The 48524-nt window shown below is 46.1% G+C and carries 45 protein-coding genes, 15 tRNA genes, 1 rRNA gene and 1 pseudogene; 21 read left to right on the plus strand and 41 right to left on the minus strand.

Annotated features, from left to right (window positions below; translation table 11 throughout):
* Positions 1–176 precede the first annotated feature (176 nt).
* From KNQ15_RS13395 to KNQ15_RS13405, 3 genes are all read left to right on the plus strand, one after another.
* On the plus strand, positions 177–647 hold the full coding sequence (locus KNQ15_RS13395) for a GNAT family N-acetyltransferase (protein ID WP_051656220.1): 471 nt from the start codon (positions 177–179) through the stop codon (positions 645–647).
* Between the two features lie 25 nt (positions 648–672).
* Positions 673–2256, plus strand: coding sequence for a diguanylate cyclase domain-containing protein (locus tag KNQ15_RS13400; protein WP_214729773.1), 1584 nt, complete (start codon positions 673–675; stop codon positions 2254–2256).
* 86 nt (positions 2257–2342) lie between these two features.
* Positions 2343–3809 carry a glycoside hydrolase family 32 protein gene (locus KNQ15_RS13405; protein WP_069940355.1) on the plus strand — a complete coding sequence of 489 codons (1467 nt, stop codon included), beginning with the start codon at positions 2343–2345 and terminating at the stop codon, positions 3807–3809.
* A 50-nt stretch (positions 3810–3859) separates the two neighbouring features.
* Here KNQ15_RS13405 and KNQ15_RS13410 read toward each other — a convergent pair whose 3' ends face one another.
* Positions 3860–4357: a GNAT family N-acetyltransferase gene (locus tag KNQ15_RS13410; protein ID WP_029340947.1), complete on the minus strand. Its 498-nt coding sequence runs from the start codon at positions 4355–4357 to the stop codon at positions 3860–3862.
* Positions 4358–4603: 246 nt separating this feature from the next.
* Between KNQ15_RS13410 and KNQ15_RS13415 the strand changes: the two genes are divergently transcribed.
* Positions 4604–6766 (plus strand): ATP-dependent helicase, encoded by a 2163-nt coding sequence (locus tag KNQ15_RS13415; protein WP_214729774.1) that lies wholly within the window; start codon positions 4604–4606, stop codon positions 6764–6766.
* 261 nt (positions 6767–7027) lie between these two features.
* On the opposite strand, the gene mscL is transcribed toward KNQ15_RS13415, so the two are convergent.
* The 7 genes from mscL to KNQ15_RS13450 all read right to left on the minus strand — a co-directional run bounded on the left by mscL (position 7028) and on the right by KNQ15_RS13450 (position 13798).
* Positions 7028–7420, minus strand: a complete 393-nt coding sequence (gene mscL / locus KNQ15_RS13420; protein WP_029340945.1) for a large-conductance mechanosensitive channel protein MscL — start codon at positions 7418–7420, stop codon at positions 7028–7030.
* A 12-nt stretch (positions 7421–7432) separates the two neighbouring features.
* Complete coding sequence (locus KNQ15_RS13425) at positions 7433–8314, minus strand: Cof-type HAD-IIB family hydrolase (protein WP_029340944.1); 882 nt, start codon at positions 8312–8314, stop codon at positions 7433–7435.
* A gap of 75 nt (positions 8315–8389) precedes the next feature.
* Complete coding sequence (gene cls, locus KNQ15_RS13430) at positions 8390–9841, minus strand: cardiolipin synthase (protein WP_029340943.1); 1452 nt, start codon at positions 9839–9841, stop codon at positions 8390–8392.
* Between the two features lie 136 nt (positions 9842–9977).
* Positions 9978–11387, minus strand: coding sequence for a protoporphyrinogen oxidase (gene hemG, locus KNQ15_RS13435; RefSeq protein ID WP_047396240.1), 1410 nt, complete (start codon positions 11385–11387; stop codon positions 9978–9980).
* On the minus strand, positions 11377–12309 hold the full coding sequence (gene hemH, locus KNQ15_RS13440) for a ferrochelatase (RefSeq protein ID WP_029340941.1): 933 nt from the start codon (positions 12307–12309) through the stop codon (positions 11377–11379). Before hemH ends, hemG begins: the two co-directional genes overlap by 11 nt.
* Positions 12306–13352: a uroporphyrinogen decarboxylase gene (hemE, locus tag KNQ15_RS13445; protein ID WP_214729775.1), complete on the minus strand. Its 1047-nt coding sequence runs from the start codon at positions 13350–13352 to the stop codon at positions 12306–12308. The genes hemH and hemE overlap by 4 nt, the downstream gene beginning before the upstream one ends.
* Positions 13353–13495: 143 nt before the next feature.
* Positions 13496–13798, minus strand: coding sequence for a MerR family transcriptional regulator (locus KNQ15_RS13450; protein WP_023467353.1), 303 nt, complete (start codon positions 13796–13798; stop codon positions 13496–13498).
* Positions 13799–13915: 117 nt separating this feature from the next.
* Here KNQ15_RS13450 and KNQ15_RS13455 point away from each other — a divergent pair, with 117 nt between their 5' ends.
* Positions 13916–15214 (plus strand): ammonium transporter, encoded by a 1299-nt coding sequence (locus tag KNQ15_RS13455; protein ID WP_029340940.1) that lies wholly within the window; start codon positions 13916–13918, stop codon positions 15212–15214.
* 60 nt (positions 15215–15274) lie between these two features.
* Here the strand turns inward: KNQ15_RS13455 and KNQ15_RS13460 are convergent, their stop codons facing one another.
* Both KNQ15_RS13460 and KNQ15_RS13465 read right to left on the minus strand, forming a co-directional pair.
* Positions 15275–16411 (minus strand): ABC transporter permease, encoded by a 1137-nt coding sequence (locus tag KNQ15_RS13460; protein WP_214729776.1) that lies wholly within the window; start codon positions 16409–16411, stop codon positions 15275–15277.
* Positions 16408–17142: an ABC transporter ATP-binding protein gene (locus tag KNQ15_RS13465; RefSeq protein WP_029340938.1), complete on the minus strand. Its 735-nt coding sequence runs from the start codon at positions 17140–17142 to the stop codon at positions 16408–16410. The genes KNQ15_RS13460 and KNQ15_RS13465 overlap by 4 nt, the downstream gene beginning before the upstream one ends.
* 320 nt (positions 17143–17462) lie before the next feature.
* On the opposite strand from KNQ15_RS13465, the gene KNQ15_RS13470 reads away from it, so the two are divergent.
* Both KNQ15_RS13470 and KNQ15_RS13475 read left to right on the plus strand, forming a co-directional pair.
* Positions 17463–17711, plus strand: a complete 249-nt coding sequence (locus KNQ15_RS13470) for a GlsB/YeaQ/YmgE family stress response membrane protein (protein WP_069940353.1) — start codon at positions 17463–17465, stop codon at positions 17709–17711.
* 33 nt (positions 17712–17744) lie between these two features.
* A complete protein-coding gene (locus KNQ15_RS13475; RefSeq protein ID WP_023467348.1) occupies positions 17745–17996 on the plus strand; it encodes a GlsB/YeaQ/YmgE family stress response membrane protein in 252 nt (83 codons plus the stop codon).
* A 44-nt stretch (positions 17997–18040) separates the two neighbouring features.
* On the opposite strand, the gene KNQ15_RS13480 is transcribed toward KNQ15_RS13475, so the two are convergent.
* Complete coding sequence (locus KNQ15_RS13480) at positions 18041–19093, minus strand: TcaA second domain-containing protein (RefSeq protein WP_214729777.1); 1053 nt, start codon at positions 19091–19093, stop codon at positions 18041–18043.
* A gap of 126 nt (positions 19094–19219) precedes the next feature.
* Between KNQ15_RS13480 and KNQ15_RS13485 the strand changes: the two are divergent.
* The 4 genes and pseudogenes from KNQ15_RS13485 to KNQ15_RS13500 form a co-directional block, all read left to right on the plus strand.
* Positions 19220–19648 (plus strand): annotated as a pseudogene (locus KNQ15_RS13485) (HIT family protein); the annotation flags it as partial.
* A gap of 114 nt (positions 19649–19762) precedes the next feature.
* Positions 19763–20104 carry a hypothetical protein gene (locus KNQ15_RS13490; protein ID WP_023467345.1) on the plus strand — a complete coding sequence of 114 codons (342 nt, stop codon included), beginning with the start codon at positions 19763–19765 and terminating at the stop codon, positions 20102–20104.
* An 83-nt stretch (positions 20105–20187) separates the two neighbouring features.
* Positions 20188–20757 (plus strand): HTH-type transcriptional regulator Hpr, encoded by a 570-nt coding sequence (locus KNQ15_RS13495; protein WP_023467344.1) that lies wholly within the window; start codon positions 20188–20190, stop codon positions 20755–20757.
* Between the two features lie 260 nt (positions 20758–21017).
* On the plus strand, positions 21018–21935 hold the full coding sequence (locus tag KNQ15_RS13500; RefSeq protein ID WP_029340934.1) for a peptidylprolyl isomerase: 918 nt from the start codon (positions 21018–21020) through the stop codon (positions 21933–21935).
* Between the two features lie 47 nt (positions 21936–21982).
* Here the strand turns inward: KNQ15_RS13500 and namA are convergent, their stop codons facing one another.
* Both namA and KNQ15_RS13510 read right to left on the minus strand, forming a co-directional pair.
* Positions 21983–23014: an NADPH dehydrogenase NamA gene (gene namA, locus KNQ15_RS13505; protein WP_214729778.1), complete on the minus strand. Its 1032-nt coding sequence runs from the start codon at positions 23012–23014 to the stop codon at positions 21983–21985.
* A gap of 12 nt (positions 23015–23026) precedes the next feature.
* Positions 23027–23947 carry an HD domain-containing protein gene (locus KNQ15_RS13510; RefSeq protein WP_214729779.1) on the minus strand — a complete coding sequence of 307 codons (921 nt, stop codon included), beginning with the start codon at positions 23945–23947 and terminating at the stop codon, positions 23027–23029.
* A gap of 104 nt (positions 23948–24051) precedes the next feature.
* Between KNQ15_RS13510 and KNQ15_RS13515 the strand changes: the two genes are divergently transcribed.
* From KNQ15_RS13515 to KNQ15_RS13525, 3 genes are all read left to right on the plus strand, one after another.
* On the plus strand, positions 24052–24957 hold the full coding sequence (locus tag KNQ15_RS13515; RefSeq protein ID WP_214729780.1) for a magnesium transporter CorA family protein: 906 nt from the start codon (positions 24052–24054) through the stop codon (positions 24955–24957).
* A 63-nt stretch (positions 24958–25020) separates the two neighbouring features.
* Positions 25021–26100 (plus strand): DNA polymerase IV, encoded by a 1080-nt coding sequence (dinB, locus tag KNQ15_RS13520; protein WP_029340930.1) that lies wholly within the window; start codon positions 25021–25023, stop codon positions 26098–26100.
* A gap of 58 nt (positions 26101–26158) precedes the next feature.
* Positions 26159–26371, plus strand: coding sequence for a YhzD family protein (locus KNQ15_RS13525; RefSeq protein WP_029340929.1), 213 nt, complete (start codon positions 26159–26161; stop codon positions 26369–26371).
* Positions 26372–26423: 52 nt separating this feature from the next.
* Here KNQ15_RS13525 and KNQ15_RS13530 read toward each other — a convergent pair whose 3' ends face one another.
* Together KNQ15_RS13530 and KNQ15_RS13535 are read right to left on the minus strand one after the other, a co-directional pair.
* Positions 26424–26798, minus strand: a complete 375-nt coding sequence (locus KNQ15_RS13530; protein WP_023467337.1) for a YlbF/YmcA family competence regulator — start codon at positions 26796–26798, stop codon at positions 26424–26426.
* A 20-nt stretch (positions 26799–26818) separates the two neighbouring features.
* Positions 26819–27955, minus strand: coding sequence for a DUF445 domain-containing protein (locus tag KNQ15_RS13535; RefSeq protein ID WP_029340928.1), 1137 nt, complete (start codon positions 27953–27955; stop codon positions 26819–26821).
* A 74-nt stretch (positions 27956–28029) separates the two neighbouring features.
* On the opposite strand from KNQ15_RS13535, the gene KNQ15_RS13540 reads away from it, so the two are divergent.
* The 5 genes from KNQ15_RS13540 (at position 28030) to KNQ15_RS13560 (ending at position 31997) form a co-directional block, all read left to right on the plus strand.
* Positions 28030–28863: a PucR family transcriptional regulator gene (locus KNQ15_RS13540; protein WP_047396220.1), complete on the plus strand. Its 834-nt coding sequence runs from the start codon at positions 28030–28032 to the stop codon at positions 28861–28863.
* A gap of 118 nt (positions 28864–28981) precedes the next feature.
* A complete protein-coding gene (locus tag KNQ15_RS13545; protein ID WP_035409428.1) occupies positions 28982–30088 on the plus strand; it encodes an ABC transporter ATP-binding protein in 1107 nt (368 codons plus the stop codon).
* A 163-nt stretch (positions 30089–30251) separates the two neighbouring features.
* Positions 30252–31019, plus strand: a complete 768-nt coding sequence (locus KNQ15_RS13550) for a transporter substrate-binding domain-containing protein (RefSeq protein ID WP_047396216.1) — start codon at positions 30252–30254, stop codon at positions 31017–31019.
* Positions 31016–31666, plus strand: a complete 651-nt coding sequence (locus KNQ15_RS13555) for an amino acid ABC transporter permease (protein ID WP_029340925.1) — start codon at positions 31016–31018, stop codon at positions 31664–31666. Before KNQ15_RS13550 ends, KNQ15_RS13555 begins: the two co-directional genes overlap by 4 nt.
* 142 nt (positions 31667–31808) lie before the next feature.
* Positions 31809–31997: a hypothetical protein gene (locus KNQ15_RS13560; RefSeq protein WP_029340924.1), complete on the plus strand. Its 189-nt coding sequence runs from the start codon at positions 31809–31811 to the stop codon at positions 31995–31997.
* A 181-nt stretch (positions 31998–32178) separates the two neighbouring features.
* Here the strand turns inward: KNQ15_RS13560 and KNQ15_RS13565 are convergent, their stop codons facing one another.
* On the minus strand, positions 32179–33075 hold the full coding sequence (locus tag KNQ15_RS13565; RefSeq protein WP_029340923.1) for an aldo/keto reductase: 897 nt from the start codon (positions 33073–33075) through the stop codon (positions 32179–32181).
* A gap of 138 nt (positions 33076–33213) precedes the next feature.
* Positions 33214–34950 carry a phospho-sugar mutase gene (locus KNQ15_RS13570; protein WP_069940352.1) on the minus strand — a complete coding sequence of 579 codons (1737 nt, stop codon included), beginning with the start codon at positions 34948–34950 and terminating at the stop codon, positions 33214–33216.
* Positions 34951–35043: 93 nt separating this feature from the next.
* On the opposite strand from KNQ15_RS13570, the gene KNQ15_RS13575 reads away from it, so the two are divergent.
* Complete coding sequence (locus tag KNQ15_RS13575) at positions 35044–35862, plus strand: sulfurtransferase (RefSeq protein ID WP_214729781.1); 819 nt, start codon at positions 35044–35046, stop codon at positions 35860–35862.
* A 41-nt stretch (positions 35863–35903) separates the two neighbouring features.
* Here KNQ15_RS13575 and KNQ15_RS13580 read toward each other — a convergent pair whose 3' ends face one another.
* From KNQ15_RS13580 to KNQ15_RS13595, 4 genes are read right to left on the minus strand one after another with little or no spacing between them, the layout of a single operon-like run.
* Entirely contained in the window at positions 35904–38327 is a 2424-nt protein-coding gene (locus KNQ15_RS13580) for a glycogen/starch/alpha-glucan phosphorylase (protein WP_029340920.1), read from the minus strand.
* Positions 38328–38355: 28 nt separating this feature from the next.
* On the minus strand, positions 38356–39807 hold the full coding sequence (glgA, locus tag KNQ15_RS13585) for a glycogen synthase GlgA (protein WP_029340919.1): 1452 nt from the start codon (positions 39805–39807) through the stop codon (positions 38356–38358).
* A gap of 14 nt (positions 39808–39821) precedes the next feature.
* Positions 39822–40922, minus strand: coding sequence for a glucose-1-phosphate adenylyltransferase subunit GlgD (glgD, locus tag KNQ15_RS13590; protein WP_023467325.1), 1101 nt, complete (start codon positions 40920–40922; stop codon positions 39822–39824).
* A 14-nt stretch (positions 40923–40936) separates the two neighbouring features.
* A complete protein-coding gene (locus KNQ15_RS13595; RefSeq protein ID WP_023467324.1) occupies positions 40937–42097 on the minus strand; it encodes a glucose-1-phosphate adenylyltransferase in 1161 nt (386 codons plus the stop codon).
* A gap of 205 nt (positions 42098–42302) precedes the next feature.
* On the opposite strand from KNQ15_RS13595, the gene KNQ15_RS13600 reads away from it, so the two are divergent.
* Complete coding sequence (locus KNQ15_RS13600) at positions 42303–44078, plus strand: transglycosylase domain-containing protein (protein WP_214729782.1); 1776 nt, start codon at positions 42303–42305, stop codon at positions 44076–44078.
* Between the two features lies 1 nt (position 44079).
* Here the strand turns inward: KNQ15_RS13600 and KNQ15_RS13605 are convergent, their stop codons facing one another.
* From KNQ15_RS13605 to rrf, 20 genes are all read right to left on the minus strand, one after another.
* A complete protein-coding gene (locus KNQ15_RS13605; RefSeq protein ID WP_029340917.1) occupies positions 44080–44646 on the minus strand; it encodes a DUF5366 family protein in 567 nt (188 codons plus the stop codon).
* A 238-nt stretch (positions 44647–44884) separates the two neighbouring features.
* A complete protein-coding gene (trmL, locus tag KNQ15_RS13610; protein ID WP_029340916.1) occupies positions 44885–45358 on the minus strand; it encodes a tRNA (uridine(34)/cytosine(34)/5-carboxymethylaminomethyluridine(34)-2'-O)-methyltransferase TrmL in 474 nt (157 codons plus the stop codon).
* 3 nt (positions 45359–45361) lie between these two features.
* Positions 45362–45841 (minus strand): methylated-DNA--[protein]-cysteine S-methyltransferase, encoded by a 480-nt coding sequence (locus KNQ15_RS16960; RefSeq protein WP_214729783.1) that lies wholly within the window; start codon positions 45839–45841, stop codon positions 45362–45364.
* Complete coding sequence (queG, locus tag KNQ15_RS13620; RefSeq protein WP_214729784.1) at positions 45816–46976, minus strand: tRNA epoxyqueuosine(34) reductase QueG; 1161 nt, start codon at positions 46974–46976, stop codon at positions 45816–45818. Before queG ends, KNQ15_RS16960 begins: the two co-directional genes overlap by 26 nt.
* Before the next feature lie 87 nt (positions 46977–47063).
* A tRNA-Gly gene (locus KNQ15_RS13625) sits at positions 47064–47134 on the minus strand.
* A 38-nt stretch (positions 47135–47172) separates the two neighbouring features.
* Positions 47173–47243 (minus strand) — tRNA-Gly (locus tag KNQ15_RS13630).
* A 4-nt stretch (positions 47244–47247) separates the two neighbouring features.
* A tRNA-Leu gene (locus tag KNQ15_RS13635) sits at positions 47248–47328 on the minus strand.
* A 36-nt stretch (positions 47329–47364) separates the two neighbouring features.
* Positions 47365–47438 (minus strand) — tRNA-Cys (locus tag KNQ15_RS13640).
* Between the two features lie 6 nt (positions 47439–47444).
* Positions 47445–47519 (minus strand) — tRNA-Gly (locus KNQ15_RS13645).
* 8 nt (positions 47520–47527) lie between these two features.
* Positions 47528–47599, minus strand: a tRNA-Gln gene (locus tag KNQ15_RS13650).
* 10 nt (positions 47600–47609) lie between these two features.
* Positions 47610–47682: transfer RNA gene (locus tag KNQ15_RS13655), tRNA-His, on the minus strand.
* 9 nt (positions 47683–47691) lie between these two features.
* Positions 47692–47762, minus strand: a tRNA-Trp gene (locus tag KNQ15_RS13660).
* Positions 47763–47766: 4 nt separating this feature from the next.
* A tRNA-Tyr gene (locus tag KNQ15_RS13665) sits at positions 47767–47850 on the minus strand.
* 31 nt (positions 47851–47881) lie between these two features.
* Positions 47882–47957, minus strand: a tRNA-Phe gene (locus tag KNQ15_RS13670).
* Positions 47958–47964: 7 nt separating this feature from the next.
* Positions 47965–48040 (minus strand) — tRNA-Asp (locus KNQ15_RS13675).
* A gap of 8 nt (positions 48041–48048) precedes the next feature.
* A tRNA-Met gene (locus tag KNQ15_RS13680) sits at positions 48049–48122 on the minus strand.
* 10 nt (positions 48123–48132) lie between these two features.
* A tRNA-Glu gene (locus KNQ15_RS13685) sits at positions 48133–48207 on the minus strand.
* A 21-nt stretch (positions 48208–48228) separates the two neighbouring features.
* Positions 48229–48319: transfer RNA gene (locus KNQ15_RS13690), tRNA-Ser, on the minus strand.
* 26 nt (positions 48320–48345) lie between these two features.
* Positions 48346–48420 (minus strand) — tRNA-Asn (locus KNQ15_RS13695).
* A gap of 6 nt (positions 48421–48426) precedes the next feature.
* Positions 48427–48524, minus strand: a 5S ribosomal RNA gene (gene rrf, locus KNQ15_RS13700); the annotation flags it as partial.

A 48524-nucleotide genomic window follows, 5' to 3' on the forward strand; every position in this document is an offset into this window, starting at 1 on the left:
TGGCTACCGAAACCTCGAACGATTCTTTTTGAGATTGCGCCTCGAGCTTGGTGGTTAAAATAGCAACCACGTGTTATGGTGATGAGCCTCATTTCTTACAAATATGTAATCCGATTCCAATTAAAAAGGCGTAACAGCAGAAATTTTATACTAAAAATAAAGAATGGAGTCGCTAGATGATTCTTTTTGAACAAGTAACACATGATCACTTTCCGATCATCCAATCGTTGTACGCGAGCGTTCCTGAATATGCGCTCTTAGAAGAACGAGTGCTTCCGCTCTCTGATTCGACCTTACAGGAAGAGTTTTTAAATCCCGATACCGTATCGCTGATTGGATATGTGGACGGAGAACCCGTCTTACTGATTGACTACCTACCGAAGCATCCAAAAGACGGTACACCTTGGATCGGTTTATTCTTAATGGATGCTTCTCAACACGGTACGGGAATTAGCAGTCGGTTACTATCCGCTTTTTGTGATCGATTCCTAAGTCAGGAACCTCACATTCATCTCGCGGTCTTACCTGATAATTTAAGAGCCCGTCGTTTTTGGGAAAAACACGATTTCCGCTATGTGCGAACGAGTTTCTCGAACCGCGAACAACTCGTAGACGTCTACGTGTATGATGTAAGTAAAAACAAATGAAAACGTATGAATGGAGTATCACACAATGTCCAAACCCTCACTTCGCTTTGATGTTTTGTTAGCGGGATTGATTTCCCTGCTATTTTTTAGCATGACGCTCGGATTAACTTTTTTCATTAGTCAACATGCAACAAACCGACTCCAATCGGAAGTCGGGATGAATCTGTCAACGACCGCTCACCAACTATCTGATAAGCTTGATCATTACATGTGGTCACGTTATGCCGAAGTAAAATTGCTGGGTTCCTTATCAACGATTCAACAAACAGAACAAAAAACAGAAACGCGACGGACACTCGAAGAGTTACAACGGCAGATTCCTGACTTTTCTTGGATTGGTCGATTAGATACGGAAGGTAACGTCGTTGCGTCAACGAACCAGATTCTTGAAGGAACGTCGATCAAGGAACGCCCTGTCTTCCAACAAGCCTTATCACAACCATTCATCGGGGATGTCCATGAAGCTGTCCTACTCGCAAAATTATTGCCGAACCCAAGCGGTGAGCCACTCCAATTCGTCGATATTAGTACACCTTTATATGATCAGGGTCGATTTTCTGGTGTCCTCGCAACACATCTCAGTTTCGAATGGGCAAAAGCGATTGAACAAAGCTTTCAGAGTGCTACTTCCTCTCTCCAACAAGTCGATGTCTTCATCATTAGTCAAGATCGAAAAACGATTTTACTTGGACCAAGCGGATGGAGCGGTAAAACATTACCTGATAGCGTAACGCTGACTTCGAATGCTTCTGCGACCGCTTCCTGGCAAGGGAAAGAATTTGTCTCTGGTCAAAGCACAAGCCGAGGTTACAAGGATTACGATGGCTTAGGTTGGACGGTTCTCGTACGTCAACCGACTTCGATTGCGTTCGCTGATGCCGATGCTTTACGTCAAACGATTTTCATCGCTGGTTTGATTGCCTCTTTCGTTACAGCCGTACTTGGCTGGATGTTAGCGAAGCTATTGACACGACCATTATTAAAAATCACACATGCCGCACAACAGATGCAGGATGATCCATCAAAATCACTCCCGAATCATCGTGGAATCCGAGAAATCGAGACACTGACGGATGCCTTACAACGACTGATTCATCGCTTGCTACATACCGAACAAGAGAAATTGACGTTTGAACGCTTGTCACAACGCGATAGCCTGACTGGTCTCGCGAACCGCAACGGTCTCGCTCAATACATCGAACAATTGCCTGCAGAAACGCATTCTATCTATCTTTTCCTTGATTTAGACGGCTTTAAAGCAGTCAATGATACGTATGGTCACGCGCTAGGTGATCTCCTGCTGATCGAAGTCAGTCAACGTCTCGAACAATTGCTTCCACCGGGTGGATTCGTGGCTCGTCTGGGCGGCGATGAGTTCATCATCGTCTTGACGACTCAATCCTTAACAGAAGCACGATACTTAGGTGAACAATGGATCGCTCACGTCTCGATGCCGTATCACTTAGAAGAACAAACCGTCCACATCGGGATGAGTATCGGAGTCGCCGAACAGGTGACAGGAGAATCACTCGAACAAGTCATGCATCATGCTGATTTAGCGCTCTATCGTTCGAAGCAAAACGGTAGAGGATGTATGTCCGTTCATTGACCATTCAGGACGGAGGATTGACAAGCGCTGCTCTCCTCCGTAAGGTGAACGAGAAGCGTATAATTTTTCAACGAGGAGCTGTCAACATGAATCAATGGACACGTGAAGCACGATACCGTCCCCTCTCGGATGTCGATCCGAGCGTCTACCAAGCGATGAAGGAAGAAGTTCGCACATCTCCTTGGCGATTTTCTTACCATATCCAACCTCCGACCGGACTTTTGAATGATCCGAACGGCTTCGTCTATCATGATGGTCTCTATCATTTGTTTTATCAATGGTTTCCACTCGGACCCGTACACGGGCTGAAGTACTGGTATCACATGACATCAAAAGACCTTGTACATTGGTTCGATGAAGGAGCCGCCTTGATCCCGAATGACGATCCTGATTCGCACGGTGCTTATTCCGGTAGTGGCTTCATTAAAGATGATCAAGTGCACATCATGTATACCGGCAATAAACGGGATGCGGATTGGAATCGCCATACGAGCCAGATCGTCGGTCATCTCCGCTCCGACGGACGAATCGAAAAACATTTACCACCTGCTATCCCAAACGTTCCTGCAGGATATACGGAACATTTCCGTGATCCGAAAGTCTTCCAAGATGCATCGGGTACCTGGTACTGCATCATTGGTGCACAGCGCATTGACTTGACGGGTTGTACTGTCATCTATCAGTCTCAAGATGCAGAGCACTGGACATTCCTCGGTGAATTACAGACGAACAATCCAACATTCGGTTATATGTGGGAATGTCCTGATTATTTTGAACTCGATGGAAAAGGTGTTTTCCTCTTTAGTCCTCAAGGGATTGAACCGGATGGTACGAACTATCAAAATATCTTCCAGTCCGGTTATTTCATCGGTGAACCGTTAGCTTTACCCGACTTAACATTCACACACGAATCGTTCCAAGAACTCGATTTCGGATTTGACTTCTACGCGCCACAAACAACTGAAGCGGCAGATGGTCGACGGATTCTTGTTGGTTGGATGGGGTTACCGGATATTAGTTATCCTTCTGACATCTATAACTGGGCACATGCTTTGACATTGCCACGTGAATTAACGATCGAACAGGGACAACTTCGTCAACGACCTGTCCGTGAACTGACACAGCTACGAAAAGAGACACTGTTTGACGAAACGATTCTTTTCGAGCAAGATGTGACGATTGCGGAAGCCGAGATTTTCGAACTCATGATGACAGACTTGAAGCTGTCGTCCGACTCGTTCCGCTTCTCGATTCGTCAAGACGCTACAGAAGAGACGGTATTCCACTACGATGCTGTATCACGTCAATTTACGATCGATCGAAGCCGTTCAGGCGCGGAAGTCCCTGCTGAAACATTTGGTACATCGCGGTCGACTGTCCTTACAAAAGACTTGCATACATTACGTTTGTTCGTAGATCGTTCTTCATTTGAACTTTTCCTGAACGATGGAGAAGCCGTTGCATCTGGACGCATCTTCCCGAAAGCATCCAGTCGTGGGATCGCCTTCTCTGGTGAAGCGACTGCCCATCTATCCATTTTTGATTTATCTTAAATGAACAAAAAGCATTTTCCTGAATAGAATCAGGAAAATGCTTTTTTAATTCAATGCTTCAATCGCAGTTCTTTTTCTAAATCAAATGCAAGGATGTGTTGCTCCCCAATCGGACCCATGACGGACTGTAACGTATCGACGTATCCCGTCTTGAAATACAATGATTTTGCAGCAATATTCTTCTTATTGACTGCCAGTGTGATCGCTGTGACTTCTGGAAAATGATGATGGACAAACTCTGGCAACTGCATCATTGCCTCTTTCGCGTATCCTTGGTGTTGATGGCGTACATCAATGGAAAAGGCACGTAACAGGACACTTTGTTCATGTGTTCGATGTGTTTTAGGGGGATTGAGATGGAGAATAAAAAATCCGACGACGAGATCGTCTTTTTTGATGACGACCGGGAATTTATCTGGATGGGCAACTGCATCTGTGACGACATCCGTCGGAAAAGAAGTAAACTGGACTTGTTCTTCTGGAAGAATGAACGCCTCACATTGTTCATAATGTTCATTCGTATACATGTGTAATTTCACTACAGACATTCTCATTCCGCCTTCCCTCTTTGTACAGGACAAGAGAGTACTCTCTTACATCTATTCCCATTTTAATGTTTTTGTGTCCATTTGCCTAGTCTTTTAGGGTACTCGTCTTACATAACATCCAATAGGTTCTTGTCTCTTTATTCCACGGTTCTTCTTTCCGTAATCCACTCCTGACACTAAAAATGATACACTAGGGAAAGTTCGATTATTGGACGCGAAATTAATACGCTCGAGGTGAACTGTATCATGCATGAAGATTTTTTCGAACAGATGGAGCGATTGACCGGCATTCAACTGAATCCTGTTCAACAACAGGCAATCGAACATGACCATGGTCCGTTGCTGTTACTCGCCTCACCCGGCTCTGGAAAAACAACGACGCTTAATTTTAAAATTGCCTATTTGATTTTACAAAAAAAGATCGAACCACATCGTATTCTAGGGCTGACCTTCAGTAAAGCGGCAGCGCGTGAGATGGCGGATCGATTTTATCACTTATTCCATGAGCTAATCGGAACAACGGCAGCTTTTTCAACGATCCATAGTTTTGCTTTTCAAGTCGTTCGGGATCATACATCCCAGCAACGTCTCTCCTATACGATCATCGAAGGACCGATGGATCAACAACATCCGAATGCGCCACATAAACGCATGTTACTCCGGCGTATTTTCCAGGAAATGAATCGGAGTGTCATTACTGATGATCAGATGGATGAGTTATTACGGATGATTTCCTTCGTCAAGAACCGTCTCCTGTCTTTAAAGGAAATCAAGGCAGTACCGACGACGATTAAACATTTTCCTGATATCTATGTGGCATATGAACAATTTAAGTCGCGTGATCCCTTACATCCGTTACTCGACTTTGACGATATGTTGACGTATGCAAATACGATTTTGGAGCAAGACCGTCGTCTGTTGCAACATTATCAGCGACGCTTTGACTATATTTTAACGGATGAGAGTCAGGATACGTCACTCGTCCAGCATCAATTGGTCGAGAAGTTAGCCTTACCACACAACCGTCTATGTGTCGTCGCGGATGATGACCAAACACTGTACAGTTGGCGTGGTGCAGATGCTTCGAAAATCCTTCATTTCAAGGATACGTATCCGAATGCGACGATTCTTTATATGGAGCAAAATTATCGTTCGTCTCAAGACATCGTATCCGTCGCGAACCAATTCATTCAGCGCAATAAAGCACGCTATCCGAAACAGATGTTCACGGAGAACGCTGCTGTTCGTCCAATCATCTTAGAGACGCTACCGACTTATGAAGATCAGACCCGCTATCTGTTGAATCAGTTACGGACAGAGACAAATTATCGTGAAGTAGCCATCTTATATCGCAACAACGCTTCTTCAATTAACGTCATGAATGCGTTAGATCAAGCAAATATCCCTTTCTACATTAAGGATGTTGATCATAAATTCTTCAGTCATTGGATTTTGAAGGATATTTTAAATTTCATGACATTCGCACAAGATCCAACAGATATCGAGATTCTAGCAACCATCCATACGAAATTCGTCGGGTATATCTCAAAAGCGCAACTGGCTCAATTGCAGCAGTTCGGTACGGGTGAGTCTTTGTTTGATCTGCTTATAAATAAAATCGAGATGAAGTTCTATCAAAAGAAACAACTCCAGCAAATGAAACGGACGTTTGCTTCCATTCAGACCGTTCGTCCGTCTGCTGCGCTTTCCCTCATTCGTCATGAATTAGGATACGAAAAGAATTTACGGAAAATGAGTGAGAGTCTTGGTTTTAGCCTCGATCATCTGCTCGAAACATTGAATACGATCGATAATATTGCAAGCGATGTACCGACGTTACTTGCCTTTCGCGAACGAATATCGCATCTTGAACAGTTAATGCGTGATGCGAAACAAAATAAAAATCAAAATGCGGTCACCCTCTCGACCTTCCACAGTGCGAAAGGACTCGAATTCGATCGTGTCTTCATGATCGATCTCGTCGCAGGGATTCTACCGTCAGCTGATACGATTAAAGCTTATAAGAATGGGCAACTCGATGATATGGAAGAAGCAGCGCGCTTGTTTTACGTCGGCATGACAAGGGCAAGACATGAACTACATCTCCTGTCCTATCGTTTTAAATCAAAATCATTTGATGTCTCGCCATTCGTCGAAGACGTCCATCGTCTTGTCACGCCTGACGCTGCAAAACGAAAAGTAGAGCACCATCGCCCTGCTGTTACAGCGCGAGCTAGCATTCCTCCACTACCGATCACTGAGAACATGCGTGTCTCGCATACAGCATTTGGTCCTGGAACCGTCTTGCACCTGGTTGACGACGTGCTAGAAATTTCATTTGATCAAGGAATGAAAAAACAGCTTTCGTTACAAGTCTGCTCTGAAAATGCATTACTCGAAATTTTATGATTTAAAATGGACCTGACTCAAAAAAAGAATGACGCGTCTTTTCACGCTCTTTCCTCAGGCGAGACACAAGCCAGTTTTCCTGCTTCATTCAAGCAGGAAAGCGGGTCTTGTTTGTCTCTGACAGCGCATAATGCGCTTTTTCCTGTAGGAGTGACGTGTGACGCGTCATTCTTTTTGTTACGAGATAAAGGTGGCAGATTTTTATTCTGCCACCTTTATCTTTGTAGAGGCTGACTTTTGAGTCAGCCTTTGTTGTATCCGTTAATTTTTCGTCGATGACTCATTCTGACGAACCAAGGCGTCCCGAATTTCTGTCAGTAATTTTTCTTCTGTCGTTGGCGCTGCCTCTTCTTCGACGACTTCTTCTTTCTTTCGGAACGAAGTGATGCCCTTGACGAAGAGGAACAGAGCAAATGCGATCAACAAGAATTCAATACTTGCTTGAAGAAACTGACCATACTGTAACTCCGCGTTTCCGACCATGACTGACAAGCCTTTGACATCAATGCCACCGATGATGATTCCGATCAACGGCATGAAGACACTGTCGACAAGCGACTTGATGATCCCGCTAAAGGCAGCACCGAGAATGACCCCGACCGCTAAGTCAATCACATTTCCGCGAAAGGCGAACTCCTTGAATGCCTTAAACATGAAACGTCCCCCTTACCAAGCGCGGGACGCCAACTGCTGAATCGCATATCCGACGCCGTGCTCATTGTTTGTTTTCGTCACGTGATGGGCAATCGCTTTTGCTTCATCATGACCATTCCCCATCGCAATCGCCTTGCCGGCAACCTTGAACATCGGGATATCGTTCAAGTTATCACCGATGACAGCGACTTGTTCAATCGGAACACCAAGGTGGTCGGCAAGAATTTTAACTGCCGTTCCTTTATCGGCCCCAGCTGCCATGACTTCGATATTATCGTGTCCTGACGACGTGACATAGACACCGTCGACCTTCTGCTCGATTTCCTGCCAAATCTTTTTCATTAATTCTTGATCAAACGAGAACGAGATGAACTTGAACACTTGTCCTGCTTGGTTGCGAATGTACGATCGGAATCCATCAATCATCTTGACGTCTTCTTGGACATAATAGCGATCGTGGAAGAAATCGAGCACTTGTTTTGCCCGATCACTCTCTTCACTCAACTCTTTCAACGAATCGTAGGCTGCATCGATTGTCGCCCCTTGTGCTGTCACGAGTCCTTGATCACAGAACATCTCGAAGAAGACTTCATATTGACTGATGATGCCGTAAATTTGTTGCGCTTGCTCCGTCGTTAACGTCGTCGCACTCAACTCTTCTCCATCGACGGTCATCACACGTGCCCCGTTTGACGCGATGATCGGACAGTGGATTCCTGCTGCATCTGTTAATTCTTTTGCATTTAAGTAGTTACGTCCTGTCGCGATTGCAAACTCGACACCTTGTTCGCGTGCTGCTTCAATTGCCTGAATCGTTTCCGGTTCAATTCGTTGTTTACCCGAAAGAACGGTTCCATCCATGTCTGATACGAGTAGTTTGATTGGATTTGCCATCGTCTTCACTCTCCTCTTTTTCTATTTCCATACCACTATACCATTTTTCACATTTTGACTGGTCGTAAACGCGTTTTACAAGATCGGGGACAACAAACGCGAAATACTTTCCTTGAATTTAATCATTCTTGAACGCGCGGCATACGAATCGACCGTCATGAGCTTTGATACCTCACAATCGGCGAGGAAGAGCCGTTCTAGTTCAATCGTTACTTCCTGATCATAGACAATCGTATTCATTTCAAAATTCAACCGAAAACTTCGTGCATCGATATTCGTCGTTCCAACCGAAGCAACCTCGCCATCGACGACGATCGTCTTCGCATGTAAAAATCCAGGTTCATACGTGTAGATTTTAGCTCCGTAAGATAGTAGTTCCCCTACAGCAGCAGTCGTTGCCCAGTAAACAAATGGATGGTCCGGTTTGTTCGGGATCATAATTCGCACTTCCACTCCGGACAGAAGAGCTGCCTTACACGCATCTAAATAACTCGTGTCTGGAATGAAATAAGGCGATTGAATGTAAATCGTCCGTTTTGCTTCGTTAATCATCTTAATCAAGGCAAGCTTCAAATATTCTGAACGGGAATCCGGACCCGACGTGACGATTTGCATCGGTAATATATCCTGAATCCTGTGCGTTCCATAGTAAAACAAAGATTTTTCCGTATAGACGTCACTTGCTTGGTTCCAGTCGAGAATAAAGCGATCAAGCTGATCGTGAACGACGTCACCTTCCAAGCGAAAATGTGTATCTCGCCAGTAGCCAAACTTTTCATCGATCCCGAGATATTCCGTACCGACGTTGAACCCACCAATGTAACCGATTCGACCATCGATGATACAAGATTTACGGTGATTGCGGTTGTTCAATCGAAAATTAACGAATCCGATCGTCGATGGGAAAAAGGCAAACACTTCTCCGCCGTGTGCGAGTAAATCCTTGAAATCCGTCCGTTTGAGACTGCGTGATCCGACAGCATCATACAAGAGACGGACTTTGATTCCTCGACGGGCACAATCGGTTAATGTATCGATCAACGCTAACCCGAGGCGGTCTTTCTGAATGATGTAGTACTGGATATTCACTTCATGCTCAGCCTGGCGGATATCTTGAATCATCCGATTGAACTTCTGCTCGCCATCCGAAAGAATCTGCAGTTGATTGGAGAGACTGAGTAACGAACCGTTCGACATCAGGTTCATCCGAATCATATCCCGGTGCTTTTGAATCATCGGGTGCCGTCCCATCGTTACAAGTTCTTTTTTCTGTAAGGCAATCCGTCTATCCTGTTCCAGTTGTTCTTCATCCGTGACACGATAAAAATTCGTTTTTTTCAACAGTCTTCCGAAAAACAGATAGACGAGAAATCCTACGAGCGGAACGAAATACAAGATGAATACCCATGCCCACGTCGCACCAATATCGCGCCGTTCGAGAAAAATAACTGTCAGAACAGCCAAGATATTCATGATGAGCAATCCGTAGACGATGATGATCGTGAATGTACTCCATACTTCCACCATACGATTCCCTCCCGTTTTAACGGTATTCTTCGATTTTGATTCCTCTGTCTCTTATTCCCGTTTCTTTCCTCATCATTCTTCTGAAGACAAAAAAACCTTTTTGAAGCACTGCTAGCTTCAAAAAGGTTTAGGTGTGTCATGATTCTGGACATGGTTCTGGTTGTTGTAACGCCATTTGTTCAAGCGTCGCTTTGACACCTGCCACACAGTCTGGCAATCCAACACCATCATAAGCAAGTCCGGCTAAATGAATGTGTGGATAGTGAGAAGAGACGATTTCTCGCACTTCTTGAATCCGCTGTGCATGTCCTACCGTGTAGGCCGGTAAGCCGTCTAATAGACGACTGATGACGACACGTTCCGGTTGCAATGGACGACCACAGATGTTTTCAAGGTCTTCTAAGACGACGCGTTCAATCACTTCATCTGATTCACGAACGAGTGCATCTTTTCCGGGGCGTCCGATGAAGGCACGGAGCACGGTATGATTTGGCGCCGCATGATTCCACTTTTGATCAATCGCCGTGCATGCTGTAATCGAATACGGTGCCCGACGGTTGACGATGAATCCTGTTCCATCAATCGGTAACGCAGTTTCTTTATCGAAAATCAACGTAACCGTCGCCGTTGAGTGTGTCGAAAGGTTCGCAAGCCCTGGAAGCGTCGCTTCTGGTAACAGGGACACGACTTGGTGATGCGGAATCGTCAACAAAATATCATCGGCATACTCTGGACCATGATCCGTTTCGAGACGATACCGCCCATCTTCTTCCCGTTCAATGGAGCGAAGTGGTGTCTCAAGACGAATTTCTGTCCGTTCAAGCACCTCTTCTAGCCGCTCGACAAGGGATTCAAGTCCAGTAGCAAGTGACAAGAATTGACCTGTCGCTTTGAGCGTCGGACCTTGTTGTTGGTCAAGCGGACGCATGAGACGCATTCCTTCGAACAAACTTCCTGCTTTTTGTTCATTGGCAACAAATTGCGGATAGGTTGCAAACGTACTCATCCGGTCGATATCACCCGCATAGATGCCTGAAAGAAGCGGTTCGATCAACTTCTCAACGAGCGCATCTCCAAGACGCGGACGCAGGTATTCCCCTAATGGAATGTCCGTTTCCGGAATCGTCAAATCAGGAGCAGGATGAAGCAAGCGTTCTGACACCTCTGCTTTTTCTTCTTCCGTCAATAGAGATGTCTCTGCGAATAACTCTAAATCGGTCGGGATACCCATGACGGCACCTTTTGGAATCGGGTGGAGACCGCGCACATCCAAGATATACGCTTGCGACGTGTTATTGCGAACGAGTTGTTCCCCTAATCCGATCTCTTCGATGAGATCCGTCAGCACGTGTTTCCGAGCGACGTATGAATCCGGTCCACGCTCGATCGTCAATCCTTCGTCCCGATATGTCGCCACCTTACCACCGAGACGACCTTCTGCCTCGAGTAACGTGATATTCATTTCCGGAAACTGTTTCTCTGCATAATAGGCGGCTGCAAGTCCTGATATACCACCGCCCACGATGACGAGACGTTTACTGGACATAACTACCCACCTGTTTCGCTACGGCTTCCGTGACAGCCTTCATGAAAGCTGGATTCGCATTTGGCATGACAGGTCGCGCATAATGGATTCCGAGTTCGTCACAGACGACTTTACACTCGTAATCATTATCAAACAGTACTTCTAAGTGATCGGCAACGAAACCAACGGGTACGTAGACGAATGCTTCGTATCCTTTTTCTTCGTAGACATCACGCGTCAAATCCTGAACATCTGGTCCAAGCCATGGTTCTGGCGTTTGTCCAGCCGATTGCCAGCCTGTGATCATGTGCGGTACACCTGCACGTTGTGCGATCAATTCGGCTGTTTCTTTCAATTGCTCTGGGTATGGATCACCGTTTGCGATGATTTTCTCAGGCAGACTGTGTGCTGAAACGACAAGGACAGCTTTCTCTTCAGGTACTGGTAAAGCGTCGAACGTCTTGCGGATTTCTTTACCCCACCAATCGAGGAACGCTTCTTCTTTGTACCACGATTCAACAGATGCTAAATGAATACCGTGCTTGTCCGCGACTTCCTTCGCACGACCATTGTATGAACGGATACTGAACGTCGAATAGTGCGGTGCTAAAACGACCGTGACCGCCTCCGTGATGCCGTCTTTTGCCATTTGCTCGACAGCATCCTCAACGAACGGCTCGATGTGTTTCAGACCAAGATAGAGCTTGAACTCAATTTCACCAGCATATTTCTCAGACAATTGACGGTGTAGCTCTTCAGCCTGATCAATCGTGACTTGTGCGAGTGGTGAGACACCACCGATGGCTTCGTAACGTTCCGTCAACTCTGCCAATGCTTCTGGAGACGGTTTGCGTCCGCGACGGATGTGCGTATAATAACGCTCGATATCTTCTGGTTTATATGGCGTACCGTACGCCATAACAAGTAGTCCTAACGTCTTCATTTTCCTACCTCCATTTTTTCTTTCGAATAATCATGGATAAATGCAGTCAAACGTTTCAATACTTCTGGATCGACTTCCGGGAAGATGCCGTGACCGAGATTAAAGATGAAGCCTGGTTGCTTCATTCCCATGTCGAGAATCTCCTTCGTTTTTGCTTCAAGGATATCCCATGGCGCTAACAGATAAGATGGGTCGAGGTTTCCTTGGACAGGTTTCGTCAGTCCATGCTCACGCGCTTCGTCGATCGACAAACGCCAATCAAGTCCGACGACGTCTAACGGTAAACTGTGCCATTCCTCCGCCAAGTGACTCGCTCCTACACCGAACATGATCATCGGCACGCCTGTGTCTTTTAATTCCGTGAAAATGCGTTCCATCGTCGGCTTGATGTAACGGACATAATCTTTCCGGCTTGTCGTTCCGACCCATGAATCAAAGATTTGGAACGCTTGGATTCCTGCATCTACTTGTGATTTGATGTAATCGATGACCATGTCACCTAGTTTCTCCATTAAGGCATGCCATACCTCAGGTTGTCCATACATCAATGCTTTCGTCTTATGGTATCCCTTCGAAGGACCACCTTCAATCATATAGCTCGCGAGCGTGAATGGTGCCCCGGAAAAACCAATCAACGGTACTTCGAGTCGCTCCCGTAACAAACGAATTGTTTCATAGATATACGGAATATCTTCACGGTTGAAAGGTTGCAGTGCTTCTACATCTGCCATCGTGCGAATCGGATTCGCAATGACTGGCCCGATGCCACTCTTGATTTCGACGTCAACACCCATCGATGGAAGTGGCGTCATGATGTCTTTGTACAGAATCGCTGCATCGACCCCTAATTGTTTTACAGGTAGTTCTGTCACATATGCGCCTAGTTCCGAGTCATGTGTGATCTCGAAAAGCGTCCGCGTCTTCTTGATTTCACGATATTCCGCTTGATAACGACCTGCTTGTCGCATGTACCAGACGGGAACGTGATCAATCTGCTCGCCACGGATCGCCCGCAAAAACGTATCATTGAATTTCTTCATCATAACTACCCCTTTATACTCGTTCTAACGCCCCAAAAAAACGTACGATAAGTTTGTGAACACAGAAACATTATATCTGAAATTAAGAAGTCTGTGCCAATAAATCGTTTACAAAATGACAGTTCTGTTACCAGTTCATGAAATGTTCACTGTTTCTTGTAAAGACCGAATGCAGCATTCAACTGACCACGAATCAAGTCAGAACGTTGTTGTTCCGTTACCTTGCGTTCTTTTTCTCGAATTTCGTGCGTGCGCCAGCCATCCTCGATTTTTTCCGCGACTTCGACGAGTCGCTCGACATCCGTAAACGAATATTTTCGTGTCTTTCCATTTGTCCGTTCTGGAAAGATTAACTTCCGTTCCTCATAGTAACGAATCTGACGTTCTGACAAGCCGGTCAATTCACAGACGATTCCGATCGACATCACCTTTTTCTCACGGTAGTTCATCTTCGTCACTCCTTTCCACAAAAATACCATGTTAGATTTTCTGACACAACACGTTTCTTCGAAAGTATTTCCGTCTAAAGTAAACACATACTTTAAATGGATAAAGGAGGAACGACAATGAAACTGGAACAACTCGCTATCTCAGTCGATACGTTTTATGTCTTATTCGCAGCACTACTAGTCTTTACGATGCAAATCGGATTCTTACTTCTAGAAACAGGGATGTTACGAGCGAAGAACGCGGGTCACGTCGCCGTCAAACAAATCATCAGCTTCTCAGTTGCCGCTCTCGCCTTTTGGGCAATCGGATTCGGATTGACGTTCGGTGATGGCAATTCCATCATCGGAACGGAAGGATTTTTATTACAAGGAGGATTCAGCAGTCTTGATTGGTCAAACATCACGATTGATGTGAAGTTCCTCTTCCAACTCTCATTCGTCGCTGTCTCCCTCGCGATCGCTTGGGGCGGATTCGCAGAACGTGCTAAATTATCCGTCTACCTGTTGTTCGGAACGTTTTTCGTTGCTATCATTTATCCGATCATCGCACGTTCCGTTTGGGCAGGTGGATTCCTTGGTTCGCTCGGGATGCAAGACTTTGCTGGGTCAACGGTCGTCCACTTACAAGGTGGGATCGCTGCACTTGTTGCTGCTTTACTGCTTAAGAAACGAATCGGTGCTGAAAAAACACCGTTACTCGGACACAACGTCATCTATTCTGTCGTCGGTGCCTTCATCCTCTGGTTATGTTGGTTCGGCTTCAACGCTGGTTCGACACTAACGATTGCAGATGGATTCTTTAGTTACGTTGCCTTGACGACGTTACTGGCGACTGCAGCAGGTGCCCTCGGTGCTCTTGCCATCTCATTCTGGCACCGTCGTGTCGCAGATATCCCGTCGATCATCAACGGTGTATTAGCTGCACTCGTTGCCATCACAGCAGCCTGTGCCTTCGTTGAACCGTGGGCAGCTGTCGTCATCGGCTTCCTCGCTGGTGTGATCACGTATGGGACGAGTATTCTTCTCGCTAGCCGTGTAGATGATCCACTATGTGCCTTCTCCGTTCATGGCGTCGCTGGTATCTGGGGTACACTCGCAACTGGATTCTTCGCTTCACCACGACTCGTTGAAATCACAGGAATCGGACAAGCTGGTCTCTTCTATGGTGGCGGTTTTACGCAACTCGGTGTTCAAGCACTTGGTGTCGTCTTTGCCGTCGTCATCGTCAGCGTCTTAAGTTACGCATTCTTAAAAGTTCTCGACCTTACGATTGGTCTTCGGATCACACGCGAAGATGAACTACGTGGACTTGACGTCGCAGAACATGGTCAAGCTTCTTACGATCTCCCTGCTCCTGTCAGCAAAGAATTACGTATGGTCGAAGAAGAAGATCTCTCAAACGAACGTGTCAATTAATGATTGATAACGAACAAGAGCCTACGCGATGGATTCATCGCGTAGGCTCTTTCTTGTTTATTATTTTCGAGCGTAGTATTCACCAATTACAAGCGCCAAGGCTGCACCACCAACGACATAGAGGGATCCACTTAAAAAGAATCCGAGTAGCGTCAAGACGATACATTGACTGATTGCTGCGAAACGAATGATTTTCCGTTTCGCCTGTACAGCATTTCCAAACGGTAATAGACGAGTCAATAGATGTTGGTCTACTGCCTTCGTGAACGGTGCTAACTGAAAGCTTGTCAGTCCTGCAAACGCAGGGATTGCAAGCGCAACGAACAACTCGTTGCCATTTGCTAACCACATGAACACAGCCCCGATTAATGTCAAACGAACAATCAATCCGATCCCGTCTCCACTCCGGATGAACTGTTTGACATACAAGTAATCGAATGTCGTTTGCGCTCGATGTGGAATCCGCTCGACCATGCTACTTAAGAGACGACGCCGTTTATACGTTGCTGTCAAATGGGGAACATCGACGAACCAATTCGCTAATCGATAAAATCGATCGCGCGATTCCTGCTCAAGTGCAATCCATTCGCGTAGAGGAAGATGGTCCTGACGCTTCAAATGGAGTACGACCATTAAGAGAATTGCGACGACGATCGTCATCCACGCCATATCGATGATGACGAGTAGCGCCGCTCCAAACGCATACAGTAACACCGTCCGATGTGCGATACCTTCAAGCTTTGATAAATTCGCAGCCGCTCCGAACAAAGCAAGCGCTGCTCCAAGTAAAACAAGTTCAAGTGGTGTCGTCTGTTCCGTTCGGACATAAAGGACAACGACTGCTAAAAACGGAATTATGACACGAATGATCCCAAAGACCGCATTGTACGCTCGTACTTGTTGCATGAAACTTGATAACTTCGCTAATACCGGTAATAGAAACACTTGATCCGCTTCGACGAGAAACGTCCGACTTGTCCGGTAGAGCGGTAAAATCAGAAATAAGGCTGCCATGAGATATCGACCAGGAAACGATGGATCGAGTTGATCGAGGAAACGACCGTAGACGACTAAACCGTACAAAATAACGAAGTAAACGGTGAATAACAGTCCGCCATTCGCCATGTACCTTGTATATTTCACGGTCTCCGTCATCGCCGCCTGATATCGTTCCTTCCATAAGGACTGGCTGTTCATCGTTCCGCCTCCTCGATCGCGGCAACGTAGAGATCATCCAGCGTTCCATCTTGCAGTCCATATCGGGCTCGTAAAGCAGCTGTCGTTCCTTCCGCTGCAATATGCCCCTCATGTAAGAGCACGAATCGATTACAGTGACGCTCGGCTGTCTCAAGGATATGCGTCGACATTAAAATCCCTTTACCGTCCTGCTTGAGTTCACTAAAAATCTGAAGTAATTCACGAATCGCGAGCGGATCTAATCCAACGAATGGTTCATCGACGATTAACAGCTCACTGCCTGTGACGAGTGCACATAAAATCATTGCTTTTTGCTTCATCCCTTTTGAGAAGACACTTGGAAACCATTCTAGTTGCTTCGTCATTCGGAGTCGTTCAGCGTAATGTTGCGCGCGTTCTGTCGCAATCGTCTCTTCGACGTCATATCCTTGCGCCATCAGACGAAGATGCTCACGTAACGTCAGTTGTTCATATAACATCGGCTGTTCCGGAATATACGCGACTTGACGACGATACTCGGTTTCATTCGTCGCTAAATCCAATCCATTGATTCGAACGGATCCCGTCTTGACTGGTAAAAGACCTAGTATGTGCTTGATTGTCGTCGATTTTCCGGCACCGTTCAAACCAATTAAACCAACAAGTTCCCCCTGATCGACTTCGATATTGATGTCATGCAGAACCGTTTTTGACCCGTATCCTCCTGACAAACCTTTAATGTCTAATAACATATTTGCCACTCCCTTTAGACTCATCGTAAAGTAGACTCGCTTCGTTTTTCTAGCGTAACGAGTAGTTTTTTAAAATATAATGTTTTAATACTTGTTTTTTCGGTAATTACTCTAAGTGTAATCGTTACATCAATATATGAAAACGATTTACATGCAAATCGAAAGTGAAATCGATGAATCGTTCATTTATTCTCTATCAAGTGGTCTAATCTTCTAGTCCTTTTTTTAATGAACGAACGATTTCAGATTTTTTCACTTTCACACGTGTTTATAACTGCCTGAAAACAGGTAAAACTAATATGTAGAGGAGTTGTTTAAAAATGGGATTCTTATGGGCATTAATCGTTGGTGGTCTCATCGGTTGGATTGCAAGTTTAATCATTGGGAAGGATGTACCGGGTGGCATCATCGGTAACATCATCGCTGGTTTCATCGGTTCGATGATTGGTCAAGCTATCTTTGGTTCAATGGGACCAACAGTTGGTGGATTTGCAGTCATTCCGGCTATTCTCGGAGCAGTCATCTTGATCTTCATCGTCTCACTTATTCTCCGGGCAGTACGCAAGTAATCATATATTTTAAATTGAAAAGGAGTGTTTTAAATGGGATTCTTATGGGCATTAATCGTTGGTGGTATTATTGGTTGGTTAGCAAGCTTGATTTTAGGTAAAGACGTACCGGGTGGTATCATCGGTAACATCATCGCTGGTTTTGTTGGTGCATTGATCGGTCAAGCATTATTCGGAAATTGGGGTCCAATGGTTGCTGGATTCGCAATCGTTCCTGCTTTACTCGGAGCTATCATTCTTATCCTTATCGTATCGTTCATTCTCCGTGCGGTGAATAAACGATAAACAAAAATCCCTCGGACATGAATGTCCGAGGATTTTTTTATGGTTTAGTCTTTTAATTGTAACCACATGCCGTCCTCTCGCTCGACGACCCGCTTTTCCGTCCGTAAATTCAGCCATTCGAACACACCCTCAAGAAAACTAGACGGATATTCCCAAATCGTACCGACTTGTTCTTGCTTCTTTCCTTCTGGTTTTCCAGCGATGGCTTCAAGTTCATCCGGAGTCTTATTCAATCGAATTAACAACTCTTCCACCTGCCCCGACTGATAGGTCACTTCATATCCATCGTATCGCGCTCGATTGGCAACCGTTGAATCAGGCGTTCCGAATGTATTCTCAAACGAATCACGCGAACGTCCAAGATAACTAGTCATCGTATCGATACTTTTTCCAGTCCGAGCTTTTACTTCCGTCTCAAGTAACGTTTTGATATCGACCGCATATTCGTTCGAAACGGTCGTATTGAACCGATCAGCCAATTTAAAGTCGGCTGTCGCGTTCGGTTCATCTCCGAGTTGTATAGTCTTTGATTCCTCGATGGTCTGTCCTGATTGTTCCGCGCTTACCTGAACATCATACTCTCCAGGAGAACGCTTGATTTCAAGGGATTTCTGATCAATCGTTCCGACTTCTTCTCCATCTAACGAAACCTTTGTTCCCGGTAGATCACTCGAAACGGTTAACCGCTGAGGATTCACATCAAGAGAGTACCGATCATACCAAAGCCATCCATCTTCTTCTTGTAACGAAAACAGATGTGTTTTCACTTGCTTACCTGCGTCTTGATCCTGTTTGACTTGTGCAATGACCCGGTCCGTCCGCTCTGCATCAGCCGTCAACCAACTAACGAGTCGCGTCGCTTCACTCATCGATAGTGACTTACCGCTCGTCGTGACTAGCTTTTGGAACCCACGCTGATCCTTTTCCTTTAATAAAACAGCAAGACGCTCGTCTGTTTTCTCCATTTTCGCCGCTTCTTGTATGTTACGCCCAAACCAAAAGGCAACTAATAAGAAAAGACCAACGACGATAACGCTACCGACGAGCAGACGCTTTTTTCGTTTTTTTTGAGCCGTTGAGGCTACTCGTGATGCCATGCAGTTCGCTCCTTCCCTTCAGTAGCTGTATGTTTCTAAGTGTATCGGGTTCAATTTGACTGTCAATCGTGCGGAAGTCGGAAACTTTCCGTATACTAATATTATCTTACCCAAAGGAGTGAACGTTCCATGCAAAAAGAGTCATGTATTTTCTGTAAAATTGCTCGCAAAGAAGTCCCTGGTCATATCGTATTTGAGAACGAACAAGTTCTCGCTTTCCTAGACTTGTCACAAGTGACAAAAGGACATACACTCGTCATCCCAAAACAACATGCCGATAATTTGTATGATCTCTCTCCTGAACAAGCACAAGACGTATTTGCGACGATCCCGCAAATCAGTCGTGCACTTCAACAAGAGACAGAGGCAGCTGGCATGAATCTCTTATCGAATACAGGAAAAGTAGCGGGTCAATCGGTCTCCCACTTCCACCTGCATCTCATTCCGCGTCACGATAAACAAGATGGTTTCGGCGCGAAATGGGAAGTTCATAATGACGATTACACGGCAGAGGAATTGGCTGAACTCGCTAACTCGATCGCTTCACGCATCTAAGTCTGTTCTTTTTCTTCTATTCTTAGAAAAATATTGCCGAAATAGGTTTCTTTCATTCGATTTTCGGTAAAATAATATGAAACAAATATTTTAATATTAAAAAGGAGGTTCAATATGTCGAAGCGTCCCGCCCGTAACTGGGTCGCTTTTGGTGCTACGCTAACACTTGTGACTTTTTACGGTCTGAAGGCGCTTCGCCAAGGTACGAAAAGCGACTCTTCGAACGGTCATCAACGTCGAAATTCTTATTCTACAATCGTAACGAATGTGCAGGATTTGACCCAGGAGGGCAAGAACTTAGTAGAGACAGCAAAAGCGTCTGGTATGCACTTCAAAGAAGAAGTCATGCAGAGCGTCTCGGAATACCAAACGGAAGTCCAAGCATCGCTCACGAAGATCCAGTCTCTCGCTGATGAAGCGAAACAGGAAGCAGACCAGCTTTCTCCACAAAAGTAAGATCCGTTGCTTCGATTTGTTTTTGTATAGTTTGCATTTTGCGCGTTTGAGCCATTGTCACCTTTCGAAAGGATGAGTCAGATATGGAACACGAAAAGTTATATCCTGGACAAGAGGCTTTATTGTATAGCCACAAGATTGTCCAGTTAAGCAAAGCACTATGGAAAACGGTAGAAAAAGATTGGCAAAATTGGATCAAGCCCTTTGATCTGAACATCAATGAACATCATATCTTGTGGATTTCGCACGCGCTAGGTGGCGCCTCAATTTCAGAAATCGCGAAGTATGGTGTCATGCACGTCTCAACGGCATTTAACTTCTCGAAGAAGTTAGAAGACCGCGGACTGTTGACGTTCTCAAAAAAGGAAACAGATAAACGAAATACCTACGTCCAGTTGACACCAGAGGGCGAATCACTCTTACTTGAGACGATTCAAGCGTTCCGCCCTGAAGAAAACGGTGTCTTCCGTGCATCACTTCCTCTTCAGGAACTGTACGGGAAGTTCCCGGAATTAACGGACATTTCTGCGATCGTACGTCGCTTGTATGGCGACAGTTTCATGGACATATTCGCTGAGACATCGAAGATGATCACAGAAGAAGCAGATCGTCGCCCTCAAGATCCAGTCATGGACTCAATCAAAAAAGCATAACCTTACCAAAAGCGTTTTAGCCTCTAGCTAGAATGCTTTTTCTTAGATCTTTTTTCCTCATGACAAGGACATTACTACTATGTCTCAAGAGCGTTATTTCCCTCACAATTTCCCATAAAAATTATCCTCAACCAACTACTTGGATGTGATAGCATGGAAAAGAGCAAGTATCTCTTGGCATGACAAGATACAGCTGTCAACCAGACGAGAATATGATATGATAAAACGGTTGAAATAAATGGTAAATTAGGGGTGTATGTATGAAAAAGAAATTGTTAGGCGCAGCAGCAGTCGCAAGTGTATTTACGTTAGCAGCATGTGGATCAAATGACGAAGCCGTCATCAATTACAAAGGTGGCGAAGTCAACAAGGCTGACGTCCAAGAAGAAGCATACGAAAAAGCTGGTGCTCAAATCGCCTTCCAGCAAACGATGAACAAATTGCTCGAGAAGAAATACGGCAAGGAAGTCACGGATAAAGAAGTCGAAGCAGAAGTCAAAAAGACAAAAGACCAGTTCCCGGATAAAGAGCAGTTCAGTACGACATTGAAATCTGCTGGAATCAAGAACGAAAAAGAATTCGAGAAAGTTCTTCGCACACAAATGCTCTTAACGGAAGCAAAATCTGCAAAATCAAAAGTAACAGATAAAGAAATCCAAGAGCGTTTCGACCAAGAAAAAGTCGAAGTTAAAGCAAGCCATATCCTCGTCGCGAAAGAGTCAGAAGCAAAAGACATCAAAAAGCAATTGGATGACGGCGCGGACTTCGCGAAACTTGCAAAAGAGAAATCAACAGATACAGGTAGCGGCACAAAAGGTGGAGACCTCGGATACTTCACAAAAGGTAAGATGGTCCAGGAATTCGAAGATTATGCGTTCAAGGATGGCGTTGAAGGTAAAATCTCCGATCCAATTAAAACACAGTTCGGTTACCACATCATTAAAGTAGTCGATCGTAAAGAAAAGAAAGACTTTACACTTGATAAAGAAAAATCACGCATCAAAAAAGCACTTGCTGAAGAAAAAGCAGCACAAGTCAACCCGAACGATATCTACCGTTCACTCATGAAAGAATACGATGTCAAAATCGAAAACAAAGACTTCAAGGATGCTTTTGATTTAGATAAACAAGAACAACAACAAATGCAACAACAAATGATGCAACAACAACAGCAGTAATCAAAAAAGGAAGCCGCGAAGGCTTCCTTTTTTCATATCTTGAATAGTTAACGAACCGTCCGAATCGGAGCTCGTTCGTATTGTTTCGGCAAGGCGACCGTATCCCCAAGTTCGGCTGCCGCATGATAGACCCAGTACGGTTGGCGAAGTAGTTCACGTGCGAGCAGGACGATATCTGCTCGACCGTTACGGACGATTTCCTCTGCATGAGCAGCTGTCGTAATCAATCCAACCGCGCCTGTTGCAATACCCGCCTCTCGCTTCAACTCTTCTGCGTAGCTCACTTGATAGCCCGGATACACTTCAGGTACGGCATTAGCGACGACAGCACCAGAACTACAATCGAGTAAATCGATGTTACGTGCTGCTAGTTCCTTCGCAAGTGGAATATAATCCGTTGCTGTCATTCCCCCCGTTGCATGATCGGCTGCTGAAATCCGGACCCAAATCGAGAGCTTCGAGACTTCCTGAATCCCATCAATGATCTCTAGCAACAAGCGCATCCGATTTTCAATCGATCCACCGTATTGGTCCTCACGAACGTTTGATAACGGAGAGAGGAACGTATTCAATAAATAACCATGAGCTCCATGAATTTCAATGAAATCATATCCTGCTCGTTCTGCTCGTAATGCTGCATCGATGAACTGTTGTTTGATCGTCGCGATTTCCTCAAGCGTTAATGCGCGTGGATCCGTATACGTATCATCAAACGGTAAAGCGCTCGGTGCGACGGGTGGTTCTGCCGTCGTGCTTTTGCGCCCGGCATGGGCCAGTTGAATGCCTGCTTTTGCACCCGCTGCTTTGACTTGGTCGGCAATCCGTTGTAAGCCTTCAATATGCGCATCTGACCAAATTCCAAGGTCACCGGCTGAAATGCGACCGTCTGGCGTGACGGCACTCGCCTCTAAGATGACACCACCGACACCACCCATTGCACGTGTTGCATAGTGTGTGACATGCCAATCTGTCACTAGTCCATCTTCTTTTGCACTGTACATGCACATCGGCGCCATGATGACCCGATTTCGGAATGTCAACGTTCCGAGTTGAACCGTATCAAACAACTTCGTCTTCATCTTTCTTCCCCCTTATAGCTTCGGACGGTAAAAAGCACGATTATCCAGTGCAAATGATCGTTCCGAGAACTGTCCTGGCTCGACATATTCCAGAAGGCGATCCATCATCGTCATCCGTGCATCAAGGTTATCGATCAAGAACAAAACTTCTGCTTCTCGCATCTGTGGTGCGACGGCAGAACCCCATTCTGGTCGTCCGTGATGACTTAAGACGAGATGTTGCAAGACCGTCAGTACTTCTGCGTCAATTTGTAATTCTGCTCCGACTTTTTCAAGTTCCGCTACCATCATCGTAATATGACCGACGAGTTTACCAGGCAACGTATATTCCGGTGCAACCGGATCGGATAACTCCTTGATTTTCGCATAATCGTGTAGAATGATGCCACTGATTAGCACGTCACGGTTTAACGTCGGATAGAGTTGAGCGATTTGATCCGCTAAACGCAACATCGAAAGGACGTGGTACGACAGCCCCGAGTAAAAGGCATGATGGTTCTTGACCGCTGCCGGGTGCGTGAAGTAGGCGTCAAATCGTGAAGTAATCAAATGTTTAACGAGCTTTTTCATGTCACTGTTTTGAATCGATTCTACGAACGCGAGGACTTCCGTCTCGATCTGCTCTCGCGGAATTGGTGCCGATTGAACATAATCCTCGACATTCATCTCTTCTAGTACTGTGATTTGTTTAAGCTTCAGCTGTGTCCGTCCTCGATAGTCCATGACTTCTCCAGCAGCATGGACGATCGACTTCGGCGCATATTTTTCAAGATCACTCGTATCCCACATCTTCGTCTCGATTTCGCCTGTCTTGTCCGTCAAGATGAGCGTTAAATACGGTTTCCCGTTTGCCGCAATTCCTTTGACCGCCTGCTTGATCATCGCTCGTTGATCGAGCGTTTCTCCAACTGCTAACTTACCGATTCCTTTCATACTTGAAACACGTCCTTTATCTGTAAAATAGGTGTCTTTTTTATATTCCATTGACTACACTTAAGGCATATACTATTTCATTCTACTATATGGGAGTCATGAACATGGAACTGGAACCTCAATTTAATTGGTCCCGCTATCTCGATTTAGCTGACTATGAACAAACATTTCCGGCGGCTACCGTCGACCAATCCGAAATGGACTGGCTCACGCAGCTACGATCAAAAGATATGAACTTTACCCGCTCGGAAAAAGGGGTTCTTTATGGTGCTGTCGTCACCTGGCAAAATCCTGTCGACAAAAGTGACCGTCGCTCGATTTGTTTTTATGTGACGAAAGAAAAACTGATCACGATCGGATTGTCGGAATCGATCGTGACACTCGTTGCCCCCTACTCGCCCGCGCATCCGTTCGCTGCTTTTTATACGATTCTTGCTTTACAGCTGAACACATATTTTGCCGGTATCGATCAGTTTGAGACGGAACTGTTCTCAAGACAAGATGAACTGCGTGGCAGCATTAGTGAAAATTCGCTTGATAGCATCTTCGCGCTACGCGACACGATCGAGAACTGGTCCGATTTGATCGTTCCGTTTCAAGAGCTCGTCATGGCTGGTGAAGAATCATTTCTCGACGAGGACGCGTATCTCGAGGATCTCTCGTTGAAGCTAGCTACGAAACGTGTTCGCCGTCTGTTAATGCTCATCGAACATTATCAAAAAGACATTGAGGTCCTGCTCGACTTATCGACGACCGTCTCGAACTTCCGTGGAAACGAAATCATGAAGGCGTTAACGATCTTTACTGCCGTCGCGACACCAACGATGGCCCTCGGTGCAATTTGGGGGATGAACTTTAAAATCATGCCGGAATTAGAATGGAAATACGGTTACGCCCTATCCCTAGGTCTAATCTTTCTCTCGACCGGTGGCATCTTCTACTGGATGCGCTGGCGTGGATGGTTGGGCGCTCTTGTTCGGATGCCAAAGAACAGTCGACCAAAAAAATAGATATCGGAACATAAGTTCGTTATACTAATTGTATCATATCTACTGAAAGGAGACGCTTGTACGATGGAACGAAAAATCATTCATATTGATATGGACGCCTTTTACGCTTCCGTCGAGCAACGCGATCGTCCTCGATTAAAAGGTGTTCCCGTCGTCGTCGGTGGACCGCCTCATGCACGCGGTGTCGTAGCGACCTGTTCCTATGAAGCACGGAAATACGGCATCCATAGCGCGATGCCGTCAAGACGTGCCTTCCAGCTTTGCCCTCGTGCCGTCTTCATTCGTCCTCGCTTTGACGTCTACCGGGCTGTCAGTGCGCAAATCATGGCACTTTTTCGAGAAGTGACACCGCTCGTCGAGCCCCTCTCACTGGATGAGGCGTACCTCGACGTCACCGAAAATTACTTTGATCAAAAAAGTGCGACCTATATTGCGCAATATGTTCTACAACAAATTAAAGAACGGACAGGTCTGACTGCCTCTGCTGGTGTTTCTAACTCTAAACTCGTCGCGAAGGTCGCTTCCGGATACGAGAAACCGAACGGATTGACGGTCGTTCCTCCAGAGGACGTCCTGAGTTTCTTATCTCCATTAAAAATTGGAGACTTACATGGCGTCGGAAAAGTCACGGAACAAGCGTTACGCAAACAAGGGATAGAAACCGTCGCAGATGTTCAAGCAATGCCGGTCGAACAATTACGAGCATTGCTTGGACGCGATCGGGGAACGGAACTACATGCGATGGCGCATGGGATCGACGAGCGTCCGGTTCGTCCGGAACGCGAGCGAAAATCAATCGGTTCTGAGACGACCTTCGAAGAAGATACGGAGGATATCGATACGATATTTGAGACGTTGATTCGAGAATCAAAATCCGTCATTGCGAGTCTTCAAAAAAAAGAACTCGTTTGCCGAACGATCACGATCAAGTGGAAGACTGATACATTCCAGTCACGTTCGAAACGGCATACATTTTCAGAAGAGACGGCGGACGAAGAACGATTACTTGAGGAAACAACGAAACTCTTCAATGGCATCACCTTCGACGGACCAATCCGCTTGATTGGTATGACGGTCAGTCACCTTACTACTCCTCCTGCTGCGAGACAACTGACGTGGCAAGACTTAGACTTGCGCTTGTAAAATGAATAGCGATTCATTATACTGAATACAAGACCGATCAGACAAGGGAGGAACAAATATGCAGTATACGATGACAGTCTTTTCAGATCGTGGTGAAACGTTACTCGATGACGTTTTTGAAGCAGAAACAGATGGACAGGCACGAGAAGAAGGGATTCGACGTCTCAATGAGAGTGGATACGCCCATCATGCAGCTCGCGTCACACGTTCAGGTCGTTTGATTCATTTCGAGCGCGCTTACTTGCCACGGATCGTCCCTGCTTCATCTTGAGCCATACAAAAAAGGAAGACGTGCCATTATGGCCGTCTTCCTTTTTGATTACTTATTGGACGTCGTCTTGTTGCTCCATCATTGGCGCGTAGAGTTCTTCTAACGGCTTCATGATGATTTGTGTGACTTCCGTCAACATCGTGTGCATCCGTTGCTCTTCTTGCATCAGCTGACTGATTAATGGGTTGTTTTGTACTTCAAGCATCTTAGTTTGGGCAGACGCCATATCGTCTGGTGTGATTTCTTCACCTTGCATCTGTTTTTGTTGTAATTCAAGTTGGATGTTACGGAACGATGCGAACAATTCGTTTGATTCCGGATCCGCATTCACTTGCGTGTACAAATCTTTTAATGTCGTGTACTCCGAAGTTTCACGTAATGCACGCTCCAGAGTGTACGCGTGATCGTATAAGTTTGTTTCTGCCATGAGTAAAACCTCCAATTTGTTTAGACGAGATAAAGCCCCGCCTGTATCAATCCAATTAAACCACCTAACAACCCTCCAAGCCAAGTGATAGCCCGGAATTCTCGCTTAGAAATCGATAAGACGATTTCCTCGAGATACGCAGTATCCAGCAAACCGACCTCTTCTCGAACGATCGTTTCGAGATCGAGCGTTTGTAGAATTTGTCCGATTTGATTCGTCGTCCGTTCGAATAGATGATCGATGACAACAGGGACATGTTGCTCGAGCAATTGTGACTCGAGTGGATTCAACCAGACGCGTAATGGTGTAGCAAGCATCGATTCAATCGGTAAACGCGCCAAGACTTGTTCTTTGACGGTCTGTCGAATCCGTGACTCCGTCTCTTCCGTCATATAGGATGAGAGTGGACGATCCAGTCCCTTTTGCCATTCCTGACGTAATAAGGCAAGGATGAACTGAGACGTCGACTCTGATTGAAGTACCCGTTTCAGCTCCGGCTGAATCATATCAACGACGTTGACGTTCGCGAGCAACATCCCGAACATCCCACCTCCGAGACGCTGTTGGATGAAGCGAGCAACCGTTTCCTCAAGTTGTAAACGTCCTTCTGGTCCATCAAAATATTCCTCTGCTTGGTGTAATACGGATGTGATGAGTCTTGGCATGACTTCCTCGATTTTTTGTTCTCCGGCTTCCCCGATCAACTCGCGCACAGACTGCTCACGCCATTTGCCCATGAGGAGCGAAAACTCCTGCTCCAAGTGATAACTGATTTTCCCTTGGATCCGTTGTTTTGGTTCGTCGATGAATCGACCGATCCACGCTTCCGTCGTCTCTTCCGAGCGCGTCCATTTCATGACTTCTTGTTCGACGAGCCGCGTGACGGCTCCACGAACAGCTGGTGATGCGAGACGTTTCCCGATTCCTTCTGGCGTCAAGAGATGCTTGACGACCGTCCGTCCGAGATTCGCTGCCAGTTCATCCCGCCGTTTAGGAATCAGACCAGGTGTAAATGGTACGCGAAATTTTCCGATGTATTTCGGTTCAAGTGGTCGAAATAACATCCGAATCGCTAAATGATTCGTGACTGCCCCAATCAGGGCCCCAATGACAATGATTCCGACAAGTTTCAATACGAGTAAAAACGTATCTGACATAAGTTATCATTCCTTCCGATTTTCGACTTATGGTAAAGTCGAGATAGTTATGTACGATTTAGGAGTGATGCCGTGTGTTACGACAACTGATGACTGTATTCAATGACCAGCTTACGACCGATCCGAATGTTTATTGCCAGGAACAGTATAGCGTATATCGCCTTGAAGATGGACTTTGTTTTGGAATCAAGGCGACTGCCATCTCTGACCGTGAACAACAACTGCTTGATGTATTCGCTGAACGCATCATCACGACGTCACGGTCTGATATCGATCTATGGCGAGAGCGTATCCAATCTGCTCATGCCTTGGAAGATCAGTCGTTCCGACTTGTCCATTTTTTGTTCAATCCAACCGATGAACGGACAAGTGAAGAAATTCAACAATTGCTCTCCTCTTTCTTTTCGCAGACGAGCATCCTTATTCCTTTTAGCGCACATCGCTTCACGGTCGTTGAACGCGAAGAGTTTGTCATCGAGTCAGAACTATCCGATTTATTTTTAGCATTACAATCTGATTTTGTACTCGACGGTAAGGTATTGCTTGGTCAACAACGTGCTGCAGGTGATATCGCCGTTCAGTTCCAACTTGAACAAGCAGCGCTTGCTTTCGTTCCTTCGATGCACATCGAACGTTTCTTGCCTGCCATGCTCCGCCTTGCAAGTCTAGATGACCGGCATCGCGCGACACTCGTCGATCAGTTCATCCGTTCCCTCGAGCCAGAGTCTCGTGAGACGATCCTTGCTTTTTGTCGAGCTAATTTGAACGTCTCCCTGACAGCAAAACATCTATTCTTACATCGAAACAGCCTCCAGTATCGACTCGACCGGTTGACGGAGCAGACTGGAATCGATGTTCGCTCATTTGAAGGCGCTACTTTTCTCTATACCTTACTTCTTGTAGCATGATGCCTAATTGAAAACGTTTGCATTTAGTCAGGTTGTCCATAGTCAGACTCCCTGACTTCTTTTATACTAAATCTTGTAAGCGTTATTATTTCATCATTTACATTAGGGGGAACTACACATGGCTGAAATTCGTCTTGAACATATCGATAAAATCTACTCAGGTGATGCAAAAGCGGTTGATGACTTCAACCTTCACATTAAAGATAAAGAATTCATCGTCTTCGTCGGACCATCAGGTTGCGGGAAATCAACGACACTTCGGATGATCGCTGGACTTGAAGAAATCTCAGGTGGGGATTTCATCATCGATGGCAAACGCATGAACGATGTAGCACCAAAAGATCGCGATATCGCGATGGTCTTCCAAAACTATGCATTGTATCCGCATATGAACGTCTTCGATAACATGGCATTCGGATTAAAGCTTCGGAAGTTCCCTAAAGATGAAATCAAGCAACGCGTTGATAACGCAGCTCGTATCCTTGGTCTTGAAGAATACCTCGAGCGGAAACCAAAAGCACTCTCTGGTGGTCAGCGCCAACGGGTAGCGATTGGTCGCGCCATCGTTCGTGATGCTAAAGTCTTCTTGATGGATGAGCCGCTCTCGAACTTAGATGCTAAATTGCGTGTACAAATGCGTAAGGAAATCATTCAGTTACACAAACGTCTTGAGACGACGACAATTTACGTCACGCACGATCAGACGGAAGCAATGACGCTTGCGACACGGATCGTCATCATGAAAGCGGGAATCATTCAACAAGTCGGTACGCCGAAAGAAGTCTATGATCACCCGGATAACATGTTCGTCGCTGGATTCATCGGTTCACCATCGATGAACTTCTTGACAGGTAAATTAGCGGAAGACGGTCTCTTCCATGTTTCAGGAACAGAAGAGAAATTCGAAGTACCAGAAGGAAAAATGAAAGTTCTCCGCGACCGTGGTTACACGAACAAGGATCTTGTCCTCGGAATTCGTCCAGAGGATATCCATGCGGAATTGATTTACCAAGACACGAAAACAGCACACCGCTTCCCAGCACATATCGAAGTATCTGAATTGATGGGTGCAGAGTCTTACCTCTACTCAAAAGTCGGACAACAAGCGTTCACGGCACGTGTTGATTCACGTTCACACGTCGAGATGGGATCGCAGCTTGATCTCTTCTTCGATATGACAAAAGCACACTTCTTCGATGCTTCAACAGAAGCAACGATCCGTTAATCGCATCATCGATCAGTTACGATGTTTCAGACTGTCCTATTAAGGGCAGTCTTTTTTATTGACAGACGTTCCTGTAACTTTGTATGATACTGCTTGTAGCTTAAAATTAATCCTATTCGAAAACTAGGAATTGAAATCATTTATTTATAAAGGAGAGAGCGCTATGAAACACGGTTTGAAATTAGCTGTAGCAGCATTATCGACAGCGGGGGTGCTTGCAGCATGCGGCGCTTCGAACGACAACGCAGGTTCTGATAAAGAGTCAAAAGTCATTACAGTCGGTACAGAAGCAACGTACCCACCTTTCACGTATAAAGAAAAAGGAAAATTGACAGGTTATGACGTAGACGTCATGAACGAAGTCGCAAAACGCGCCGGCTATAAAGTCGATTACAAAGCGATGGACTTCAAAGGACTCATCCCAGCACTTGATTCAAAACGGATCGATGTCATCGCGAACCAAATGGGAATCACGCCTGAGCGCCAAGAAAAATACGCTTTCTCTGATGCGTATACGGTCTCTGGTTCAACAATCATCGTCAACAATAAAACGAACGACATCAAAACACTCGACGACTTAAAAGGAAAGACAGTCGGTTCGACACAAGGTTCACTCTATGCCAAAACAGCTGAAGAAGCTGGCGCGAAAGTGAAATACTACAAAGGTGCGAACCAAGTCTTGAAAGATCTTGAAGCAGGTCGTGTTGATGCTGCCATGAACGATCGTCTCTTCGTCTTGACGGAGCTGAAGAAAGCAGGCTACAAAGTTAAAGCGGTCGGTGAAACGTTCGACAAGAACGAATCAGGCTTCATGATGGCGAAAAACAGCAAGTATACAGAAGACTTCAATAAAGCACTCGCTGAGATGCAAGAAGACGGCACTCTTGCAAAAATCGGTGAGAAGTACTTCAACGAGGATATCAGTAAGTGAGTGAATTACTGACGATCGTCCGGGATAACTCGGACGTCTACGCAAAGGCGATTGGTACGACCCTTCTTGCAAGTGGTCTCGCCATCGTCTTTGCGCTTATTCTTGGGTTGATTCTTGCCGTCATGCGTGATAGCCGTCTTGCCGTCTTTAGCGGTTTTGCACGTTTATATGTCTCGTTCTTCCGAGGAACACCATTACTGCTACAAATCCTGATTTTATACAATGGTCTCGTTGTCCTTCAGTTGACTGGATTCCAAGCCCTCGCCTTCGGCTTATCGCTTCACTTTTCTGCGTATATCTCAGAATCGTTCCGCGCTGCCATCTCCTCTGTCGATCGTGGACAATGGGAAGCAGCTGACTCGCTCGGTATTCCGCGTCGTAAGACATTCAAGGATGTCATCTTACCGCAAGCGCTATCTCGAGCGATTCCACCGCTTTCGAACTCTGTCATCGATATCATCAAATCGACATCACTCGGTACGATCGTTGCTGTTGAAGAATTGACGTATGTCTCTGACCAGATTTCAGCGACAACTTACCTCGTCATGCCGTTACTCTTGTTCTCGGCTGCGATTTACTGGATCATGTCGACAATCATTCAAAGTGTTCAACATCGCTTAGAAGCACGCTTCAGTATTCCAGAATGATTTTTCCCACACTTGGAACCGTATGGATTTCAAGTGTGTTTTTTTAGATTTTTTTAGGTTTAGCACTAGGCAATCCGGGAATAATCAAGTATACTAATAAAAATCAGAATTATCTGACAACTTACAAAGGAGCGTGGCCGAGATGAAACAAGTAATTGAAGCTTTCCGTAGACAAGATGCAGAGCAGCGAATTCCAGTGCTACGTCTCGAAATCGATTATGAGCTCAGTACGCTCTTCGATGCGATTCAAGCCAATGACCAAGCTGCCGTTTCAGCAAGTAAAGATCGTCTAGATAAATACCGTCAGGAGATGCTTCGTTTAGAAGCTTAACCTCATAGATCCCCCATCTCTCCTCCCCCTTGAGATGGGGCTTTTTTTTGTCTACTTTTTGACGTACATTCTATGTGTAAGCGAAAGAGAGGATTGCTTCCGAATGATATATTGGAAACGATCCTCTCACTTTATTTCGCTAACGGACAACGTGCGCATTGAGCGTCTATCTCAAAACCAATTAATCGACGTCACGACCACGTGATGCCTTCAAAATCTCAAACCATTGCTCGCGTGTCAACGATACTTTCGTCGAACGAACCGCAGATTCAATGCGTTCAATCTTACCAGAACCAACGATTGGCATGATACGTGCTGGATGTTTGAGCAACCATGCATATGCGACCTCATCGATTTCTTCTGCCCCGATCGTCTCTGCGATCTCAGCTAATTTTTCGCGTAACGGTGCATATTGCTCGTCCTTGAAGAGACGCCCCCCCGCAAGCGGACTCCATGCCATCAACGGCATCTCATTTTCATGACAGAGATCAACGGATCCATCCTCGAAATGTTTCAATTCTGATACCGACAACTCGAGTTGGTTCGTCACGAGCATGAATGGTAAGCGAGACTGAATGAGACTTTGTTGGGCAGGTGTATGGTTCGAGAGACCGAATGTCCGTACCTTTCCTGCGTCCTTCAACTCTACGAACGCTTCAGCAATCTCGTTCGGGTCCATCAACGGATCTGGACGGTGAATCAACAACGTATCCACGTACTCGACACCGAGTTCTTGAAGAGAACGGTTGACTTGTTTGATGATGTGCTCTTTCGTCGTATCGTAGAATGATAAGGACTGATCCGAGAAATGATCCCCTTTCATCTTGATGCCCGTCTTCGTAACGATCTCCATCCGGTCACGTAACTCCGGTTTTAAAGCAAGAGCTTCTCCGAATAAGCGTTCATTCGTATAATCGCCATAGATATCCGCGTGATCAAACGTCGTAATCCCTAAAGCAAGGCATGCTTCGATCAATTCGAGACGCTCTTCTTTCGTCATCTCCCATTCATTCAATCGCCATAAGCCATGAATGATGCGTGAGAATGATAAATCTTCTGTTAGTTGAATCCGTTCCATCTGTCTTCCAACTCCTCTGTCGTATAAACTCTATCTCGTTTACTGTACCTCAAAATGGAACCGGTTGCACGAATTTCACTTTTCAATGCTCTCAGACAAAAAACAGGACCCCGTCGATGACGTGATCCTGCATGGGACTTATTGAATTTGTTCGACTTCTTGCATGACTTCATCTTCGATCTGCTGACGTTTGCGTGTCGTCTCAGCAGCATCTGGTGACGTGACGCTGAAGTAGAATTTGATTTTTGGTTCCGTGCCCGATGGACGAAGGCAGAACCACGATCCATCGCTGAGCGTAAACTTCAGAACGTTGGATTTTGGCAGGTTGATCGGTGAAGGTTGATGCGTCTTCAAATCGTGGGCGATGCTCGCATCATAGTCCTCGAACAAGACGACCTGTTCTCCCGCCACTTGTTTTGGCGGATTCTCACGGAACGTATCCATGATACGACCAATCTGTGCCACGCCATCCTTCCCTTTGAGCGTCAGAGAGCGGAGTGACTCTTCAAAGTACCCGAACTGCTCGTAAATCGCCTGTAATGCCTCATAGAGCGTCCGTCCTTCTTTCTTGTGGTACGCAGCCATCTCAGCAGCTAATAAGCACGCTTGGACGGCATCCTTGTCGCGGCAGAAGTCACCGATGAGGTAACCATAGCTCTCCTCATAGCCAAAGAGATACTCGTATTGACCCGATGCGTTATATTGTTTGATTTTCTCACCAATGAACTTAAATCCTGTCAATGTATTCTCGACATGAAGATCATAGTGACGCGCAATCAATGCCCCCAGTTCTGACGTAACGATCGTCTTCGCGACGAATCCGTTCGCTGGAAGTGTTCCCTGCGCCGCTTTTTGCGAAAGGATGTAGTCGAGCAATAAAGCGCCCGTCTGATTCCCTGTCAGGACTGTCCATTCTCCGTCTGCATCACGTGTCGCGACTCCGACACGGTCAGCATCGGGATCCGTCGCAATCAAGATGTCGGCATCTGCCCGGTCACCATATTCGATTGCCAGTTTAAAGGCAGCATGTTCTTCCGGGTTCGGTGACGTCACGGTCGGGAATGCACCGTCTGGCTCTGCTTGCTCCTTGACGACTGTCACGTGTTCGAAACCGTAACGTTTCAAGCCTTCTGTTACCGGCACAAGACCTGTTCCATGAAGTGGTGTGAAGACGATTTTAAGCGGATCCGCTAATTCCGATTGAATCGAAGGTAAGACACGAATCGTTTGTAATTTGTCTTGGTACGCTTCGTCGAGTTCTTCTCCGACACGGACGATCAATCCGTTCGCACGAAGGACTTCTTCTTTCTCAAGTTCAATCGACAGCTCATCTTCGATTTGGCTGACGTATGAAACGAGTTCATCCGCCTCTTTTGGCGGAAGTTGTCCACCGTCATCCCCATATACTTTGTAGCCATTGTACTCTGGTGGGTTGTGACTCGCCGTGATGACGATCCCCCCCGCTGCTTGTAAAGACCGAACTGCAAACGAAAGTTCTGGTGTCGGACGTAGACCGTCGAACAGATACGCTTTGATGCCGTTACTTGCGAGCGTCCGTGCCGCCTCCAGCGCAAATTCTGGTGAGAAATGGCGTGAATCGTGTGCGATGACGATTCCTTTTGCTGCCGCTTCTTCCCCCGACGCCTTAATGAATGCCGCGAACCCTTGTGATGCTTTTCGGACCGTATATACGTTCATCCGGTTCGTCCCGACACCGATTTCCCCACGCATACCACCTGTTCCGAACTCGAGTTCTTTATAGAATGCTTCTTCGGCTGCTTTTTCATCCGTTGCTAGCGTGACTAATTCTTCTTTTAATGTACTGTCTAAATCAGCGAACTGATCCCATTTTTGATAGGTTTCTTTCCATGACATGGTAAATCGACTCCTTTTTTAAATGAGGGTAAGACTTGCGATGATGCGATACCTTTCATATGATTAACACTAGAAAGGGTAAGGTGATGAGGCATGTTTCCTACGATTCAAATGGCAGATCTTCAACAGCTCGTCCGAACGGATCAGATTCGCTGGTTTGACTGCCGATATGACTTGCAACAACCTGAATATGGACGAAATGTTTTCTTGGAACAACACGTCGAAGGTGCACAGCACTTGAATTTAACGACTGAACTTTCCGGTCCAATCGATGAGGTCGGCGGTCGGCATCCGCTTCCTTCAAAAGAAGCGTGGCAACACACACTCGAACAGCATGGTGTGACACCAGAAGACTTCGTCGTCTTGTATGACGATGGCTTTCCGTATGCCGCTCGTGCGTGGTGGTTATTTAAATGGATCGGGCATGAGCGTGTCGTCGTCCTTGAGGGCGGATTCTCCTCTTACCTAGCGTTCGATCTTCCGGTCACGGAAGACGTTCCTACTTATGAACCTTCTCAGTACGCGCCTCGTTTTCAAGATGAGATGCTTGTCTCGTTCGAAGAACTGAAGGATCAGCTGACAGAAACGATGGTCATTGATTCCCGTGCGCCCGATCGATACCGTGGAGAAATCGAACCACTCGATCACGTCGCCGGTCACATTCCAGGTGCCGTGAATTGCTTCTTTGAACAAGCGCTCTCACCAGAGGGTCGCTTACGGGACGCAGAAGATTTGAAAGAATTGTACGCCGACATCCTACCAGTCACAGCACCTATCCTCTATTGTGGAAGTGGTGTGACAGCGTGTGTCAATGTCATCGCTCTCCATTCACTTGGGAAAACTGATGTCCGACTTTACGCCGGCTCTTATAGTGATTGGGTCAGCCGTGGTGAAGATGTCTCCCGTTCGTAAGCATCAGACACTGACAGAAACATCTGTCGGTGTCTTTTTGTTCAGAGTTGAATCGGTTTGATGTTCCAGATCGCATTCGCATACTCTTTAATCGTGCGGTCACTTGAGAACACACCTGACCGTGCAATATTAAGAATGACGCGTTTATACCATTCTTCTGGTTGCTGATACATCCGATCGATTCGTTCCTGCGCTTGTTGATACGACATGAAGTCTTTCAGGATCAGATACTCATCATTATACGTTAATAATGAATCGTAAATCGCTTGGAATTCACCTGGAGCAAATAATGTTCCGTCGACGAGACTATCGATGATCCGTCGCAACTCGGGTTGGGCACTGTATTGATCGTACGCACTGTAACCACCGTATTGTTTATAATTCATGACTTCCTGTGGTGTTAAGCCGAAGATGAAGATATTCGCATCCCCAACTTCGTCTCGAATTTCGATGTTCGCTCCGTCGAGCGTTCCAATTGTCAGTGCACCATTCATCATGAACTTCATGTTGCCGGTTCCGGAGGCTTCATAACTGGCAGTCGAAATCTGCTCGCTGACATCACTTGCCGGGAAAATCTTTTCAGCAAGCGATACACGGTAGTTTTCTAGGAAGACGACTTTCAAGTACGGACTGACGTCTGGATCCTGATTAATCAAGCGAGCTAACGCATTGATATAACGAATGACTTCTTTTGCATAATGATAGCCTGGTGCCGCCTTTGCACCAAAGATGAATGTCCGCGGTGTCATCGTGAAGGAACGGTCTTCCTTCAGACGATAGTAGAGCGAATGAATGTGTAACGCATTCAACAGTTGACGTTTGTACGCATGCAATCGCTTGACTTGAACATCAAATATCGAGGTCGGGTCCACGACGATACCGGTTTCTTTTTCAATGAGCAACGCTAATTCTTCTTTACGCTGAAGTTTGATTTCGGCGATGTCCTTCTGTAATGCTGAATCCTCTGCCCATTTCGTCAACTTTTGCAAATCGGACGGATGCTGAATCCAACTATCCCCGATTGCTTCTGTCACACGATTTGCCAGTGCTGGATTTGATGAGAGGAACCAGCGACGATGTGTAATCCCGTTCGTCTTATTATTGAAGCGAAGCGGAAACATCTCATAAAATAGTCGCATCTCGCGTTGCTTCAAAATCTCAGTATGAATCTGCGCGACACCATTCGTCGAATGCGTGCCGACGACAGCAAGATTCGCCATGTTGATTCGGTCATCCGCGATGATGGCGATATCTCGCATATGCGCTTCCATATGTGGATAGTTCGCAAGGACATCCTTACAGAAACGTCGGTTGATTTCTTCGATGATGAGGTAGATACGCGGTAACAAGCGACGGAACAAATCAATCGGCCAGCGTTCGAGTGCTTCTGATAGTAACGTGTGATTCGTAAACGACATGACACTCTTCGTGATGCGCCATGCTTCTTCCCATCCAAATCCTTCTTCATCGATTAGAATCCGCATCAACTCTGGAATCGCGACGACCGGATGCGTATCGTTGATATGGATCGCGATATGGTTCCCGAGTTGCTTCAATGAATGATTTCGCTTTTTAAAGGACGTCAAGATACTCCGTAATCCGGCAGAAACGAAGAAGTATTGTTGCTTCAGACGCAACTCTTTTCCTTCGTACGTCGTATCATCCGGATACAGGAACTCGGAAATCGTCTGAATCGATTGTTTATGTGCCAGTAAATCTTTATAGTTCCCACGGTATTGGCTAAGTAATTCATCATCATCAAGTGGAGACTCAGCACTCCAGAGTCGCAGGTTATTGACGACCTTGTTTTGATAGCCGACGATCGGCATATCGTACGGAACAGCACGGACGATTTCAGCCGGTTCATGATGGACACGATATCCATCACCGACTTCTTCAAGCCAGACATGACCACCAAATGGAACATCGACCGCTTTATCAGAACGTCTGATTTCCCACATGTTCCCGTTCTTCAGCCAGTTATCCGGTAACTCGACTTGATAGCCGTCGATGATTTTTTGCTTAAACAGACCATACTGATACCGGATCCCGTTCCCGTGTCCAGGAAGACCAAGCGCAGCCAGAGAATCGAGGAAACACGCCGCGAGACGACCGAGACCGCCGTTTCCAAGTCCTGGTTCCGGCTCTTCTTCTGTCAAATCACTGAGCTGATATCCGAGTTCGTCAAGTCCCCGTTCCACATCCTTTAAGACATCAAGACTCAATAGGTTGTTATGCAGGAAACGTCCGAGTAAAAACTCGAGTGAAAAGTAATAGACTTGCTTACTTTTTTTATGGATATATGTTTCCTTTGTCCGTAACCAATCAGTCGTGACCGTCTCGCGTACCAGATAGGCAAGTGTCTGATAGATATCGTTTTCTGTTGCTTCCGTTATTGCCTTGCCATGCATCGAAACGAATCGTTCCGTAAACCTCTCCTTGAACTTCTCTTTATCTTTGAACATGACGTAACCCCTTTTCCCAGTGATACGATCAAGTGGCGGACGGTGCAATCAAACGATATAACGCCAAGTATTCATCGGCTGAACGCAACCAACTGAAGTCTTCATTCATCGCTGTCTCAATCAAGTGCTCAAAGACCGGTCGATCATGATACACCTCGATCGTACGTTTAATCGCTTCTAAAAACTCATGTGCATTATAATTCGCGAACGAGAATCCATTTCCTTCTAACGTGAATTGATTGAACGGTTTGACCGTATCACGGAGCCCGCCTGTTTCCCGAACGACCGGTAAACAGCCATACTTCATCGAAATCAACTGACTGAGACCACACGGTTCAAAACGCGAAGGCATTAAGAAGGCATCACTTCCTGCATAGATTCGTTGTGCGAGACCAACGTCAAATCCGATATAAGAAGCGATTTTGTCTGGACGAATCGATGTCGCATGATGGAACAACCCTTCATATTCCGCTTCACCCGATCCGAGAATGATGAACTGCGCATCGAGTTCGAACAAGTCTGGCAAGATATGCGCGAGTAAATCGATTCCCTTTTGGTCGACAAGACGAGAAACGAAACCGAACAGTGGTACGTCCGGATTGATCGGGAGACCTAGTTCCTCTTGTAAGGCAGCCTTGTTTTTTGCTTTTCCTTCCGTGACGGTATCAACGGAATACGTCTCAACGAGATGCGTATCATGCGCAGGATCAAATTGACGATAGTCGATCCCGTTCAAGATGCCACGCACGTCGACAGCACGATGTTGTAAGACCGGCTCAAGCGTCTCACCGTAATACGGATCCATGATCTCATCACGATACGACGGACTGACTGTCGTGATTTGATTGGAGTGGACGAGTCCTGCCTTCATGTAATTGACGAGACCGTTATGAGCGATCCCATCTGCTGTGAAATGTTCATGACTCAAACCAAGTAAGTCACCGAGCACTTCCTCTGGGAAGACACCTTGGTATTGTAGATTGTGAATCGTAAAGACCGTTTTAATGTCTTGATAGCGCTCTAGGTGTTGATAATGGATTCGCAGGAACGCTGGAATCACACCTGTTTGCCAATCGTGACAATGGATGACGTCCGGTACTTCTTTCCGATCCAGATGTTGAATCATCTCAAGGACAGCACGTGAGAAATACGCAAACCGTTCCGCATCATCGTAATGTCCATAAATGACGCCATCTCGTTTAAAGTAGTACTCATTATCGATGAAATAGAACGTCACACCATCTTGTTTTAATCGGAGGACAGCACCAAATTGCTGGCGCCAACCGACTGGCACGATGAAGTCGAACAAGAACTCCATCTCTGATTTATATTGCTCCTTGATTTGACCGTAATTGGGTAAGACGACCGAAACGTCCGCCCCTTCCTCAGCAAGCGCTAAGGGGAGCGAGCCGACGACGTCAGCTAGCCCCCCTGTCTTGATGAAGGGTGTCGCTTCCGTGGCAGCAAACCATACCTTCATGAATGACATCTCCTTTAAACGATTGTTTGTTTTTTGATGACGATTGGTTCTTCTGCCGTTCCGCGGATGACTTGACCGCGTTTGACGGTGACTTCTTTATCGAGAATCGCGTACTCAACGACCGCGCCTTCTTCAATGACTGATTTTTGCATGATGATCGAGTTCTTGACACGAGCGTGTTTTCCGACTTTGACACCCCGGAACAAGATGCTGTCCGTCGTCGTTCCTTCTAATTTACAGCCGTTCGCGACAAGTGAGTTCTTGATGTCAGAACCCGGTAGATAACGTGTCGGTGGCTCATGCTTGATTTTCGTATAGACATGCTGGAAGTCATTGATTGCTCCCCATTGTTCAAGCAACAGCATGCTCTCACGATAGTATGAACGAAGCGAGTGAATGACTTGTGATGTACCACTGTACTCATAACCATGCACGTGTAGACGGTTCAACTGCGAACGAATGATACTCTGAAGTAAGTCGTACTCACCACGAGCAATCGCTTCATCAATTAAACGAACAAAGAGATTTTTCGACAGAACGACCGTTTCCATGTAGAATGTCTCATCCGTCGGCTGGAAACCCCGTGATCCGATTGCCGTTACGCGATTCTGTTCGCCAAAACGGATCGGACGGCAGTATTTACAAGGTAGTTCACGCTTCGTATAAACAACCGTGATATCCGCATTCGATTCTTTATGTTCGCGTAACACATCACGATAATCTACTGCAGATAAGATGTTTGAACCAGAGACAACGACGTAATTTTCTTTACTGCGAAGGAAAAAATCACGGTGCAGATGGAAGTTCGATAGATCCCCGCGGAACTCATTCGCATCTTGTGATAATGCGGGTGGGAAGATGTAAAGTCCGCCGTTTGAACGGTCAAGATCCCATTCCTTACCTGATCCAAGGTGATCCATCATTCCACGATATTTCTCGAGCGTAAAAATCCCGATGTTCGCGATATCGTTTTGTACCATGTTCGTCAATGTAAAATCGATCAACCGATAACGACCGGCAAATGGCACTGCTGCCAAGTTGCGATGTTCTGTCAATTCTTTAAAAAATCCTTCTTCACCACTCAGATTGATGACGCCTAATAGATCGACCTTCATTTCGTATATCCCCCTTATTGAATCGCTTCTTTGATGACTTCGTTCTTTTTGACGATACTGTCTGCTTCAATGACGAAGACTTCTCCGTCCGGAGACCCAATCGTCGCACCATCTTCAACAATCACGCCATCTGCTAAGATTGCCCGGTGAATCGTGACGTCTCGTCCGATTTTGACGTTCGGGAAAATGACCGAGTCCTTGACGAGTGATCCTTCTGCTACATCGACACCATAGAAGAGAACCGAATGATTGATTTCTCCTTCGATGTGGCATCCTTCGTTGATGATCGATGTCTCGACTGTCGCAGCATTCCCGATGTATTGTGGTTGCTGATTCGGGTTGACCGAATGTACTTTCCATGACGGTTCATACAAATCGAACTCAGGCTCTGCCGTCAATAGGTCCATGTTCGCTTCCCAAAGAGATTGAATCGTTCCGACGTCTTTCCAGTACCCTTTGAATTTATACGCACGGATATTGAGATTTTCAAAAAGCATGTTCGGGATGATATTTTTACCGAAGTCAAAGCTTGATTCCGCATCGCCGGCATCTTGAATCAAGTGGCGTTTTAAGATATCCCAGTTAAAGACATAAATCCCCATCGATGCAAGATTTGATTTCGGATTTTTTGGTTTTTCTTCGAATTCATTGATTCGTAAGTCATCGTCCGTATTGAGGATACCAAATCGCGGTGCCTCGTCCCATGGTACTTCACGTACGGAAATCGTGACATCAGAACCTGTCACACGGTGTTCCTCAATCATCTTTTCATAGTCCATTTTATAGATATGGTCACCTGATAGAACAAGAACATATTCAGGGTCAAATTGATTGATATAACTCATGTTTCGATAAATAGCATTTGCTGTGCCCTCATACCAGTTTTTGCCGTTCTGTGCTTGGTATGGTGGAAGAATCGTTAATCCGCCATTACGGCGATCCAGATCCCATGGACTCCCGATTCCGAGATAACGGTTTAATTCAAGTGGTTCATATTGCGTCAATACACCAACTGTATCGATTCCTGAGTTCGTACAGTTCGATAGCGGGAAATCAATGATCCGGTACTTTCCTCCAAATGCAACAGCTGGTTTTGCAGTATGTTTCGTTAAAGCTCCCAGACGTTTCCCTTCTCCGCCTGCAAGTAACATCGCAACGACATTCTTTTTAGCCATTTCGTCCCCTCCATTTATGCTCTTTTTTTCAGACAATTCGCGTTGTAAAATCCACAGATACTTTTATATACCCAATCTTTTCTCTTTTTAATATAACATTCCTGCAAAATAGGTTTATTAAAATACAAAAACCGAAAAAAAATCTATTGATTTCTCCATAAAAGACCGATAATAGGAATGAAATGGCTTTTTGAAAGGAGTTCTCATGCGAATTACTACAGGATATCTTGTCTTACTTGGTCTTGCGACGATGCTTCTATTTTCCTTATTTTCAATCAAAGATGAGCTGAAAACAGCACGTACACTTTTTTTCTGGGCCGATGAACAGACGACGCGACATCCACTGACCTCCTACCAACCAATCACTGTAACCTATGAAAACAAACGAGTCGAGCTCTATGACGGATTACGACGGGATGACCTAACTCCTCGAACATTGCCGCAAAAAGTTGAGCAAGCGTTTGTTGCCATTGAAGATCAGCGTTTCTATCAACATGACGGATATGACATCACAGGAATCTTACGCGCGTTTACAAAAAATCAGTCTGATTCTAAATCTCAAGGTGGCAGTACGATCACACAACAACTGGCAAGAATGACGTATCTGTCAAACGAAAAAACATATACTAGAAAAATAAAAGAGCTGTTAATTGCTGTGTCGTTGGAGCAAAAATATTCGAAAAAAGAACTGATGACAGCGTATGTCAATCAAGCCTATTTTGCGAATAATATTTATGGCATCGAACTTGCTGCGAAATCCTATTTCAATAAGCCAGCACGCGAGTTGAGTTGGTCTGAAATCAGTTTTCTGACAGCAATTCCGAACAATCCTTCTCTTTATGACCCGCTACGCTTTCCTGAAAACACAAAAAAACGTCAGCAACGAATCGTTCAAGCGTTAATACGCGATCGTGTCCTGACAAAAGATTTTGCTATTTCTCGTGTGTCGCCTCGATCCTACAAACCGAGTGTTCCTTATCCGGACTATATCGATGCGACCGTTCAAGCTGCCGTTCGGATGACGGCTCAAAAAAATGGTTGGAGTGAGAAGCATGCTGCAGAATATCTGCATCAACAAGGTGCGGTCATCTCGACATACCTCGACTCAGCAGAACAACGACGAGCTAAAGAAGCTCTTCGCAATCTACCCGACCCGATTGAGGGTGCTTATGTTGGCATCGACGGACAAACACACGGGGTCACGGCTCTTGTCGGCTACAAATCGAATTTGACAGGTCAGTTCAACCGAGCAGTGCAGTCGTACCGCCAACCTGGTTCAGCTATCAAACCGTTACTTGTCTATGGTCCTTACCTTGAAAAAACGAAAGCCCGCTTGTCGAGCACGTTAGACGGTAGTCCCGTCTGTATCGATGGATACTGTCCGTCAAATAGCGGAAATCGAATTCTCGGACAAGTAACGATTGCTGATGCGATCGCTTACTCCTATAACACACCAGCCATTCGAGCATTCGCGGTGTCTTTCCGGGAAGGATTGAAGTCCATCCGTCCGTTCCAGTTCAGCCAATGGACACGTGAGGATGACACCTTTACGAGTGCTCTAGGTGGTTTACAGTACGGAATCAGTCCATATGAACTGACGAACGCTTATACCGTATTCGTTAATGATGGGCTCTATCGACCGGCATCGATGATTAAAAGTATTACGCTTAAGAATGGAACGGTCGAACGACCACAAGAAAAGGAACAACGCATTTGGTCCAGTCAGACGAATCGGGAATTACGGGCTGGTTTAAAAAATGTCATGACATATGGAACGGGACGCAAAGGATATGATTCCTCTGCGCGCTATATCGGAGGAAAAACAGGAACAACGAACGATAACAAGGACATGTGGTTCGTCGGTATTAAGAATCAACATATCGGAGGGATTTGGCTAGGGGCAGATCGCCCGCGTCCCTTCCCTGTTGAGGCGAATGCAACGTTACAGGTCCAGACATGGGCGAAGATTTTACGTCCTTAAGTCAACTCGGAAATAAAATCGCTTCCCCGAAGGAATTGAATAAAGTTAGACCGACCCATGATAGACCAGCAAGCAGAACACCCCAGGCTAAGAAAGAAAAGATGATCAAACCGACGGCTCCTGCTGCACTCGTCATTTTACTGATTTGAACCGTGTAAAAGATAAAATAGATGAAAAAGGACACAAGCAACACGATGCCGACATGCAAGAAGGACGTCATGAAGGCGAAGCTGACACAACCTCCGATAAGTAGCAGAATACTTCCCGGACGTAACATACCGAGTGTCGTTCCCTCTTGTTCCTTGATGAAAAAGGCAAAACCGAGCTGATTGATCGTATCCGATAATAGTTTAAGCGAACTAAAGATCATAAAGTAGACGATCAAAAAGCCAAGCCAAACGACGAGCTTCGTATCGCGTGCCGTCAAGAGTTGAAGTAGTTCATCGTACACGCCGACTTGATCGAGCCAATGTAATGCGAGTTCCGTCGTTGCAATCGCAAGGGACGTACTAAATAACAAAATGCTGATCAGCGGGGCATAACTTAATAGGTAAACGTTCGTACGCATGTGGAGTCTCCATTCATAGAAAATTCATATGTAGCACACAATTTCACTTACAGGTATACTATAATAGATTATATCGGTTCAAGAGACTGAAGGGGGAAACAAAAATGGCATTTATCTTAATGGTCGGCGTAAGTCTTGCGTTTTTGACAGCAATCTTCACTGCAGGCTACAACAAAAAACCTGAAGGTAACGAATAATTCATAAAAGCTCCATCCTGATTCAGGATGGAGCTTTTGCTTTACAGAAGACCTGCGTATCCTTGTTGACGTAATGCTTCATAGACGATGATCGCTGCCGTGTTTGAGACGTTCAGTGAACGAACGAGGTTCGATTGAGGTAGACGGATACACCGTTCTGCGTTCGCATCGATGACTTCAAGCGGCAATCCTTTTGTTTCCCGACCAAAGACGAAGAAATAGTCCTGTTCGATGTCCGATAAGTCAATCTGACTCGGGTACTGTTCCCCATATTTCGTAATATAGTAGAAAATACCTTCCGGATGTTTCTCCCACAGTTCTTCTAACGAATCATGATAACGAACATCGACGAATTCCCAGTAATCAAGACCCGCACGTTTAAGTTGCTTATCGTCCGTCGAGAAGCCGAGCGGTCGAATCAAGTGAAGGACGGAATGCGTCGCTGCACAGGTACGTGAAATATTTCCTGTATTTTGAGGAATCTCCGGTTGATACATAACGACATGAATAGCCATGATTCAATTCTCTCCTATCTCATGCGCTAAAAGCGCTTCTTTATGGGCAATCCCACTTACAAAACCCGTCAGTTTACCCGTCGCCCCTATGACGCGGTGACATGGATAAATCAATGCGATCGGATTCCGATTCAAGGCACCGCCGACGGCTCGTGCTGCCTTTGGTTTGCCAATCATTCGAGCCAGTTCACCGTAACTGATCGTCTGACCAAACGGAACGGTTCGTAAAGCATGCAATACTTGCTCTGCAAATGGTGTGACACGTAACTGACAAGGAAGCGCGTCAAGCGCTTGTATGTCTCCTTGTGCGTAACGATCAAATGCCATGCGCCAAGCTTTCGGTAACTCACCTTCGTCGGTTTCTTCTTTTAAATAGGTCCGAGCACGCTCTTCATTCAATCCAAAATCGAGATACACGATTTGCTCTTTTTCCCATGCGACGAGCAATGTACCAAACTCATAAGTGAGCTGTTGAAATGGCATCTGATTCCCCCCACTCCTCAAGTAACCGTTGTCCTTCTGTTTGAACATCCACTGCAGTATCCGCTAAAAGACGTGATTTGATGTACGACTTCTCATCGACTCCACCAATTCGACCAACTGCCCAGAGTGCAAGCGCCCGCATGTCTTCGCGGGCATCGTTTTCCGTCATTAACCGTAGCGCCTCAATCGCGCTCTTGTCTCGATAATGAACGAGCGCACAAATCGCATTACGCTGAATCGGTTTCTTTCCACGCCATGCGCCGGATAATGTTCCGAACCGACTCTTGAACTCACGGTTACTCATGGATAAGAGTGGGACTAAGAGCGGTTTGACTTGTTCTGGATCCGGCTGTAGTTCAGCGTGATGTGTCGCATTCCTCTTCCGGTTATATGGACAGACTTGCTGACACGTATCACAACCGTATAGACGGTTCCCAAGCGCCATTCGAAATGGTTCTGGAAGCAGCGTTTTCGTCTGTGTCAAAAACGAGATACACCGTTTAGCGTCGATGACGCCAGGTTCAACAAGCGCATCCGTCGGACAAGCGTCGATACACTTATTACATGTTCCACACAATTCTTCGACTGGCTGATCAGGCGGTAGGACGATATCTGTAATTAGTTCACCAAGATAGAGATAGGATCCGTGCTTCTCACTAATGATCGAGCAGTTTTTCCCACTGAATCCGATACCTGCTCGTTCCGCCACAGCACGATCGACGAGTTCTCCCGTATCGACCATTGAGCGCGTCCTTGCACCTGGATTTAATTCTTGGATTTTTTCTTCAAGTAACGTCAAACGTTGGCGCAACGCCTGATGATAATCGAGCCCCCAAGACGATCGACAAAAGATACCGCGCCGCTCTCCTTCTTTGCCACGCGGCGCATTTTTAAGGGTACTTGGATACGCGACCGCAATCGCAATGATCGAAGCGGCATCTTCTACGAGTAATGAAGGAGTCGTTCGTAAATCGAGATCCGGCTCTTCGAAACCAGAAGCAAAGCCTTTCTCCTGTTGTGCTTGGAGTCTACGTTTTAAAACAAGAAACGGATCAGCCGTCGTCACCTTCAGCTCATCGATTCCGATCTCTGTTGCGTACTCTTGTAAAGCCAGTTTCAATTGTACACCATCCATCACGACTCACTCCTTTCCTGTTAAGATTCCTTCCTAAACAAAAAGAGCAAGGTGTCAGCGAAAACGACACATTGCTCTTTTTTGGTAAGCGGGTGAAGGGAATCGAACCCTCGTCATCAGCTTGGAAGGCTGAGGTTTTACCATTAAACTACACCCGCATGATCAGGTGAAACATCAGATTGTGTAAAAAGTATAAAGCGGGTGAAGGGAATCGAACCCTCGTCATCAGCTTGGAAGGCTGAGGTTTTACCATTAAACTACACCCGCAAGATACCGGTGGTCGGAATCGAACCGACACTCCAAAGGAACACGATTTTGAGTCGTGCGCGTCTACCAGTTCCGCCACACCGGCACAATCTCTTGCAAAACTATTTAATTGAGAAATAGTTGGAGGCGCCAGTCAGAATCGAACTGACGATAAAGGAGTTGCAGTCCTCTGCCTTACCACTTGGCTATGGCGCCACTCATTGGAGCGGAAGACGGGATTCGAACCCGCGACCCCGACCTTGGCAAGGTCGTATTCTACCACTGAACTACTTCCGCTTGAAAAGCTGGGCTGGAAGGGATCGAACCTTCGCGTGCTGGAATCAAAATCCAGTGCCTTACCACTTGGCTACAGCCCAATAATAAGAGGGCGACTGATGGGAATTGAACCCACGAATGCCGGAATCACAATCCGGTGCGTTAACCACTTCGCCACAATCGCCATGGTAAACAGGGGCAGCAGGAATCGAACCCGCGCTGACGGTTTTGGAGACCGTAGTTCTACCGCTAAACTATGCCCCTATGGTGGTGGGGGGGGGCGGATTCGAACCGCCGAACCCGAGGGAGCGGATTTACAGTCCGCCGCGTTTAGCCACTTCGCTACCCCCCCACAATTGGGAAAATCATGTTTTTTTTAAAGATGGTGGCTTTGGACGGAATCGAACCGCCGACACAAGGATTTTCAGTCCTTTGCTCTACCAACTGAGCTACAAAGCCTTAACAATGGCGGTCCTGACGGGATTCGAACCCGCGATCTCCTGCGTGACAGGCAGGCATGTTAACCGCTACACCACAGGACCGTATGTAATTGCGGGGGCCGGATTTGAACCGACGACCTTTGGGTTATGAGCCCAACGAGCTACCAGACTGCTCCACCCCGCGACGCTATAAATGGTGACCCGTACGGGATTCGAACCCGTGTTACCGCCGTGAAAGGGCGGTGTCTTAACCGCTTGACCAACGGGCCATTATGAATTGAAAGTGATGATGGCGGAGAGCAAGGGATTCGAACCCTTGAGACGCTTTTGACGCCTACACGATTTCCAATCGTGCTCCTTCGGCCACTCGGACAGCTCTCCATTGTACGTGGTGAAGAAGTAATAAATGGCTCCGCAAGTAGGATTTGAACCTACGACCTACCGGTTAACAGCCGGTTGCTCTACCGCTGAGCTATTGCGGAACGATCGCCTGGCAGCGTCCTATCCTCACAGGGGGAAGCCCCCAACTACTTTCGGCGTTCAAGTGCTTAACTTCCGTGTTCGGCATGGGAACGGGTGTGACCAC

It is taken from the genome of Exiguobacterium sp. s168 (genome assembly GCF_018619035.1).
Taxonomy (GTDB): Bacteria; Bacillota; Bacilli; order Exiguobacteriales; family Exiguobacteriaceae; genus Exiguobacterium_A; species Exiguobacterium_A acetylicum.

What these genes read in the sequence shown, in the direction of transcription:
- KNQ15_RS13395 (WP_051656220.1), top strand. Translation starts at nt 177, where the DNA reads ATGATTCTTTTTGAACAAGTAACACATGATCACTTTCCGATCATCCAA.
- KNQ15_RS13400 (WP_214729773.1), top strand. Translation starts at nt 673, where the DNA reads ATGTCCAAACCCTCACTTCGCTTTGATGTTTTGTTAGCGGGATTGATT.
- KNQ15_RS13405 (WP_069940355.1), top strand. Translation starts at nt 2,343, where the DNA reads ATGAATCAATGGACACGTGAAGCACGATACCGTCCCCTCTCGGATGTC.
- KNQ15_RS13410 (WP_029340947.1), bottom strand. Translation starts at nt 4,357, where the DNA reads ATGTCTGTAGTGAAATTACACATGTATACGAATGAACATTATGAACAA.
- KNQ15_RS13415 (WP_214729774.1), top strand. Translation starts at nt 4,604, where the DNA reads ATGCATGAAGATTTTTTCGAACAGATGGAGCGATTGACCGGCATTCAA.
- mscL (WP_029340945.1), bottom strand. Translation starts at nt 7,420, where the DNA reads ATGTTTAAGGCATTCAAGGAGTTCGCCTTTCGCGGAAATGTGATTGAC.
- KNQ15_RS13425 (WP_029340944.1), bottom strand. Translation starts at nt 8,314, where the DNA reads ATGGCAAATCCAATCAAACTACTCGTATCAGACATGGATGGAACCGTT.
- cls (WP_029340943.1), bottom strand. Translation starts at nt 9,841, where the DNA reads ATGGTGGAAGTATGGAGTACATTCACGATCATCATCGTCTACGGATTG.
- hemG (WP_047396240.1), bottom strand. Translation starts at nt 11,387, where the DNA reads ATGTCCAGTAAACGTCTCGTCATCGTGGGCGGTGGTATATCAGGACTT.
- hemH (WP_029340941.1), bottom strand. Translation starts at nt 12,309, where the DNA reads ATGAAGACGTTAGGACTACTTGTTATGGCGTACGGTACGCCATATAAA.
- hemE (WP_214729775.1), bottom strand. Translation starts at nt 13,352, where the DNA reads ATGATGAAGAAATTCAATGATACGTTTTTGCGGGCGATCCGTGGCGAG.
- KNQ15_RS13450 (WP_023467353.1), bottom strand. Translation starts at nt 13,798, where the DNA reads ATGAACTACCGTGAGAAAAAGGTGATGTCGATCGGAATCGTCTGTGAA.
- KNQ15_RS13455 (WP_029340940.1), top strand. Translation starts at nt 13,916, where the DNA reads ATGAAACTGGAACAACTCGCTATCTCAGTCGATACGTTTTATGTCTTA.
- KNQ15_RS13460 (WP_214729776.1), bottom strand. Translation starts at nt 16,411, where the DNA reads ATGAACAGCCAGTCCTTATGGAAGGAACGATATCAGGCGGCGATGACG.
- KNQ15_RS13465 (WP_029340938.1), bottom strand. Translation starts at nt 17,142, where the DNA reads ATGTTATTAGACATTAAAGGTTTGTCAGGAGGATACGGGTCAAAAACG.
- KNQ15_RS13470 (WP_069940353.1), top strand. Translation starts at nt 17,463, where the DNA reads ATGGGATTCTTATGGGCATTAATCGTTGGTGGTCTCATCGGTTGGATT.
- KNQ15_RS13475 (WP_023467348.1), top strand. Translation starts at nt 17,745, where the DNA reads ATGGGATTCTTATGGGCATTAATCGTTGGTGGTATTATTGGTTGGTTA.
- KNQ15_RS13480 (WP_214729777.1), bottom strand. Translation starts at nt 19,093, where the DNA reads ATGGCATCACGAGTAGCCTCAACGGCTCAAAAAAAACGAAAAAAGCGT.
- KNQ15_RS13490 (WP_023467345.1), top strand. Translation starts at nt 19,763, where the DNA reads ATGTCGAAGCGTCCCGCCCGTAACTGGGTCGCTTTTGGTGCTACGCTA.
- KNQ15_RS13495 (WP_023467344.1), top strand. Translation starts at nt 20,188, where the DNA reads ATGGAACACGAAAAGTTATATCCTGGACAAGAGGCTTTATTGTATAGC.
- KNQ15_RS13500 (WP_029340934.1), top strand. Translation starts at nt 21,018, where the DNA reads ATGAAAAAGAAATTGTTAGGCGCAGCAGCAGTCGCAAGTGTATTTACG.
- namA (WP_214729778.1), bottom strand. Translation starts at nt 23,014, where the DNA reads ATGAAGACGAAGTTGTTTGATACGGTTCAACTCGGAACGTTGACATTC.
- KNQ15_RS13510 (WP_214729779.1), bottom strand. Translation starts at nt 23,947, where the DNA reads ATGAAAGGAATCGGTAAGTTAGCAGTTGGAGAAACGCTCGATCAACGA.
- KNQ15_RS13515 (WP_214729780.1), top strand. Translation starts at nt 24,052, where the DNA reads ATGGAACTGGAACCTCAATTTAATTGGTCCCGCTATCTCGATTTAGCT.
- dinB (WP_029340930.1), top strand. Translation starts at nt 25,021, where the DNA reads ATGGAACGAAAAATCATTCATATTGATATGGACGCCTTTTACGCTTCC.
- KNQ15_RS13525 (WP_029340929.1), top strand. Translation starts at nt 26,159, where the DNA reads ATGCAGTATACGATGACAGTCTTTTCAGATCGTGGTGAAACGTTACTC.
- KNQ15_RS13530 (WP_023467337.1), bottom strand. Translation starts at nt 26,798, where the DNA reads ATGGCAGAAACAAACTTATACGATCACGCGTACACTCTGGAGCGTGCA.
- KNQ15_RS13535 (WP_029340928.1), bottom strand. Translation starts at nt 27,955, where the DNA reads ATGTCAGATACGTTTTTACTCGTATTGAAACTTGTCGGAATCATTGTC.
- KNQ15_RS13545 (WP_035409428.1), top strand. Translation starts at nt 28,982, where the DNA reads ATGGCTGAAATTCGTCTTGAACATATCGATAAAATCTACTCAGGTGAT.
- KNQ15_RS13550 (WP_047396216.1), top strand. Translation starts at nt 30,252, where the DNA reads ATGAAACACGGTTTGAAATTAGCTGTAGCAGCATTATCGACAGCGGGG.
- KNQ15_RS13560 (WP_029340924.1), top strand. Translation starts at nt 31,809, where the DNA reads ATGAAACAAGTAATTGAAGCTTTCCGTAGACAAGATGCAGAGCAGCGA.
- KNQ15_RS13565 (WP_029340923.1), bottom strand. Translation starts at nt 33,075, where the DNA reads ATGGAACGGATTCAACTAACAGAAGATTTATCATTCTCACGCATCATT.
- KNQ15_RS13570 (WP_069940352.1), bottom strand. Translation starts at nt 34,950, where the DNA reads ATGTCATGGAAAGAAACCTATCAAAAATGGGATCAGTTCGCTGATTTA.
- KNQ15_RS13575 (WP_214729781.1), top strand. Translation starts at nt 35,044, where the DNA reads ATGTTTCCTACGATTCAAATGGCAGATCTTCAACAGCTCGTCCGAACG.
- KNQ15_RS13580 (WP_029340920.1), bottom strand. Translation starts at nt 38,327, where the DNA reads ATGTTCAAAGATAAAGAGAAGTTCAAGGAGAGGTTTACGGAACGATTC.
- glgA (WP_029340919.1), bottom strand. Translation starts at nt 39,807, where the DNA reads ATGAAGGTATGGTTTGCTGCCACGGAAGCGACACCCTTCATCAAGACA.
- glgD (WP_023467325.1), bottom strand. Translation starts at nt 40,922, where the DNA reads ATGAAGGTCGATCTATTAGGCGTCATCAATCTGAGTGGTGAAGAAGGA.
- KNQ15_RS13595 (WP_023467324.1), bottom strand. Translation starts at nt 42,097, where the DNA reads ATGGCTAAAAAGAATGTCGTTGCGATGTTACTTGCAGGCGGAGAAGGG.
- KNQ15_RS13600 (WP_214729782.1), top strand. Translation starts at nt 42,303, where the DNA reads ATGCGAATTACTACAGGATATCTTGTCTTACTTGGTCTTGCGACGATG.
- KNQ15_RS13605 (WP_029340917.1), bottom strand. Translation starts at nt 44,646, where the DNA reads ATGCGTACGAACGTTTACCTATTAAGTTATGCCCCGCTGATCAGCATT.
- trmL (WP_029340916.1), bottom strand. Translation starts at nt 45,358, where the DNA reads ATGGCTATTCATGTCGTTATGTATCAACCGGAGATTCCTCAAAATACA.
- KNQ15_RS16960 (WP_214729783.1), bottom strand. Translation starts at nt 45,841, where the DNA reads ATGCCATTTCAACAGCTCACTTATGAGTTTGGTACATTGCTCGTCGCA.
- queG (WP_214729784.1), bottom strand. Translation starts at nt 46,976, where the DNA reads ATGGATGGTGTACAATTGAAACTGGCTTTACAAGAGTACGCAACAGAG.